Genomic DNA, 57,671 nt, shown 5'->3' on the forward strand with positions numbered 1-57,671 from the left:
AATACCTTCCCACTTTAGTGAGCTCGCCGTGGCAACAAAGGTAAAGGGGGTGGTTAAAGCGTTTGATGTCATATCATTACCGAGCCCTAAAGCCCTGTAAGCAATCTGTAAAGCGAGGGTGCCGTTACTCACGAGCAATAAATGCTCCACACCCAGGTAATCTTTTAGGCGGTCTGTTAATTGGTGATACAAAGGACCACTGTTGGTTAACCAGTTACGCTCATATATGCCGTCAATGTACTTATCTAACTTCGCTCTTTCAGGTAGGTAAGGCTTTGTTACCGGGATCATTTATTACTTGCCTTCTTTTGCCAGTTGCAATAGATATTGACCATACCCATTCTTCGACAACGCTGTTCCGGCTTTTTCCAAGTCTGCCGTTGAGAGCCAATCATTCCGCCATGCAATCTCTTCCAGGCAGGCAATCTTATACCCTTGTCTTTTTTCTATAGTTTCCACAAACTGAGCGGCTTCCAGCAAACTTTCATGGGTACCAGTATCAAGCCAAGCGAAGCCTCGACCAAGTCGCTCAACCTTTAGGTCACCTCGTTCGAGGTACGCCTGATTCACTGAAGTGATTTCCAGTTCGCCTCGATCTGAGGGTTCAACTTTTTTAGCAATTTCAACGACTGAATTGTCATAAAAATATAATCCAGTTACTGCGTAATGTGATTTCGGTTTTTCCGGTTTTTCTTCAAGTGAAATAGCGTTAAGGTCTTTATCGAATTCAACTACACCAAAGCGCTCGGGATCTTTAACCTGGTAACCAAAAACTGTGGCGCCTTCTGAGCGCTGAGTAGCCTGCTTCAACTTCGGAGAGAAAGCTTGTCCATAGAAAATATTATCACCCAGCACCAGACATACACTGTCGTCACCAATGAAGTCTTCTCCAATAATGAAAGCTTGCACCAAACCATCAGGACTTGGCTGTTCGGCGTAGCTAAGCTCAACGCCAAACTGCGAACCATCACCCAATAATTTTTCAAAATTAGGTAAGTCTTCAGGCGTCGAAATAATAAGGATGTCCCGGATACCGGCAAGCATAAGCACTGACAGCGGGTAGTAAATCATTGGCTTGTCGTAAATGGGTAATAATTGTTTAGACACACCTTTCGTAATCGGGTACAACCGTGTACCACTTCCACCTGCTAATACAATACCTTTCATACTTTCTGTCCTAGTCTTTCTCGTTGATAACTTCCGTCCTGAACGCGCGCGCACCAATCGTGATTATCTAAGTACCACTGAATAGTCTTGCGAATACCGGAATCAAATGTCTCTTCTGGCGTCCAATCTAGTTCACTTTGAATCTTGCCAGCATCGATAGCATAGCGCATATCGTGTCCGGGTCGGTCCTGAACGAAAGTGATTAGTTCTTTGTAACTGCTAACACCTTTTTCAGGTTGAGCAGGCTTTAGTTCGTCCAATATCTCGCAGATAGTGGTAATAACCTCAATGTTTTGCTTCTCGTTGTGGCCACCAATGTTGTAGGTCTCACCAACGCAGCCTTTTGTTGCGACTAAGACCAGTGCACGAGCGTGGTCTTCAACGTACAGCCAATCTCTTATCTGGTTACCTTTCCCGTAAACCGGCAACGGTTTGCCGTCTAATGCGTTCAATATTACCAGCGGGATCAATTTTTCAGGAAAATGGTAAGGCCCATAATTATTCGAACAATTAGTAATCACGGTGGGGAATCCATAAGTCCGCTGCCACGCTCTAACTAAATGATCGCTACTCGCTTTTGACGCACTATAAGGTGAGCTTGGTGCATAAGAAGTATCTTCGGTGAATAGTGGCAACTCGCCATCATGGTCATCCGGGTGCGGCAAATCACCGTAAACTTCGTCAGTCGAAATATGATGGAACCTGAAACGGGCCTTTCGTTCGCCGTTTAGGCTTTGCCAATACGCTCGTGACTGCTCCAAAAGCACGTAGGTGCCCACAATATTGGTCTGAATAAACTCACCTGGCCCATCAATGGAGCGGTCTACATGGGATTCTGCTGCCAGGTGCATCACTAAGTCTGGCTCATGCTGACTGAAAATACGTTTTACTTCAGCCTCGTCGCAAATATCAACTCGTTCAAAGCTATATCGAGGGTCCGAATCAACACTTCTTAAAGACTCTAAGTTGCCAGCGTAGGTCAGCTTGTCTACGTTCACCACCTGATGTTCAGTATCCTGAATCAGATGTCGAACAACAGCAGATCCAATGAAACCTGCACCTCCGGTGACTAATATTTTCATCTGTATAACTACCTTTTATTAATCACTATTGAACAAATCGCGGGTATAAATTTTATTTACTACGTCTTCCAGATCACTCGATAGACGGTTTGATACGATAACGCAGCTTTGAGATTTAAATTCATTGAGATCACGAATCACTTTGGAATTGTAGAAAAGCTCGTCTTTGAGTTCCGGTTCGTAGACTACAACTTCGATCCCCTTAGCTTTAATTCTCTTCATTACGCCTTGAATCGCCGATGCACGAAAGTTGTCAGATCCCGACTTCATTACCAGGCGATAAATTCCAACTACCTTGGGGTTCTTCGCAAGAATTGAATCAGCGATAAAGTCTTTCCGCGTTCGGTTAGCGTCTACAATGGCACGCATTATGTTTTGCGGTACTTCTTCATAATTAGCCAGCAGTTGCTTAGTGTCTTTCGGCAAACAGTAACCACCATAACCGAAGCTCGGGTTATTGTAATGGTTACCGATACGCGGGTCTAAGCCAACCCCTTCGATAATTTGCCGGGTATCTAAACCATGCACCTGGGCATAGGTATCCAATTCGTTAAAATACGCCACCCGCATTGCCAGATACGTATTCGCGAAAAGCTTTATCGCCTCGGCTTCAGTACTATCAGTAAACAGTACTGCGATATCTCTCTTAATCGCGCCCTGTTTAAGCAAATTCGCAAACTCTTCTGCTCGTTCACTTTGCTCACCGACGATAATCCTGGCGGGGTGTAGGTTGTCATACAGCGCCTTTCCTTCTCGCAGAAATTCTGGCGAAAAGATGATGTTGTCAGTCTTAAATTTTGCTTTCAGCTCGTTGGTATAACCAACTGGTATGGTGGACTTTATAACCATTACCGCATGACTATTTACTGCTAATACTTGCTGAATCACAGTCTCTACACTGCTGGTATTAAAATAATTCGTTTGCGGGTCGTAATCAGTTGGTGTCGCAATAATCACAAATTCCGCGTCTTTATATGCTTCACTGGCATTCGTTGTAGCATTGAGGTGAAGAGGCTTGCTGATAAAAAATTCTTCGATTTCTTTATCAGCAATGGGTGACCGCTTATGGTTTATTAACTTGACTCTTTCTTCAACGATATCGACCGCGGTCACATGATTGTGCTGTGCAAGTAATACCGCATTTGAGAGCCCGACATACCCTGTACCTGCCACTGCGATTTTTTTCATACGTTATCTACTTTGTTGATGTGAGCTTAAACTCGAGTAATCTGACTTAATCTACATGCCGAAACAAATAGGTTATCAGAACAAGGAGTAATGACAGGAAGCCCCCCAGAAGGGTACCAATAACAACAATTAAAGTACGTTTAGGGCTTTCTCGCTGCTCTGGCACAATAGCGGGGTCCACCACCGTATATATGTACTCCGGGCGAATATTTGCCAGCATTATCGTTTGAGTTTGCCGTTCCATCAGGTTTGAATATATCTGCTGTGTGCTTTGTAGCTGAACATTACTCATTTCTCGGCTTATGTATTCAAGGCTTCGTTTAGCTTCATCTATATCGCGCTGTCGCATTTTGTTATTAAGATCTTCCACCAACCAACCAACCCATTGTTTTGCTACGATAGGAGAGCGATGCTGGACTTTGAGTGTCACTAAACCAGTTTGATCGTCGGGTTGTACACTGAATACATCTCTAAACGCTCTCACCACTTCCCAGTCACTAGGCTCGGGTTGTCTTGGGTGTTCCACCCCTCGTACCCAAGTCTCAGTGGCTAAGTCAAAAACTGACTCGTTATAAGTGAGTTCACCTGTCAATTCATTCCAGTCACTGACCGCAAAAAGGTCAACTTTTATATCCCTGCGATTAACAAAATCAGCAATAAATGCACGCGACTTAAGAATTTCCAGCGCCAGTGCTGCCGGAGTTACACGCCCTTGGCCGACTCTTATTCCAGCCAAACTTGCTAACCCCCCTAGTTGCCCTCCCATATCACCAACACCACCTCCGCCTTGACTTTCTTCTGTAGGAGCAAGCGTTGCCTCGGCTGCATAGATATTAGGCAAACTTAGTGAATGGAAAATGGACCCCACAGCAAAGCAGAAGGTAACCACAAGGATTATCCATTTACCTCGCCAAATGAGTGCAAATAACTCTCTTAAAGTTATCTCATCTGCTGATGTTTGCTGCTTGCTTAAGTTTTCACTCATGATGATATTGTTCTCTTTTACGGAAATAGCCGAACCCTGACGAATTCAATATATACAAAGGTACCGGATGAGTTTCAGACACGCTACCGCCCCTGGGTTATGGCTCCCACAGTGCCTCGGTTCGACAACGAAAAAAGCCCCCACGCGAACCACGCAGAGGCTTTTGTCCATTTATCTGTCGAATTCTTCGCGCGCTGACATACTGCAATAACGTCCTTATCAGTGGTATAGGACACAATAAGAAGGCAAAGTTCACATACGTGAGGAAACAAGCCCTAAACCAGCTATCGAGTATAACTTAACAGCTGGTCAGCCTTCAATAGCGAATGCCGCGCGCCCCAACCTGTTTTCACTTAAATTAAAATACTGCCTCACACCAGGTTGTGGTGCCGTAATAAAATCAAATTTACCAGTAATGACTCGGACACTACGTACTTGTTATCGCCCAGGCTCAGCTGTATCGAGGTTTCCCTTGGTCGGCCTGCTGTTTTAGTGCTCAGAGACTCAAAAATACTATCTGCTGGTATCAACAGATAAGACTCATTTTCGTTCAGATCGATAGCCTGAATGTCTTGCGAGTCATGCGCTAGCTGAGCATCCGCACTTTGTTCAAAACCACGCTGTAAGGCTCTTACGTGGGTAGCATCCCAGGGCAATTGATAACTAAAAAACAGCTCGGGTTTGCCACAGCGACGTAGTTCTCTGGACATGCCCAGAAAACTTGCTGATGCCAGTTCTTCACGCAATGCCTGAGGTTCTTTTGGGAAGGCCGCCAGGTTAGTAACTGGTAACTGCAAAAATGGCAGTTCCTCGATAGTTTCCTGAGCAAGCCAGGCCAATGGCGAATATATATTCTTTGCATTATCAAAGCAGGTGGGGATATTCCCTGCCCCACTTACACTGGGAGAAAGCTGGCCTTTGAATACATTTGTCGTTTTCTTTCGTACCGGTATTAACAGGTAGTTGTCTGTGGTTAACATCAGGCAACTCAAACCGACATGGTTTTCTGCTACCGCCACATCAGGATTGTGCAACGCTGGGCCCGGCTCGAGCACGTCACGGTAGCTTAAACCTCCCGGCAACTTGGCTTCGGGCAACATATTGGTAGCCAGGTAACTGTAGTAGTTGGACTTTCTAAACCGGAGACTGAGCTGCTCATCCACAAGTTGAATAGCTTTGAGTGACAGGGTAAGTCCGTTGTAATCATATTTTTCAAGTGCATTAAACCGACGTAATGTCTGGTCGAGTGCGTGATCGGCAACAAACCAGGGCAATTCATACCATTCGTCATCAAGTTCAAATTTCACATCAGCGATGCTAAGCAGCTCCGATGGCAGGTACTGCAACACACTTTGCGATAATAATAAGTTGGAACCGGATACTCCTCTGCGCGCTTCGGCCATATCTTGCGCATTGAGCCCTACCTTGGCACTAACTCCGGTATTGTTGCCTGAACGTTTATCGAGCCAAAGCCATCGGTTTTGCTCTGCGGCATAAAACTGAAGATAAAAGCTGGTATCCAATGAATAACGGGTTCTCTCATTTTTTGAGGAATTCAAATACAAAAAAGTTATGGCAGCCTGAATTAACAAGAACTGCACAAAGTCCGCTACATAAGCAATAGTCACCCCACTAGTGAACTGGTCGAATGCCCCGTTCACAATTCCGGCGACACCCAGCAAAGCATGTACTATTACGACTATAAGCAGCACAACGCGCAGTTTTGGCCGCGCGAATACAATGCCTAAATGCTGAGTAACTGTCATTTTTTTATTCCCGTTTTTTTACTCTTGCGCGATACAGTAACCTGTTATGCAGGGAACAGATGTCGTGCGTACATCAAAAAGGCGGTCAATGAATGCTGGGTGAAATCAACCTGAATGTTCCAGTGCGCAGTTCGGCACTGAAAACCGCCCTGCGACCGACTGGGATTCTTCAGATACGTATTGTTAATAGCGTCGAAGCGGAACTGCAGCTGCAATTTCAATCCGGCTTCGATGGCGTTTTGCAGCTGGTTGAGTGCTTCCGCACTTTCACCTGTTTGCCGTAATAACCGGTAACCTGCCAGCATGCCTTCGCACATGCATGCGGTCCCAGTAATATTCAGTGGATCCTGAAAGCCCCCTATCCAGTCCGGCACATTGGCTTTTTTGTGCTGGCTGTGGGTTATTGCATCCAGTAAGCGCTTGCTATGGTCCACAAACTGGGTCCGGGGCAGTACCTGATAAAGCTCGTTCAACCCGTACAGCAACCAGTGGTCGCGATCCAGTTCGTCTTTAGACTTGCCACCGTCACGCACTTTTATCAACCAATCGGCAGCCCGATCGGCACTGTTTAACCATTTATGGTTGCGGTCAATTTTGTACAGTTCCATTAACCCGAGAATGGCTTCGCCCGGGTAATATGAAGACATGAACGGCCCTTTTCTGACTGGGTTCAGGTAGGCTTTATGGAGCGTAAATTCGCCATCCGACGCTTGCGTTGCCACTATCCAGTCCGCTAACTCGCGCATGACTGGTAAGACGTCACGCCGCCCGAGATGTTGGTAGGCTGCAGCCATAGCCACCAGCGCCAGCCCATTGCCACCGAGTTTGGCTTCGTTATCAAAAGCGATCACTTTCAATGTGGGATAGTCTGGCGAAAATTGTTCGACGGTGCTGAGCAGGTAATCCAGTGCGCGATTACAGGCGCCATGTAGTTTTACCGTAGGGGATTCTTTGTAGATTTGTAACATGGACCATAAACTGCCCGCGTGGCGCAGAATATTGTAGCCGGGCAATACCTGATCCTTGGCAGCGTCATACAGATAATTCATTTGGCCACTGTCAGTAGTGTGCCGCGCCAGGTAATCAGCGCCTTCTGTTGCTACTTCATGAGCAATTTCAGGGGTGAGCTGAGGGTTGACGACATGATTGCGAAGCAGCGGCAGGTTGCTTAACTGGCTTTGTCCGTTGTCTGTGGCAATTTTAAGTACCAGCCGACTAATAGTGCTGAAGATCCATACCTTGTTGCTGTCTGGTTTTTTGATTCGGGGACTAAGCTGAGCGCGTATTTTTGCCCGGTTAAGGTGGCCCTTTAGATCGACAAAACCTTCTCGCATGCTCTCTTCAGCAAGCCAGGCCTGGTCGTAATTTTCCAGAATCACACCAACGATTGAACGGTCATTAACAATAGGCAGGCCTTGTTTGACCCGTTCCTCGTCAATGGGTACTACGTTGGCCATAATATCGACTTTAACGCGTTCTATTGGCCGGGTTTTGGCTTGATTCGCCTGGTAAGCGGCGAGTGCTTTATCGAGTGCGCCCGCCCCTGCATCCGCCAGGTTCATTGCCATTGCCGATGCGGTTGCATAGTAACCTTTCTCATCCGCCAGCGTGACAAACACCACGCGCATGTTCATCGTTTTTTTATCGTCTGCCAACACCTGTGGCAGTGGATAATTGGCATCCGCCAATGCCTTGATAGCCAACCAGTTTGACAGGTTCACCACCAGCGCTTCGTTCAATCCCTCGTCTAGCTTCATCGTTCAGTCTCTTACTTTTATTATTAATGGTTTGTCAGCCAGCTTTATCAAAGCTACTTCTTGCTTATTTTTTACTTTCTTTAAAAACGTGACGTTGAACGTCGATATTACCTTCCAGCTTTGCTACCAATTCTGCTGCGCTGATCTCCAGTGCGTGGCATAACTGCATCACTAAGAACAAAGATGGTTTCCGTTCTGCAGCTTCAATTCGCATGATGGTGGTGGGCGATACACCGACAGCCGATGCGAGTTTTCGTAAACTCAGACCGCGAGCCTGCCTGGCCTCACATAGCAATTCGGCAAGCCGAATGTCGAATTCATTGTCTTTCGTTGTCATTATTTTTATTTTGCACCTTAGTTTTAAGATGGGTTGCTAGCTTACATAACCTACCTGTTTTGACAGCATTATAACATATTGTCTGACAACCTTTTTTCGCCTGAGTCGCGTGAATCCCAGCAAGCCCCTGCCAGTAACAGCATTCACACAATACTTATAACAAAAACGCTTGTAAATTAACCATGCATATACGCAAAAATACTTTTGGGTCAGCATTAATTACTGCTAATGTCCCTTATACGGGACGATTGCAGTATTGCTAGTCCCCGATCTTACATTGAAACAAGAAATTCTAACCGGCTTATAAGCAAGGACAAGCAAGTGAAAGTAGCTCAACAAGAACAGGCCGACATTTACGAGCTAGTGAGTGATAACAAGCTCTCTTTAAATTATCAGCCTGTCATAAACTTTCGTGAACACCAGGTATATTGCATTGAAGCACTGCTGAACTGGAAGATGCTTTGTTGCCAGGCCGGGGATACGGAAAAGTTTATCAGCGACATTGAACAAGACGCGGCGTTAAGCCTGCGCCTTGACACCTACGTTTTGAAAACTGCCATGCGTGATCTTGGTTTCCTAAGCTCAACCTATGGCTACCGGGGTTCAGTGTCGGTCAATATATCCCCTGCTTCATTAGAAAATAAAGAGTTTCTTACGTCTATACGGGAGCTTTTGCTGCCCTCTGCTAGCTGGGTGCCCCTGGATCCATCGCGCCTTGTACTGGAAATCACGGAGCGCGTGCCCTGGTCGCAACCTGAGCGTATTCTGGAGTCGATTGCTGAGCTTACAAGGCTTGGCGTGCGCATTGCGGTGGATGATTTTATTACCGGGTATGCGAATTTTGGCGTGTTGCTGAATGAGGATGTCACTATCGTTAAAATAGACAAAGGCATCACCGAACGTTTATTAACAGACAAAAGCGTACAAACTTTTGCAGCACAGTTTAAAGAACTGGCGAACCATCTCAATAAAACCGTTATCGTCGAAGGCATTGAAGAATGCGAACAGGCGATGTGGCTAAATGAGCATGGCTACCAGTTCTTTCAGGGGTATTTTTTCGCGGTACCCACGGATATTCAGGGCATTGCGCGGTACTTAAAAACACAAAGTGTGTACAGGTCAGGCTGTGCCTGACCTGCCTTAACCCTGCTGGTAGGTGTCGACGCCTTGCAAGTTAGCGCAAGTCCGCAGGGCGCATAAAAATACGGTCAACCAATTCAAACGATACGGGATCGTAATCCGCCAGTTCTTCGGCGCCATTCACACCTGTATGGTTGAAAAAGTCGACGGCAACGTTGGCATTAAAATAACTCTGCGCCAGCTCGGCAAACAACTCGTCCCCGTTTTGGAGTGCAAAGGAAGGTTCGCCGTTGTCACGCACCCACAATCGCCCTTCGGCTATGACGTCGTCGTAACGGCGGTAAATTTCCTGGTTCAGTTGAAACCCTACACCTACGTTCATGATGGTGTGTGCTAGCTCGTGTACGCAGGTGTTTTCGCCGTGACGTTGCCCGCGCTCAAAAGGGTCGTTCACGGCGCTTAAGGTTTTGGCGTTGCAAGCTGTGACAGGGTTGCCCGGCACGCCGCCCAAGCCGCCAACGGCTTCGGTGCATTGAGGTTGGCCTTCTAAGAAGGCAAAATAGGGCAAGTCACAGACGTTTTCGCCATCACCGAACAGCGCAGTTATCGCGCCGTTTTCCTGTAGCCTTTGAGTAACGTCACTGTTCTGCGACAACATTGTTTGCAGCGTTTCGGCCGCTTGGCACAGGTTGTGCCAGTTAACGTTGTCGCTGCCGGTTGCCACTAACCCGCCGCGCACGCAGTTTCGAGCCATCAGCTCCGCCGAAGGAGTGTAGTCTAGAATCACATCCTCTTTTGCATAGCAGCCGATGCAGTCGTCGAAGGTTACCTGCACCGTGCAATCGGCCTGAACGTCCGTCACCGTTACCACATCACCCACCACATCCAGCGTACATTGCTCGCTGCTGATGCTTTCGGTGACCATCCGCTCGCTCGGCGACACGACAAAGCGCGCCGTCTGGCCTGCCTGAGCATTAAGCGAGCTTTGCGACACACTGCCTTCACCGATGTGCTCGACGGTGACCCTATAGCTGGCGGTTTGCCCAGTGTCGTTGCTGGTGTTGTCGTTGCTACCTCCGCATGCGGACAAAATGGATGCTGCTGCGACACCTATCACAATTAGAGCCCCAAGAGCAGTTGCTTTACTATGCTTAGAGGCATTCGATGGGACTGCTGATTGGTTGCTATATTTTTCTTGCATGGGTTACCTATATATTTGTTTTTATTATAATTTACATGTTCTCATCTATGATTCTTACGCAATTGGAACATGCTTTTGGCTTATCCGCGCCATGCCTGGCACACTAAAAGGAAAGGGAGCAAAAGTGCCCCTTTTTTTATTTAATTCTGACCATCCCGGTTGTCATGATGTCGGCTTGGATAAGCACGAACATAATCCACCGTGAAAGGTTGCAGTCGCTCAGTAGCTGACTGACTTTGTGAACTAACACCACCGAAACCACTGCCATCTGAAGTGGCTGGCAAGTCTTCAATAGTCCAGACCATGAAACGCGGTTCGACTTGATAGAAGGGCCGACCATTTTCAAGTCCACCGGTATTCCCGTTTGCTGTCGAATTGGTGACGTTGTATTCCATGCCAAAAATAATGCCATTGTCAGACTGACGCAAAGGCTTTATTACTCGTTGAAAGCATGGCGTGCCCTGCGGATAGTTTTCACCCGTGCAATAGTAAGTAGGATCGTGCCACCACTCAAAACGGTCGATTCGGATGGCATCATCGTCAATCCGCCACTCAAGCGGCATTTGACCAAAGGGTTGCATGACAAATTCACCCTCACATACTGCGTAAGATTGAATATAAGCTCCATCACACTGAAACACTGGGCGGTCGCCGCTACCATTTTCACGCAATATCCAACCAAACCAGTCTGAAGCCTTAAGTGTCGCTCCTTCGTAGGCCATGGCAGGGCGATTAACGGCGGATGCCAGCATATTGTTCTCATTTAGCTGACTTAAAATGTCTTCTGGGGTAATCTCAGCAGTTGGCACCGGCCCACCTTGATCAACGGACGCATAGGTTTCACCATAATCGTTCGAATAGATGGTAACCAGCCCTTGTGCCGTTTCGTCACGACGCTGCCAGAAGAAATCGCTGTGGGTGATTAAGTTATCTTCATCGTCACGCAAGGTAATGCGCAGACGAGTGTCATCGTCATGCAATGCCCAATTTGCCTGCCAATCTTCGTTTTGCAGGTAATAGAATGACGCCCAGTGGTAAACATGATCGTCTATAGCCAATTCTACGCGGCCATTTTCAAGCAGGTTAAACATGTTTTTATGCGCGGTATAGCCGTAAAAGTCGGTCAGAATCCAGGGCTGCGCACTGACATTTTCAAACTTCAGGTCGTCGCGAATCAGGTGCTCTGTTTTTACCAAACGCGAGTTTGAGATTCTTGTCTCTGTGCGTTCCGGAATATAGATATGATGGTCTACTCCAGTCTCATTATCCCAACGACGTTGATCATATTCCGGTATAACGAGTTCATACTCCTGGCGGATGATGATGTCCCGTGAAGTCACTGACACCATATGAAAAGCTTTCAGGTGCTGGGAAGCAGTCACTTGATGCTCATGGTCTTTGTCGTAAAAATGGGTCAAGTAAAGTTCGCGGGTTTCTTCGTCTTCCAGGTAGTCGTATGGACGATAATATACACTGGTTTCAAACTCTGTATCACCTTGCCCACTTTCGAATTCAATGCGGCTGCCCTCAACATTCCAGGTGTATTCACGGCTCGCGAAACGACCAGGAGCATTAGCGCCATCTAAAGCGCCGTGTGAGCGTACTGCGGTACCATCTTCGTTAAATGCAAAGTGAACACCACTGCGATTCACTATAAATGGCGCGGTATCAAACATAACCAGGTAGTCGCCGCTGATTTCCTGCTCTGAACTGCGCGGCATGATTTCCGGATCGTTTAAAGTTTCGTCCATAGCGCGACGTAGTGGGCTGTCATCGCCACCTTCTGAAGCCTTAACCACTACTTCGTTATAACTTTCAGCGTCGTTCAGGAAGTCGTCAATAGTGTCCTTGCCTTCAGGTAAGCTGAAGTCCGGGTTATCGACCATCAATTTTATGACCGCGGCCATTTCCAGCATTAAGTCCGGGTCTAGCACGTTCTCGAGGTCACCGATGTTGTCGCTGGTAACCTTACCCTCTTCAGACGCCCGGTTAATCAAGAAGTCGCGTGCTGTCGACATTTGAGTCACTTGTACTGAGTCCAGGTGGTCGCGGGTAACGCTGTTGCCGCTACCCACCATGCTCAGGAGTTCTGCGGCGGTCATTAAGCGTGAACTCAGGGTGACATATTCCTGGCCATGTTCGGCGCTGCCGCGTGCACTCAAGCGCACCAGTTCATTGTCATCAAGGCTGTTCACCACCATGGGTAAATGATAACGCCCCTGAGCGTCAGCCTGAGCGGTGAAGGTCTGGCCGTTAAATTCAAGGGTGACGGTTGCGTCCGCAATAGGTGCGTCAATGACTCGCCCTTGCAGGGCGATTTCCTGACCTACTTCTACCGTTACCGTGGCGCTGTCTTCGCCAGCTTCATTGCTGATGCTGTAGGTAAAAGTGTCAACGCCGGCGAAATCAGTTTGCGGTGTGTAACTGAGCGTACCTTCAGTGAATTCAACCGTACCAAACTCAGCACTACCGGTTCCGATAATAACCAGGCCGTTACCTTCGTCATTACCCAGTACATCAAGTTCATGAGTGTCGTTACCGATCACATTAAAGTTATCAGCTACCGCATTAATGGAGGGATCTTCATTATTACTTGAGCTGTCAAAACAGCCCGCCAAACCCAGAGATACCGCTAGCAGCGTCCCTGCACGAAGTTTGAAATTTTTCATGTCGGATATACCTACTGTTTTCGCTGCTCTGGCCTGCTTCTGCCCTGTCACCAACTCTCCGAGGTGGTGTGCGATATTTTTAGAAAGGTCTGACTTGCTTGGCATTGTGTTTCTCCTTAACAACAGAATTTTTTGGATCTGTAATAAAGAGAACTGGGCACGCACGAGGAATGACATCCATTTCGCCTTTACGAATCCTTTACAAGACTAAGTTACCAAAGTACTCCGGCTTTCAACAGCACTTTGTTGTATATATCGTCATAGTTCTTGAGTCGTATGCTTGGCAGCTCAACGATTCTCCTGAGGTTATTCGCAATAAATGAAAGCATATACATTTACCGCGTCAGGTTAGGTCGCGGACAATCAACCAGCCTTGTGATTTATGACTGTTTAACTGCTATAATTATATCAATTAAATGCTTTTAGTTGCCATAAATAACACCATGATATCACTAACCACCTCATCAAAAGCCCAAAAGAAGCTTGCTGCCAATGCGCGGGCCCGGCGTTTGCAGCTGGAGCTTACCCAGGAAGGTCTTGCCCGGCGCTCCGGTGTGCCTGTGGCAACCTTGCGTAAGTTTGAACAGCAGGGGGCGATATCGCTGGAGTCTTTTCTGAAACTTTATATGGTACTGGGCGGGTTAGAGGATATCGTTAAGGCGAGCGAACCTAAGGCAACGGCTTTTACATCGATTGATGACGTATTGGATGCTGACAACACAGCCAAGCGCCAGCGAGGCAAGCTTAAATGAGTGTTATAAAAACGGTTAAAGAAATCAAAGTAGGCCTTAACTTCGGCGCGGGCGCTGCCCCTGTGGGTCGCCTTGCTGTGCGAGGGCGTGATATCTACTTTGAGTATGATCGTGACTTTATTAACCAGGGCCTTGAAATATCTCCTTTGCACCTCCCTCTCGCCCCGGGTTTACAGACCTTTGAGCCAGGCTTGTTTGACGGCCTGCCCGGTGTGTTTAACGACAGCCTTCCTGACGGCTGGGGCAGGTTGCTGTTTGACCGTTTTGCACGCAATCAGCAGCTGTTGCCTGCGGATATTACACCACTGGACAGGCTGGCCTACGTCGGATTGAACGGCTTAGGTGCTTTAGTTTATGAACCTGACTTCAGCTTCGATGAAACCAGTCAGGCGATCAGCCTGGATAGATTGGCAGAACAGGCACAGCAGGTTCTGCAGGGCGAAGCGAACGACGTGTTAGCTGAGCTGATGGCGCTGAATGGTTCGTCGGCGGGAGCACGGCCTAAGGCCCTTATTGGGCTGAATACGGCAAGTCACCACATTATCCACGGACTTGATGATCTGCCTCAGGGCTACACGCCCTGGATGGTTAAGTTTGCCAATACCCAGGATGGTGCGGATGCGGGTGCCATAGAGTATATCTACGCGATGATGGCGAAAGACGCGGGCATTGATATACCGGCTGTGCGGTTATTTCCGGCGCGGCATGGGGCGGGTTATTTTGCCATTCAACGCTTTGACCGTGATGGCTTAACCCGTTACCACATGCATACGGCCTGTGGTCTGCTGCATTCGGATTTCAGAACCCCAGCTCTGGATTACGAGGATCTTATCGCCTTAACGAGTGCTCTCACCCGGGATGTGCGCGAGGTGGAGAAGATGTTCCGGTTGGCGGTTTTTAATGTGCTGGCACACAATCGCGATGACCACTCAAAGAACTTTACCTTTTTAATGGACAAAAGCGGCCAGTGGCGGCTGTCCCCTGCTTATGATCTGACCTTTTCTTCCGGCCCGGGTAGTGAACAAAGCACAACGGTAATGGGCGAAGGCCGCAACCCGGGTATACCGCACCTACTCGAACTGGCCAACGAGGCCACTATCAAAAAAGAGCGTGCGCAGGAAATTATTCAACGCACTCAGGCCAGCCTCGCACGCTGGCCCGAGCTGGCAAAAACCTACGGCGTGAGTCACGCGAATATAAAGCTGATAGAGTCCAGGCTGGGTTAAGCTTGCTTAACTTCGGCCGGAGGAGCCTCAGTCTCCTGTTGATCATCTCGACGACCAGAAATAGACATAGCCCGGTTTCGTTCTTCAATCACCCGGCCGGCAACCTGTGTTTAAACTGCGCCAGTTGCCGGTTAAATGCCGGTACGCCCTGGTCGGGCTGTTTATGGGCTTGATGCGCTTCAAGTGTGGCTCTTGCCTCGGCATAATCATGCCATGGGATCGCTGCTGTATAGGCTTGCAAATCAGCAAATACCTTGGCCATGGTCCTGAACTTTCCACTTCGGGTGGCCTGGCGTAAGCCATTCAGATAGCTTTCCCGATGCACCGTAGGGACTATCAACTTATGCTGCTCAACCGCGACCAGTTCAGCGTTCATCATTATCCGCGCCAGACGACCATTACCGTCGTCAAAAGGATGACACTCAGTGACCAGAAACTGCATAAAGATAGCCCGGGGCAAACCTTCTGGAATGGCCTGATATAAATGAAAGCCCTGACTTAGGGTGCCTTCAAGCAGCGCTGGTTGCACAAAAGTGGTATCGCCCGCCTTGTTGGTTTGTGCTTTTAGCACCCCCGGCCGTTTGTCTTTGCGCTGATGCATAATCAGCTGATGGCGGTTTATTAACAAGTCCATCAATTCATCAGCGGAACCTGGGATCACGCTCATCTCGCTATAATCATGAACTACATCATACACCGCTAATACGTCGTGGCTGTCTTCATGACGGCTACCGATAATCGCTTTTTCAAATACAATATGCTCAGCTTCATCAATTTCGAACTCAGTACCTTCGATGTAATTTGAAAAGTAACTTTCGTAAAAGGCAAGATGACGCCAGCTGGACGTCATGAACTCATAAGAGGAAGGCGAAAACTGGCAGGTTAGCAAGTAGTCTTTGAGTGCGATAAAGCGCTCTAGTCGGTGTTTGTCATAGGGTTCTTTTCTGGCGCTCGCCAATGCTTTAGCGGTGGCCAGGTTAGCCGTCGGCTGCGTTGTCAAAATAGCGCCGATAAGTTTATTCAGAATATTAAACTCACGCTGCATGGAAAGTGCCTCTGCGGCAGTTCTTGCCTGATCGCGAATGACATTAAGCTCACCCTCGCCGTACCTTTCCTGAATACGACACAGCTCCTCTTCCACCCAGCTTTTACCGAGTGCTTTAGGCAAAGCCGCTTTTTGCTGGGCAATGCTCAGGTTTTCCATCAAATAACGGGCGGGTGCGCTGCGTTTCAGGTGCGGTACAAACTGTTCGGTCAGTAGCTCTACGTTGCCCGGTATAATTTCGATGCTCAGTGCATCTGCAATGCGTATTTTCTTACGAACTTTGACCTTTGCAGTAATGTAAACAACCTGATTAACCGGTCTGAGCTCAACTGCGGTAACGTGCGAAGCTATGCCATTGGGTTGCAGGTACTGCGCAATTGCATGCCATTGCTGCTGCACAACCTGCGGCACCTGCTCCCAACTGGCATCTGTGTATATACCGCGGCGCAGCCTTTTTAGCTTACCGTCCGCTACCGCTTTCGAATAAACCTTAGCTTGATTGCTGTCTTTAGGGAAAAATAAGCTCGCCATGGTATTGCCTGCTATTGCAATGAATTACTGGATATAGAAAACATTAACACACGAACTTCTAGATACAAATAGATTAGATACGAACTATTAGATATAGAAAAAAGGATTTATATGAACTATCGGATATAAATTCAGCTTTCTGTATTTCTCGCTTGCGCGGGTACCTGTATTAACGTCGCTAGCTGGCTTTGCCAGCTGGGCAGGCAGACACAAAAACTATCTTCTAGCTTGCTGACTTGCAAACGATTGTTGACGGGGTGGCTGACGGGGCTTTTGCGCTCGCCACTGGGTATGACTTTGACGCTTTGATGAGCTTTGCGCAAACGAAATATTTCGCGGGCAAAATCACATTGGCTGGCTTCGCCCTGAGTGGATATATGGTAAATACCCGGTTTCACTTTAAGCACACGCCGGTGCATGCGGCTTAACCCGGTGCTAATGATGTCGGCGACTAATCGTGCGGGTGTGGGTGCGCCCACTTGAGTTGAGCATACTCGCACTGACTTGTGATCTTTGGCTGACTTTAACAGGTCGGTTAAAATATTACGGCCTTCGTGACTATATACCCAACCGGTTCTGAAAATGAAGAAGTCATTGCAGTAGCTTTGAATTGCCAGGTCGCCGGCCAATTTTGTATTGCCATAAAAAGTGGTTGGCCCGGGTTCGCTGTCTTCAGAGAAAGGTTTATCGCCCTGCCCGGAATACACATAGTTGCTGGAAAAATGGACCAGCCGGCTTTCCATTTCGTGACAAAGCTGGGCCAGGCGTTCGGGTAAGCGGGCATTGAGTTGTTCGGCGAGTTCCTTTTCGGTTTCGGCTTTTTCGACGTTGGTATAACCGGCAGCGTTGACGATAAGATTGGGTTTTTCTTCGCGTACTCGTGCGCTCAGCTTGTCCAGCTGAGTAAAGTCACAGTCACTGCGTGTCATGCTGACCACGTCCCCCAGCGGCTGTAGGCTGCGTTGCAGCTCACTGCCTATTTGGCCATTTGCACCTAACAGTAATATTTTCATGTTGCGTGCGATTCCATCCGTTATGTTGCTGATCGTGTTTCGTGCGTTTTGTGTTTGCGTTTTACGGCAGGCCGAGCCTGCCCTACCATGGATTTTTCCGTTCTTTCGTAGGGCAGGCTGTGCCTGCCGTGGAAACTATCCGTTATCCCCCAACCTGGCTACGGCAGGCCGAGCCTGCCCTACCGGTGTTTTTCCGTTCTTTCGTAGGGCAGGCTGTGCCTGCCGTGGAAACTATCCGCTATTCCCTGACCTGGCTACGGCAGGCCGAGCCTGCCCTACCGAGGTTTTTTCGGAGTTTCGTAGGGCAGGCTGTGCCTGCCGTGGAAATTATCCGCTATTCCCTAACCCGGCTACGGCAGGCCGAGCCTGCCCTACCATGGCTGTGCCTGCCGTGGAAACTATCCGCTATCCCCCAACCTGGCTACGGCAGGCCGAGCCTGCCCTACCGGGGTTTTTCCGTTCTTTCGTAGGGCAGGCTGTGCCTGCCGTGGAAATTATCCGTTATTCCCTAACCTTGCTACGGCAGGCCGAGCCTGCCCTACCATGGCTGTGCCTGCCGTGGAAATTATCCGTTATTCCCTAACCTGGCTACGGCAGGCCGAGCCTGCCCTACCGGGATCTTTCCGCCGCTGGGAAAATGCCCTACGGTTTTAGCTGGCTTTCGTTGATTTCCAGCTGTTGTTGTTTGCCCATCATTTCGAGCAGAATAAGACACCGATCTTCGCTTTTGCGTAACTGGTAAACGGCTGGCAAACCAGCGAAGGGACCTTCTGTAATTTCGACAGGTTTGCCGGGCTTAAACATGCTTTCAACAACTTGCTCCTGCCCGGTATCTTCCAGGCTTTGCAAATGTTGAATGACCTTATCAGGTACTTTAGTCGGCTTACCGCCAAAACGCACGAAACCATTTACACCGCGGGTGCTGCGCAAAGCATTAAAGTTAGCCTGTTCAGGGTCTAGCTGTATAAAAAGATAATTCGGAAACAGCGGTTCGGCAACTATTTTACGTTTACCGGCAACACGTTTTTCAACGTTCAAGGTGGGATAACAGGTGAGATAACCCTGGTTTTCGATATTGAGTTTCGCCCGGGCTTCCTGCCGCGGTTTGCAATGTAATAAATACCAGGCTGACATACGGGACAAATCCTTATCTCGAACAGGTACCTATTCTAGCGCGTTCACGGTCGCCACTTCAATTGGTGGTTTGCGGTTTAACACTCAGGCATAAAGTTCAGTTTAAGAATTCACGCATAAAAAAGGCCAGGTTATAGGAACCTGGCCTGGCATGCTCATCGGTTATTTAAAACTCGATAATAATATTCAAATCACCGGCTTTGCTGGCGTCTGAGATGTAACCTATGGTGCCCGGGTTACTGCGTACAAATTCCAGTACGGCTTCGTCAGACTCTACTTCGCGTAATGCTGAAGCACGACCAGTAAAAATCAAACGCGACCAGTGCGCACGTAACTGCTCAGCAGAACGGCCCAGTACTTCGCTTTCAAAGTTCTGGCGCACAGCAGAGTCTTCCATCTGGTTGACGGCGATTAAATCACGCGACTGACCCAGGTAGATACGGTTAACTACAGCTTCGTCGATCTGTGTCTGGCTGACTACAACACCACCCGTTGCTGAAGCAGCGCCAGCAGCGAATAATAAAGTCAGGCTAGCCGCAACCACGGCAATTGAAGATAAAATCTTTTTCATAACTATTCCTTAAAATACCGTTTGCAGAGCAAAAGAAATCAGGTTTGATGTCTGGTCGGTGTTTTTGTCGTCAGCATGAGTAAAATCAGCTTTCAACGAGATACCACGAGCAAAGTCATAACGCAGGCCTACTGAGGTGTAGTCAATACGGCTTGCCTGGCTTTGAGCGAGCCCTTCTACCCCGGCGACGAAAGGTGCAAAAGCAGCGTCATCTGGAATGGTAGAAGCAGCATTTGATGCTTTGTCGTCTGTTTGCGCGAAAGTTGCATGCAGGGTATAAGCACCAAAACGCTTACCGGCTGTGAAATAGCTTGAACGGTCGGTACCGAAGATGCTGTTTTTGTTTTCCAACTCAGTGTATTCGAAACCAGCAAACCAGTTCATGTTGTCATAGATAGCGCCGACGCTGGCAAAAGTACCAGTGTCACCCAGGAAGTTCATAGCTTCGGCAGTGTCGTTTAAACCGGCTTCGTTCAGGCTGTTAATAAGGCCCAGGTAAGCTGGATCTGTCATAAACACATTGGCGTCGTTAGTGTGAAAATAACCCGCGCGTAAGGTCCAGGAGTTAAGCATTGCTGTGACACTGGCACCGATTAGGTTATTCACTTCGCCTTGAATTTCGCGGTCAGTGGTAGGTGCATAAACCGTATCGTCTACGTTACCCGCCATGAACTGAGTGGTAATTACAGCGTTGCCAACAAAAGCATTGTGCTGCAGGCTAGCGCCTGTGTAGTTGTCAAAAGGTGCACGGTACACGCTTTCTGGCGTGCGCAGCCAGTGATAGCTATAGGCTACGTCCAGTGAGTCTGAATACAGGTAAAATGGCAGGCGTAATTTACCGGCGTTCAGTGTCAGACTGTCAGTCAGGCGGAAGTTGATGTACGCCCACTCAACGGCCAGGTTAAAGTCATCATCGCCACGCGCCATAAGCTGCGTAGTTACGCTGATGCGATCAGAAAGGGTTGCGGTGCCCTGTAAAGCGAAAAGTGTGTCTGGCTGAAAAGAGACATTGTTGTCATAGCCGAACAATTGTTCGTCACTTCCTGTGGTCACACCGCCGCCGACGCTGGCAAAGCCACTCCAGTCGATGTTTGCAGATGCTGGCATGCTCAGTGCGGCCAGTACCGCTGCGGCTGTGATTGTCTTGATTGTTTTCATAATGGTCCTTCTTTCCATCGTGTTGCTAACTAAAAAGGCGTTATGCGCCTTGAGATTAAAGTTACGTTTAAAGATTAAATTTATCGGTTGCCTGACTTAAGCTTTTAGCAAAGTCGGTCAGCTGAACACTGTCCCCTTCCAGCTGACGTATGGTGTCTTTCATGTCATTTAACGAGTCGTGCATAGTGGACGCCTGTTCAGCTGAGCGTGCGGCCACCTGTGTTTGTTCTTCAGTGGCGGTGGCGATTTGGCCTGCCCGCGCGTTGATATCGGCAATCATTTCGCTGATAGCGGAGAGCACGCCGCCGGCGGCTTCTGCCTGTTGTACGTTTTGCTCAGAACGCTGGGCCGCTGCCTGCATAGAACCGACGGATTCACCGGCACCGTTGGTTAAACGGTCCAGTACTTCGCGAATTTCGGCGGTGGCTTTAGCGGTACGCGAAGCTAAAGAGCGCACTTCGTCAGCAACGACCGCAAAACCACGCCCCTGCTCACCGGCGCGGGCAGCTTCAATTGCCGCGTTCAGGGCTAACAGGTTGGTTTGCTCAGCAATACCGGTGATTACGTTCAATACGCCGGAAACATTGGTGGCATCTTCAGCTAATCGCTCAACCACGGCAGAGGCTTTCTGGATATCTTGTTGCAATTCGTTGGAGGTGTTCAACGAGTTTTGAATTGCCTGGTTACCCTGCTCCAGCTCACTTTCTGCTGAACGGGTGGCATCGGCAGTGGCTGAGGCGCTTTCGGAGATTTCGCGCACACTGTCCTGGAGCTCATCCATGGAGTTTTTCAGTTCATAGGCCTGGGCGGCTTCGCTGTCGCTGCGGCTCATGACATGGGCGCTGCGCTGATTAATAAGTAACGCGGACTCGCTCAACGGGGTGGCTACATTGACCACGTCCTGTAGGGAGCTACGTAGCAACACCATGAAACGGTTAAAATTGCCGGCAACCTCGCCTAACACGTCATTGCTGGAGATCTCGATTTGATGATTCAAATCACCACGGCCGTCTGCCAGTTCTTTTAATGAACGCGCGACTGAGTTGGCTGATTTGACGATATAGCTGATGACAATGACGGCTACTGTGATGAGCGCGGCTAATGCCAGCAGACCAACCACCATCATCATGACGATAGTTTGCTGCGAGCGGTCGACTGATTCAGAAGTAAGACTACGGAACTGGTCATCAACCTGCTGGCTCATTTGCCGCAGGGATGCGGTCAGTTGCTCATACAGCTGCGTTTTCTCCTGCGCCTGAGCGCCGATGCGGCTGAAGTCTGCATTCGCTGACATGATTTCGGTAACTATGGTTTGGTTCAGGCGCTGATAACGCTCCAGGTTACGGGTGATATCCTGCACTTCACGCTGATACTGGGAGTCGGTTTGCGCGACCTGACGCAGGTTCTGGCGCAGGTGATCGTAAGCCTGAGTGGCCTGCTCGGTTAAGCTTTCATCACCGGTTGACACGGCCTGGGTGTAGAGCTCTTCAATGCGCTGAATTTGAACGACATTTTCACCGGACAAATTGGCTAAGGGGAAAACCTGCTGCTGCAAGCGCTCCAGGCTCTGGTTATTCTGATTTAACATCACAGCGGTGATAGCTATCATCAGCACGTAAGCCAAAGCGGCAATAACCACTATAAAATAAATTTTCGCGCCTAAACTTAATCGATTCAACATGCCATAACCCGCTGTGTAAAAAAGAAGCAAATACTTCAGTTACGCGGAGTCTACAGGCAATAGGTCAAGCAATTATATAGCACATATAGCGAGGCTTTTATGTTGATAAAACGTACGTTTTGGCGGGTAAATAACAATTCAGACACTCTTAACTGGGGCTGCATGACAGCCCCTTATTTTGTCTCATAACAAAAGTGTAATGAACCTGTAGTAATTATTGGTTAAGTGCGAATAATACGCGTTATTTTTTACCGACCAACCAGCGTATAAACTTCGGTGTTTTTTGCCATTCACCTTGATTATGATCATATTTTTGTAAGGCTTCGCGGCGGCTTTCCGGTAATAGCTGCAGGATGTCCTCTACTTCACAGCGCTCTTCTGTCTCCGGGTGTACATAACGTGAATAAGTTACCAGCTTGGCATAAACCAGCTGCTCCAGGCTTACCGGCTGACGCCGCGAGGGCGCGGGTATGAAATCCTGGGTCAAACCCCAGCCTGCGTAAAATGGCATACCAGTGGCATAAACCGGAACACCCCATAACAGGGCTTCAAACCCCAGGTAGGAGGTTGCGGTGAAAAGTGCCCGGGCGTTCTCCAGTAAAGCCACCGGATGATGCTGATCGGTGATGGTTACAACCTCGCAGTCTGGATATTCGCGCTCGGCGAGCTTTTGCAGGTGCTGCAATTCATGGCTCTCGGCCAGGCCTTCCGCCAGAGTTGGATCGTCCGGCGCCTGTTCAACAATAAGCACGTAACGGCCGCTCGGCATTTTTTCCGGTTCTGGCCGCTGATTGTACTTAGACGCCCGCGCCTTTCGCCATTGCTCGATAATGCCCTGTGCGCGCTGCTGCTGGTCTTCGTCCAGTTCTTTTGCGATTAGGTTTTCGAGATGGGTTTGCCGTTTGGCGCTGTAGTGGAAATCGCGATCGTCCAGTACTAAGGACAAAGGTTTGTGCTTTTTGTGGGTATGGGTGTACAGCGGCCCCTGCTCCAGATAAAGCTTAGGTAATTCTAATGCGGTACTGGCTGACATGGCTTTACGTGCTTTACGCCCGTGACCATTAATAATGACCGCGCAGGCGTTGTTCAGCATTAATGGGCTGTGCGTTACTTTACAACCCAGGAAAGTATCCAGGGTTTTGATTTCGGAAATGTCCGTTGCCACGCACAGCACGCAATGTTGCTTGCTGGTGTTGCCATTAACAATGTCACTGATATGCCCAACGGGCTCTGGCTTTCTCAACATAAAAATATACCTGTAAAAGTTACTGTCCATAGTTTAGCAGCAATTTAGCAGTTTGAACCCGGTTAAGGATGCTTTTTTAAATGCAACCATAAAAGGTTGCTTTAAATTCATCCTCTGCTACATTGTTTATATGCATGAATATAGATTAACCGTAAAAACACCCCGATATCCCGTACATTCAACGGTAGGGCAGGCCGTGCCTGCCGTGGAAGCATTGAGGTTTCCCACACACCCAACGGCAGGCCGAGCCTGCCCTACCGGGGCAATACCCATACACCCCACCGTAGGGCAGGCCATGCCTGCCGTGGAAACACCCAGGCTACCCACACAACCAACGGCAGGCCAAGCCTGCCCTACCGGGGCAATACCCATACACCCCACCGTAGGGCAGGCCGTGCCTGCCGTGGAAGCATCCAGGCTACCCACACACCCAACGGCAGGCCAAGCCTGCCCTACCGGGGCAATACCCATACACCACACCGTAGGGCAGGCCGTGCCTGCCGTGGAAGCATCCCGATTTCCCATACACCCCACCGTAGGGCAGGCCGTGCCTGCCGTGGAAGCATCCAGGTTTCCCGCAAACCCGACGGCAGGCCAAGCCTGCCCTACCGGGGCAATACCCATACACCCCACCGTAGGGCAGGCCGTGCCTGCCGTGGAAGCATCCAGATTTCCCATACACCACACCGTAGGGCAGGCCGTGCCTGCCGTGGAAGCATCCAGATTTCCCGCAAACCCAGCGGCAGGCCGAGCCTGCCCTACCGGGGCAATACCCATACACCACACCGTAGGGCAGGCCGTGCCTGCCGTGGAAGCATCCAGGTTTCCCACACACCCAACGGCAGGCCAAGCCTGCCCTACCGGGGCCGTGGAAACACGCCGATTGCCCGCAAACCCAACGGCAGGCCGAGCCTGCCCTACCGGGCCCGTGGAAGCATCCCGATTACCCGTGCATCCCACCGTAGGGCAGGCCGTGCCTGCCGTGGAAGCATTGAGGTTTCCCACACACCCGACGGCAGGCCAAGCCTGCCCTACCGGGGCGACGGAAATAAAAACAACACAACAAGGAGATTGTCCATGATCGCAGTCCTAACCGGTGACCTGGTTCATTCCAGCAAAATGAGCAGGCATACCTTGACCAGCAGTCAGCACGAACTGAACCGGATGATCGAATTTTTATCCGAACGCTACCAGGCTCAGGGCGAGCTTTACCGCGGTGACTCCTTCCAGATCATATTACCGCAGCCGGCCCACGCCGCACGCAGCGCCATCTTACTGATCTGCGCTTTGAAAACCAACGCCAGACTCGACCACCCTGTCGACACCACCTTGTCTATTGGAATCGGCGGTTATAAGTTTCTTGATGACCAGCTAAGCCTCTCGCAAGGCCAGGCCTTCGAGCTTTCAGGGCGTGGGCTGGACAATTCTGAACGGGGCGCTTTGTCTCTGCACTGTGCTGATGATACCCAGCAGAAATATCTGCAACTGTTAACCCAGTTTGTCAGCTTCCAGCTCAGTGGCATTACCCGTAAACAGGCCGAAGTGCTTTATCTATATGTCACCATGGAATTTCCGGAACATCAACTTATCGCCGATGAATTGAAAGTTTCGCGTCAAAACGTCACCAAACACCTGAAACGTTGTGGCGCTGAACTGATCCGCGACTATATTCTGTTATTTGAACAACACCTTGAGGAGCTGCCCTGATATGGAGCTGTTACTTTTACTGATACTCGCGCATATATTGGGTGATTTCTATTTTCAGAAAAATAGCTGGGTAGCCTGCCGTCAGGAAAACCACCTGAAATCACCGGCGCTGTATAAGCATCTGTTGGTTCATTTGGTGTTCACCAGTCTGGCGCTGTTGTTCGCTCCTATTGCAATAAGCTGGCAGTTACCCGCAGCTGTGGCTTTGGTGGTGATATCCCACTTTATTATTGACCTGATCAAGTCTTACCTGCGCCCTAACCTGCTTAACCTGGTGTTGGACCAGCTCGTACATTTTTTAGTGCTGCTGTTTATCTGGGCCTGGCTCGATAACCTGGGATGGGAACTGGTCTATGAACTGGGTTATATATTGCTGAGTCCGGAAACCTTATTGCTGATAGCGATTTACCTGATAGCGGCCACACCGACTTCGATTCTGATTAGCACCGCGCTTAAGTCTTACACGCGTCAGTTGGAAAATGCGGAAGATCCACAGGGGCTTGAAAAAGCTGGACGTTTAATTGGTTATACCGAACGCTGGCTGATTATTAGCTTTGTGTTGGTGGGCCAGTATACCGGCATTGGTTTCCTTCTGGCTGCCAAAAGCATATTCCGGTTCGGCGATCTCACCAGTAATCACGAGCGCCGCCTCACCGAATACATGCTGCTAGGCACCCTGTTCAGCTTCGCCGTCGCCCTCGCCTTAGGCGGTATAGCCCGGTATTGGTTACCGTAATCCCTTACACCTGATCGGACGGCAGGCGGAGCCTGCCCTACCAGGCATCCCAATATTCCCATACATCGCACCGTAGGGCAGGCCGTGCCTGCCGTCCAGACCATCCGATGAAGACAATACCCGCCAATGAACAGGCGCCATGAACGGGTTTTTACGCTTTCAAACATTGTGTACGTGGATAGCTACCACGGCAGGCGGAGCCTGCCCTACCAGGCATCCCAATATTCCCATACATCGCACCGTAGGGCAGGCCGTGCCTGCCGTGGAAACACCCAGATTACCCATACACCGCACGGCAGGCGGAGCCTGCCCTACCAGCGCCGTGGAAGCATTGGTTGCCCCTACATCGCACCGTAGGGCAGGCTTGGCCTGCCGTGGAAACACCCAGATTACCCATACACCCAACGGCAGGCGGAGCCTGCCCTACCAGGCATCCCAATATTCCCGTACATCGCACCGTAGGGCAGGCTTGGCCTGCCGTCCAGACCATCCGATGAAGACAATACCCGCCAATGAATAGGCGCCGTGAACGGGTTTTTTACGCTTTCAAACATTGTGTACGTGGATAGCTACCACGGCAGGCGGAGCCTGCCCTACCAGCGCCGTGGAAGCATTGCGGTTGCCCGTACGTCACACCGTAGGGCAGGCTGGGCCTGCCGTCCAGACCATCCGATGAAGACAATACCCGCCAATGAACAGGCGCCGTGAACGGGTTTTTTACGCTTTCAAACATTGTGTACGTGGATAGCTACCACGGCAGGCGGAGCCTGCCCTACCAGCGCCGTGGAAGCATATCGGACGGCAGGCGGAGCCTGCCCTACCGGACATGTCGTTGGCGTTATTGTGTGGGGGGAAGCGGGTACAAAAAAACCCGCGGCTTGGCGGGTTTTTGTATATATCTAGAATTCTGTGGGAATTAGAAGCTGTAAGTCAGACCTACACGTACTTCGTTATCCATGCCACTGGTGTTTACGCGATAGCCTATGTCACCTGAAAAACGGTCAACGAACTCATAACGGAAGCGTGCGCCGACTGAGAAGAAACCGTCTAATACTGTGTCATAACGAGCATCAACGATCAGACGCGAGTAAGCGTCAAACTTAGTAGTAAAACCAGCACCACCGTAGAAACCAGTGTCGTCTGACACGTCAAAATCATAATGGCTTACACCAGCCTGGATAAAGGTTTCAACATCCTGTTGCTGACCGAAATCAACGAAATATTTACCGCCCGCGTAGAGTGAAAAATCGCCTACATCAACAAACTGAGCACTTAATACCAAGTTTGGATTTACGCGAACTGAACCTTCAACGTATATATCGCTGTCACCTACATCATAAATACCACCACTGATATAACTAAAGTCGTCAGCTGAGGCAGCGCCTGCGCCTAACAAACCAGCGGCTGCTAATGCGATAATTGACTTTTTCATTATTACTTCCTTTTATCGGGTTCAAAGTTAAAACCGGCGTTCGGTTTGCAATACTATAAGTATAGCCGCTCAGGCCTTAATTCAAGTAAAAGCCAATTCTTTTAGGCATTATTTACATAAAGGAGGGAACTTTTAACACCGCGTTAACTTAAAAGTACATTTTGCAATCTGGATAGTATATAAAATATGACTATTATTTAATCATAATACTTTAGCAAGGAAGCCAGTTATGCAGATAATACATCACGGGGCCCGCGAGGGCGTAACAGGTTCATGTCATGAATTGCAGTTACCTGAAGGCCGGTCTTTATTGATCGATTGCGGTTTATTTCAAGGGGCTGAGACTTCGGGCCAGGGGGCCGATGCCGAACATCAGGACATTGAATTCGATATTCAGCACATTCATGGACTTATTATTACCCACTGCCATATTGATCATGTGGGTCGTTTACCCTGGTTATTAATGGCCGGCTTTCGTGGCCCTATTTATTGTACTCAAGCGACCGCTTTATTATTACCTCTGGTTATTGAAGACGCATTAAAGGTCGGTATTACTCGCAATTCAAGTTTAATTAATGCGGTAAATAACTTAATTGCCAGTCAATTACGCCCGGTCAATTACGATTATTGGGAAGACTTCGAGTCTCTGCCGGTTAAGATTCGCTTTCGTCAGGCTGGCCATATTCTGGGCTCAGCCTATGTCGAGATAGAAGATGAAAACGCTTACCGGGTGGTTTTCTCCGGTGACCTGGGGTGTAAAAATACACCCTTGCTGCCCGACCCCACCCCGTTAGAGCGGGCTGACATTCTGGTACTGGAAAGCACTTACGGTAACCGTAACCACGAGAACCGGCAAACCCGTCAGCAACGTTTGCAAGCCGTGATTGAACATGCGGTGCAGGACGGTGGCGCAGTGTTAATTCCCGCTTTTAGTATTGGTCGTACCCAGGAGTTATTGTACGAACTGGAAGATATTATGCATCAGGTCCGTGAGCGTTCCGAAGGTGTATGGCGTGACATCCAGGTTATTCTGGATTCGCCCATGGCGGCGCAATTTACCACCCAGTACCGTGCGATGAAGGCCTTATGGGACGACGAGGCCCATGCGCGACTGGCGGAAAACCGCCACCCGCTGAATTTTTCGCGGTTGCATACGATTGATAGCCATCAGGATCATGAAGCATTGGTCGAATTTTTGCGCGAAAGTGGGTCACCCTGCATTGTGATAGCCGCCAGCGGTATGTGTACCGGCGGCCGTATGGCCAATTATCTGAAAGCGCTGTTGCCCGATGCACGGACTGATGTGCTTTTTGTGGGGTATCAGGCAGAGAGGACCCCGGGGCGTGATATTCAGCGTTATGGCCCACGGGGCGGTTATGTGGACATGGATGGCCAGCGGATTTGGATTAAAGCGCAGGTGTATACGCTGGGTGGTTATTCCGCCCATGCTGATCAAACTGAGTTGCTTGATTTTATAGACGCAGACGAACCCGTAAAACGGGTTCGTCTGGTACATGGTGACATGCCTGCCAAACAAGCGCTGGCTGAAGCCATTCAACAGCGCTTTGCAATAGAGGCCGAAATTGCCAGCTAAAGGTCGAGAATATTCTCGACCTCAGCCTGGGTAAGCTGATGATAGGTTGGTTTAGCCGCAGCGTAGAGGTCTTGTGCCCGCTCGCTGTCGACTTCATTCAGTGCCGCATAGACAGGTAAAATGTAAGCTAGGCGGCCCATAGTCAGTAGCATCTCGTCCACTTTGTGCTGGGCTGGCTCGTAATCATGCCGGATAGCAATGGTCAGCCATACCGAAAGCACTGAGTTGTTCAGCGTGTCTGTCAGCTCAAACTCTTCGTCCATGCGCGCCAGCTGAGCCTGAGTAATGTCGTCTGGCAGGTTGCGCAGGAAATACAAACGCTCGTGAATGCTCCAGGCACTGATATCAATTTGCTCGCCTTCAAACCAGCGTTCCTGTGCTTCGGCGACCCGTTGCAATGCTTCTACCTCAGGGTCCGGTGCGCTTTCCGGTAGGCCAGGTTGATATAACCATTCCTCAACCTCGTGCCGCGCGACCTTACCCAGATGCTTGTTGATCAGGTTAGCGTACAGGTAGCTTTCGAAAGCTTTGGTATCCAGACTTTTAAAAGCAAAGTCTTCGAAGTACTGGCGTACAAAGGCGTCAAAAGTCTCGCGACCAAATTGTTCTTCCAGGAAAAACAAAAATGACGCTGCTTTTATATAAGGAATACGGGTGAAAATAGTTTCCGGGTCCCGCTGCTGCAGTTCCAGGTGTAATACCTGCTGACGCTCGTCCAGCGAGGCCACCGCTGCATCCAGTGACTGGCGTGACAACATACGTTCCATCAGCGCTCTTTCTTCACCGTAGACCGCTTCCATAATGCGGTTTTCAACGTAAGAGGTAAAACCTTCGTTCAGCCACAGATCGCGCCAGCTGGCATTGGTTACCAGGTTACCTGACCAGGAGTGCGCCAGTTCGTGAGCAATTAAGCTAACCAGACTTTGGTCGCCGGCAATCACCGTAGGCGTAATAAAGGCCAGTTGCGGGTTTTCCATACCACCGAAGGGGAAGCTCGGTGGCAGTACCAGCTGGTCATAACGATCCCAGGCGTAAGGGCCGAACATCTCTTCGGTCACCCGCATCATGTCAGTGGTGTAAGAAAACTCAGCCACCGCTGATTCCAGGATGGAAGGCTCGGCATAAATTGCCATGCGTTCGTTCAGTGCATAAAAATCCAGGTCGCCCACTGCAATTGCCATCAAATAAGAAGGAATCGGCTGGCGTGCTGTGAATTCATAATAACCGGTACGTTCCGGATTGGGAGGGTTCTTAGCCCCCATCAGCCCAACCAGCTCAGCAGGGGTACGCAGTTCAGCGGTGAAGGTTAAGCGCTCTGCAGGCGTGTCCTGAATCGGGATCCAGGTGCGTGCATAATGAGGCTGTGACTGACTGTATAAAAACGGATGTTCACCACCCGCCGTACCTTCCGCGCTAACCCAGTCCAGGCCCGTAGCTTCAGGGGATGAGGCGTAGTGAATACGTACTTTGCCGGTATTTTGCGGTAGCTGGATGCGTAATGCCTGGCCTAAGATAGGGTCGTGAGAGCCCAGATTGAAGTCGGTAGACTGCCAGTCATCGCCCTGCTTCGCTTCTACGCGATCAATACTCAGCTGGTAAGTATCGACCACAAAGGTATCCGCTTCCTCGTTGAGATACTCGAGAGTATATTCCGCGTAACCCCTTAGCTGCTGCGCCTCGAAGTCTGCTTCAAGGTTCAGGTGCAAATGCGGAGCCCGCACCTCGTTGCTGTTCGCAAAGCTATGTTGGTCTGCAGTAGGCGTTGCGACTCTGAGATGCTCATTCTCATCAGCCACCGCCAGCGGCACCCAGACTAAAGCCGTAAGTAATACTAAAACTGAAATTCGCACCTATTCTCTCCATCCTGAAAAAATAATGAGGTCAAAAAATAATGGGGTCAAAGCTAAAATTCACCATTTTTAAAAGAACTTAACCCATTGAAAATAAATATTTAGTTCCCCAAATCGCCACTTAAAAGTGGTTAGTTTTAGCTCTGACCCCACTTTATTGGACCTAGATTATACGGCGGCCGCGGTTTAAACAACACTCATGTGAAGACCTGCTCCCTTTCCAACATAAACAAACGGGGTCTGACCCCCTCTTTGTCTTAGGTGTCGCAGTAGCCGGCGTGGAAGAGGACCAGGTGGTCGAGGTTGAGGCGGAGGTGGACGGTGGAGCCTACGTCGTACTGGTAGTGGGACGGGGCCATGCAGAGGATGTTGGAGCCGTCGGCGAGCATGACGGTGTAAATAAAATGCGCGCCGCGAAAGCCGCGGGCGGCTATTGTGGCTTTCAATGCACCTTCATCGTCAATAATAATATCGTCCGGGCGTACGAGAACGTCGACGGCTTCACCTGCTTTCAAACCATTCAAAGGGGCGCCGTTCAACATGCCTAGCGCGGTATCTACCTTTGCGTCTTCGGTAATAGCGCCGCGCAGTAATACGCCATGGCCGATAAAGTCGGCCACTAAATGGTGTGCGGGGCGGTGATACAAGCCATAAGGGGTGTCCCACTGCAGCAGACGACCGCGGTACATCATGCCGGCTTTGTCGGCCATGGCAAAGGCTTCCTGCTGATCATGGGTGACCAGCAAGGCGGTGATATTTTCTTTTTTCAATAAGGCACGGACTTCGGTGGCCAAAGATTCACGCAGCTCGGCATCCAGGCTGGAAAAAGGTTCATCCAGCAATAACAAACGCGGTCGTGGTGCGAGGGCCCGAGCCAACGCGATACGCTGTTGCTGGCCGCCGGATAACTGATGCGGGTAACGTGGCCCATACCCTTCCAGGCCAATGTGTTTCAGCAACTCACCTACACGTTTACGCTTTTCCTGCTTCGACGCATTGCGCAAACCAAAACTGATATTGTCTTCCACGCTCAGATGGGGAAACAGCGCAAAATCCTGAAACACCATGCCGACTCCCCGGTGTTCAGGGTCTACATGAGCCTTACCGTTACTGACCACTTTGTCGCCCAGCTCAATAGCACCGCCGGTTAACTGTTCAAACCCGGCAACGGCGCGCAGTAAGGTGGTTTTACCGCACCCACTGGGCCCCAGCAGACAGCCAATTTCACCCTCTTCCAAAGTGAAGCTGACGTCGTCAACTATGGTGCTGCCTCCCAGTTCAACCTGGATATGTTCAAGCTTTAACAGGTTCATAGATTTCCTCAGGTTTGAGTTCAGCGCCCGCGGCCGGCTCTGATTCGTTACGTTGCCCCATCGCCCGGCTAAGTAAAATCACCGGGATCAGCCCGGCCAATACGATCATCAACGCGGGTGGCCCGGCGTCAGCAAGGCGTTCATCGCCTGCCATTTCATAGGCACGGACCGCGAGGGTATTGAAATTAAAAGGCCGTAATACCAAAGTCGCTGGCAATTCTTTTAGGACATCAACAAAAACTAAAATACTGGCGGTCAGAATGCTGGTTCGCAACAGCGGAAAATGAATGCGTTTCAAAACTTCACGAGGCGACAAACCTAACACCCGCGCGGATTCGTCCATGCTGTGCCGTATTTGACTTAAACCACTGTCCACAGTCTGAATCGAGACCGACAAAAAACGCACGGTATAGGCAAACAACAGCGCCACCACGGTACCGGAAAATATCAGCCCTGGGTTCCAGCCAAATAAGGCTTCACCTACATCGTTAATGCGGTTATCCAGCCAGGCCAGCGGCAACATTACACCCACGGCTATCACGACACCGGGAATGGCATAACCTAAAGTGGCCAGACCTACACTGCTGCGAATCATAGGCGTAGGTCGCCGACGTTTGCCGTAGCACAGCCAGAGCGCCAGCAATACGGTAATAAAGGCGGCGACGGCGGCTAATAATACGGTGTTTTGTACCAGGGTCCAGAAACCTGGCTGTAACCAGATTTCGGCCCGGTCAACAGACCACCAGGCCAGTTGCGCGGCGGGTAACAGGAAGCCGAGCAAAACCGGCACAAAACAAACTACAAAAGCGAGAAAAGCCTTAAGCCCTTTCAGTTGGTGCGGTTTGGCCCGGGAAGAACTGCGCCCTGCCCCGTGATAGCGTGACCGTGCCCGCGACACCCTTTCGATAACCATCAATACAACTACGGCGGTTAATAATAAAGAAGCCAGCTGCAAAGCGCCCACCTGGTCGCCCATACCGTACCAGGTACGAAAGATGCCGGTAGTAAAGGTAGTAACACCAAAATAATGCACGGTGCCGTAGTCCGCCAGGGTTTCCATCAACGCCAGGGTGACCCCGGTGGCGATGGCAGGCCGTGCCATGGGCAAGGCGATACGCCAGAAACTGGCCCACGGCCCCAAGCCTAAGGTGCGCCCGGCTTCTATCGCGGCGCTGGATTGCTCGATAAAAGCAGCCCGGGTTAATAAATAAACATACGGAAAAAAGACCAGTGCGAGCATTAACACGGCACCCGGTAAGGATCGAATTTCAGGGAAAAAGTATTCGCCGTAACCCAGGCCGGTCAGGTTACGAATAAAGCTCTGCACCGGGCCCTCATAACTGAGCATGCCGCTGTAGGTATAAGCGGTAATATAAGCAGGCATGGCGAGGGGCAATAATAAGGCCCAGCGTAGCCATTTAACACCTGGGAAGCGGCACGCTGTGGTTAACCAGGCACTACTAACGCCAATCAGCAATACCAGTACGCCCACCCCAACCAGCAAAATAGCTGAGTGGCGCACATACTCGCCGATTACATATTGCCATAGGTGGGCCAGGTTCTCGCGCTGCTCAGCAGAGAAGATGCCAACAAAAAAAGCCGCAATCACCACCAGTAAAGGCAGGCAAATAATGGCGGCGACAAGCGGGAGACTTAAACCAGAGAACCGCGAACCCGACTGAGCCGGATTCGCGGTTTTTTGTTGAGCGTTATCTACTACATCACTCTGCACTAGGATTGCATACCTTAACGCCAGCCCGCCCGGTTCATTAACTGCACCGCAGCAGCATTGTTGTCACCTAATACGCTGACCGGTAAATCATCAGCGCGGAAGTCGCCCCAGCTTTGCAGAATTTCACTCTGCTCGGCATCGATGCGCACCGGATATTCCTGGTTCGCTTGCGCATACCAGGCCTGTGAAGATTCGTTGGTCAGGAATTCAATCAGCTTGATCGCGTTCTCTTCGTTCTGCGCATGTTGCAACAGACCAATGCCACTCACGTTCACGTGAACGCCTTGCTCGCCCTCGCCCTGCGCAGGCCAGTGAATGCTTAGCTGTTCAACGGTTTGCTGATTAGTGCTGTCGTCACTGGCGATCATGCCACCAAAATAGTAAGTGTTTGCTATCGCGACATCACACTGCCCGTTAGCCACAGCGTGCAACTGGTCACGGTCACCGCCAACCGGCGAACGAGCAAAGTTAGCCACCAGGCCACGCGCCCATTCTTCTGTGGTTTCGACACCATGATGCTCGATCATGCCAGCCACCAGCGATTGGTTATACACATTATCTGAAGAACGTACGCAAATACGACCGCGCCATTTTTCATCGGCCAGACTCAGGTAGTCGCTCAGTTCGCTGGAATCAACCCGGTCATGAGCATAAAACACAGGCCGCGCACGCATGCTCAGGCCATGCCACAGATAGTCTTCATCACGCAAATGCGCAGGAATGCTGTCCGCCAGCAATTCTGAACGTACCGGCTGAAACAAGTCAGCTTCTTTGGCCCGATGCAGACGGCCCGCGTCTACGGTCAGGAACAAGTCTGCCGGGCTGTTGCGCCCTTCAGACTGCAAACGTGAAAGCAAACCGTCGCCAGATCCTGTCAATAAATTGACTTGAATGCCGGTCTCGGCAGTAAACTCATCCAGTAAGGGTTTTACCAGACCTTCAATACGAGCTGAATACAGGTTTACTTCGCCTTCATTTTCAGCCCGATCTGAGCAGGCTGCCATGATCACGGCAGCTACAACACCGGCCACAATCACTGCTTTAAAACCGTATTTCATAATCTGTATCCTTCATAATATGGTAATAATGTTAAAACATGTAACTGCTAATAACAATGATTATCAGAAGCGATAACGATAGCCCACATGTGCTGTAAGCGGTTTACCGACCATGATGCCACCATGCATACGTGTCGTTATATAAGTGCGGTCCAGCAAGTTATCGATGCTGACATACAGCTGCTGCCGATCATCAATGTGATAACGGGCACTGGCGTCCAGCACTACCCGTGATGCAATGCGGTCTTCCTGAGCGATATCGCCAGTACCTGCTACCGTGCGCATTTCACTCATATAACGCGCGTTCAGACCTGCTTGCCAGGCGTTTCCGGCCAGGCTCGCGCCCAGACGTAACTGATGATCTGGCTGGTAAGGCACGCTGTCGCCCGCGGTGACATTGCCCCAGATACCAATGTTGGAATTAAAACTGTTCTGGAACTCAGCCTGAGTGTAGGTGTAGGCGCCATCTATCATTAAACGTAGCGATGGGCTTAGCTCAAAGCCATACTGACCAAGTAACTCAGCGCCGTAAACTTCTACTTCACCAGCGTTTACCTGGGCACCAATGTTATCCAGGTCACAACCCTGGGCTGCGGTGCAGTTACCGTGCATGTTGTCGTAATCACTATAAAAAGCGATCGCGTCCAGCATCAGGTTGCCTGCCAGGTAACGCAGACCCGCTTCATAGTTCCAGCTTTCTTCGTTGTCCTGACCTTCATTGCCTGCCGATGCCGGGGCAAAGCCCTGTTGCACGCCAGCTAATAAGATCAGGCTGTCGCTCAGGCTATAAGTAGCGCCCAGTGAGGGGAGAACCGCACTAGTTGAGTTAACACGCTGGGCTGGAGAGCCGACACGGGCTAAATCAGTGCCCCAGTCACGACGGTAGGTATCGATGTCTTCCACCCGGAAACCGGCGTCAATGGTCCAGCCACCCAGATAAAAGCGACCTTTGGCAAAACCAGCCAGGGCTTCTGCAGATCCTTTACGGTTTGCATCTGTACCCGGTACACCCGCTTCCGCCAGGCTCATGTTCTGGTTAGCGTTCAGTTCAAACATATCGGTCCACTGGAAGCGGTCTTCACTGTCTTCGTGGTAACGCAGACCAAAACTTAAGTCATGTTGATGCCACGGCATATCAAACTGAGTCTGGATACCCTGACTGATATAATTGCGGTTATTATTCTTCAAACGAACATTAATGCTTTCACCCGGCTGCGCTTCATTGTCAAACACCGAGGCGCGTTCGATACCGCCGCCGCTCAATCCCAGGCCATCGACCTGGTCCGCTTTATACCAGTTACGCGCAAACTCATTACGGTATGCGACTGTGGTCAGGCGTGCACCATTACCAATATTCCACTGGTAGGTTGCCTGTAACTGCTTATGTTCGGTATCCATGACGTCCAGCTGAGAAGCGCCGTAACGAGCATAAGGACGTTGAGCGTAGTCGCCTTGCGTCAAACCCATATAGGTGTCGTCAGAGGTTTCGTCGGAATATTTAAGTTTCATTTCAAACTGGTGATTGCCAGCTTCATCCAGGGCAATGCCGACTTTGGTCATTAAATCATGGCGCACGAAACCGCTGTCGCCGTTTGGCACGTCTTTAAAGCCGTCGGCTTCATAACGTAACGCTTCAACCACAGCACCAACCCGGTCACCCTGGCCACCGGCCCATACGTGACCTTTGCCGTAGCCGTCCTGGCCAGCGCTGAGATCAAACATGCCCGCAAAAGGCTGATTAGGAATTTGCCGGGAAACCATGTTCAGGACGCCACCGGTGGTGCGTGGTCCGTACTGAATTGAAGAGCTGCCTTTCAGTACTTCAAGCGCCTGAATACGGGCAAAGGTAGGAAAATAATAAGCAGCGGGGGCTGAGTATGGGGCTGGGGCGGAAAGCACACCGTCTTCCATTTGGGTGATCTTGTCAGAACGATTGACGCCGGTACCACGCATGCCGATATTCGGACGCAGGCCATAACCGTCTTCTTCCAGCACGTAAACACCCGGAACATTGCCCAGAGCACGCATAACGTCCGTGTATTCAAATTCAGAGAGCTCTTCTTCGCTCATGTAATAAGCAGAGCCCGGCGTTTCGGTGACTGCCTGCTTGGAACCTATGACCTGAAGTCTTTCTACTGTCTGACTGTCAGCCTGCGCTGAGGTGGCTACAACTGCCGCAACGGCAAGGCTAAGTGCGCTTAATTTCATGCTACTAACACCCTTCATTGGAAACTATGATGGGCGCTAGTATACTTAAGGATAAATGAGAATCAATATCAATCGCATTGAAACTTTCAAATTTTTCAGGTGACGTGCACTAATACCCGCTCTGACGCGACGGTGATAATCCATAAGAAATGGCAGCCGGTGACCACAAAGGTTACCGGTTTACGCATTTTCTGATACCAGTCTTCGCTCACTGCGGTCAGGTCGTACTTCAGCCACAGCAGGTAAAACAATGCCAGCACGACCAGTGCCGGAAGCGCTGGTAAAAAAGCGACACTAAGCCAGCCAACAATAGCTGGCAGCATGCACAGCAGCAGCCGACCACTGGGGCGTTCCAGCCGATCGCCCATAACCAGACCAAAATGAATGCCGCCTAAAAAAGAAAGAATGGTCGCGCTGTATACCAAAAAGGCCTGCAAGGCGGTAATCTGCCACAGGTTCACTGCGCCCAGTACCGTGGTCACGATAAAAGGAATAAGACCTAACCAGGTCAGCCGAACCGCACTTTGAATGCTTGTTTGTTGCATGAAAAAACTCCTACCTTGTGTATACCAGCCAAACTAAGTAACCGACATACAAACATAATAACAGGGCGCCTTCGAGGCGATTAATACGCCCCTTGCCGCCTCGCCCTAAACCAAATAGCAGCAACAATGCCGTAAGCACCATCATGGTGCTCCAGTCACGACTGAATACCATGGGGTCAAATTGAATAGGTTTAATAGCCCCGGCGATGCCCACCACCGCTAATGTATTAAAGATATTGGAACCCAGAATGTTACCAATGGCCAGGTCATGTTCTTTCTTACGCACAGCACTTATCGCGGAGGCCAGTTCAGGCAGCGAAGTGCCTATCGCCACTATAGTGAGGCCGATAATCAGTTCACTGACCCCCAGCGTTATAGCAATATCGACTGCTGCCCAGACCAGAATACGTGAGCTCACTACCAAAAGGATCAGGCCCACAACCAGCCACATGATAGAGCGACCTAACGGCATCGGGCGGCTTTCCAGCTCTTGCTCGGTACTGACGCCAATGACGTCGTCGCCTTTCATTCCCAGGCGGATCGACCAAATCAGAAAAGCAAAGAAAGCGGCTAATAATACCCAGGCGTCCAGCGTTGAAATAATACCATTCTGCAGTTGCCAGCCTGCCAGTAACATCACGCCTATTAATAACGGCATTTCCCGGCGCAGAATTTTTGAAGTGACCGTAATAGGAATAAATACGGCGGTTACCCCGAGCACCAAAGCTATGTTTGCGATATTCGAACCATAGGCATTGCCCAGTGCCAGGTTGGGTCGGCCGTCAATGGCTGCCATCGCGGATACCACCATTTCCGGTGCCGAGGTACCAAAACCTATGATAAGCATGCCAATTAACAATGGCGACATGCCCAGGTGACGGGCCGTGGCGGAAGCGCCGTCGACAAAGCGATCTGCACTCCAGGCCAGAAGTATAAGGCCGACTATTATCGCAATTATCGAAAGTAGCATTCTGTTATACCGGTTTACTTATAAAGTCATGAAACTATACTGCTTAGGGTAAGCTTAAAGTACCTAAAAATAAAAATTTTCTGCAACATTACCAATAGGAAACAAGTTCATGAGCAGTCCTTCTGATAAAGAAGATAATAAAGACCAGCATGGCGTGATCCGTAAACCAAACCTGGTAATCAACCCACCAGTGTTTTTTGGTGCCGGTATTATTGCCCTGGTTTTTGTTGTCTTTGCAGTATTCTGGTCCGGCACCGCCGAGACTGTATTTGCAGATGCGCAAGCTTGGGTAGTCGACACCGCAGGCTGGTTTTATATTCTGGTTGTCGCGTTCTTCTTGATCTTCACTATTGGTCTGGCCGTGTCCGCATATGGCCGTATTAAACTTGGACCAGACCATTCCGAACCTGACTACAGTTACGCGTCCTGGTTTGCCATGCTGTTCTCAGCAGGCATGGGCATAGGCTTAATGTTCTTTGGCGTCGCCGAACCTGTGATGCATTACATGACGCCGCCAGAGGGTTCTTCCGAGACCGTTAATGCAGCCCGCGAAGCAATGAAGATTACCTTCTTCCACTGGGGCCTGCATGCCTGGGCAATTTATGCCGTGGTGGCATTGTCGCTGGCTTATTTTGCCTTCCGTCACGGCTTGCCGTTGACCATTCGCTCTTCGTTATATCCTTTAATTGGTGAGCGCATTTATGGCCCTATCGGGCATGCTGTAGATATTTTTGCGGTGGTAGGTACGCTCTTTGGTGTGGCAACCTCCCTTGGTTTAGGGGTTATGCAGGTTAACGCCGGGCTTAATTATTTATTCGATGTGCCCGTTGGCCTGACTACGCAGATACTATTGATTATTGGCATTACCATTATTGCCACTGGTTCTGTAGTGATGGGGCTGGATGGCGGTATACGCCGTATTTCCGAGCTCAATCTGATTCTGGCTGTTGCCCTACTGGCGTTTGTGCTGATTGCCGGGCCTACCGTGTATCTGCTGCAGACTCTGGTACAGAATATTGGTTCCTACGCCTCGGATATCGTCAATATAACCTTCAATCTGTATGCCTATGAGCCCACTGACTGGCTCGGCGGCTGGACCCTGTTTTACTGGGGCTGGTGGATAGCCTGGTCACCTTTTGTGGGCATGTTTATCGCCCGGGTTTCCCGCGGCCGTACCATTCGCGAGTTTGTTTCCGGCGTACTGCTGGTACCTATGGGTTTCACTTTCATGTGGATGACCTTCTTCGGGAACACCGCCATTAACATGTTAATGAATGAGGGGATTTCTGAACTCAGTGACGCCGTAGGCATTGATGAGTCGGTGGCGTTGTTTGAGTTCTTCAGCCACATGCCGTTCTCTACTATTGCTTCTTTAGTAGCAACATTGCTGGTAATCACCTTCTTTGTGACTTCATCAGATTCCGGTTCACTGGTTGTGGATATGCTGACATCAGGTGGTGTGGAAGATGAATCACCGGTATGGCAGCGTATTTTCTGGGCTTCTGTTGAAGGTTTGATCGCCATAGCCCTGTTAACCGCGGGAGGATTGCAGGCACTGCAAACCGCAACCATAGCATCGGCTCTGCCCTTCTCCATCGTAATGCTACTCATGTGTTGGGGCTTGATACGGGCGTTAAGGCTGGAAGTGGTTAAACGCACCAGTTTACGCGCAGCAACGCTGGCACCGATGAAGAGTCACGACACTGGAAACTGGAAAAAACGCCTGCAGGCGATTACCAGCCACCCTCGTAAAGATAAAGTGGAAGGCTTTATTAACGATACTGTGCGTGAAGCCATGCAAGCGGTAGCCGGTGAGTTCGAGTCTCAGGACATCAAAGTCGAGCTCGGCGATAGTGACGAAGACGGTCGCTACTGGATTCAGATAGAGCATGGTGATGAAATGGACTTTTTCTATTCCGTTCGCCCGCATGCCTATCGCGCGCCAAGCTTCGCGATGCGTGACATTAGTAAGAAACGGGATGGCGAACTTAAGTACTATCGTGCTGAAGTGCACTTACGTGAAGGTGGTCAGGACTACGATATTTTCGGCTGGACCAAAGAACAGGTGATTGCCGATATCATTGACCAGTATGAGAAACACATGCACTTTCTGCATGTTGTGCGGTAACCCTATGGAGCGCGCTTACTCATAGCGCTGCTACAAATACCCTCAGGACCTTTTGGTTATGAGGGTATTTTTTTGCTTGTGTCAGGCGGTTGCCTGCACTTCTACCTCAGGTGGGTACAGTACGCCAGCGATACGGATAATACGGCGGGCGCTTTCTTCCCACATCGCGACAATGTTTAACAGGCGGGTTACCTCGGCGGGTTCCAGTAGCCCGCTTTCCAGTCCCTGTAACAGTTCACGGCGCCGACTTTTGCGGCAATCCTTAATTCTGTAGAGAATACTGCTTCGTGTTTCTTCACTTAACGCCTTTAACTGACCACTGCCCATAATGGCCGCCAGTAGTTTTCGCAGATCATCGTCTAGCGCCTTTTCAATAAGGCCTACATCTTTTGACCTAAGGTCATTTATGTTCTGACGAAGTTCACGACACTCCTGCAAAGCCCAATTGAGGTTGAGGAAAAGCTCGGAGGCGCCCTGTAATTGCGAACGACCTAATTTCTGGGCGAAATCTTCTATTTTGCCCATGAGCACACTGGTATTCACATCGTCCTGTGGTGCGCTGGCTTCTTCCTCAAGCTGCAAAACCCCACGCCCCCGGCGTAATAACTGTTTATACACCCGCTTTAGCTCTGAGTGCAGTGCCGCAACACCCATGACGGGGACTTGCAGCACAGTATCATCCAGGTAGCGTGGTTTTTCCGAGCTTAGCTCTGGCTGTTTGACCCAGTGCTCAACCTGACGTAACAGACGGTCCGCAAAGACCCACATCAGCGCTACACCAAGCACGTTAAACAGAGTGTGATACATAGCTAACGCGGTACTGATGTTGCCGCCAGTCTGGGCTGCAATAAAATCGGCCAGCCACCACATAGGGAGTAGCAGAATGAGGGCTATCGCACCGGTAAAGAGCTTTTCGCCGACGTGCACCAGCGCCAGGCGCTTCGCGTTAGGCGTTGCTCCTACGGTGGCGAGTAAAGAAGTCGACGTGGTGCCCAGGTTAGCGCCGATAACCAGTGAAGCGCCAAGCAATGGGCTGAATACGCCAGTCACCGAAGCGGTCAGAATGATAGCCAGTGCGGCGGAAGAGGACTGAATAATAGCGGTCAATAATGCCCCCGCTACTACCCCAAGCAGAATGCCCCAGCCGCCAAAGGCCGCCAGTTGTTCCACCGGAATGATCTGGGCAATATTTTCAAAGGCATCGCGCAGCATGCCCAGACCGAAAAAGAGAATGCCGAATCCCGCTAATGCGACACCTATGTGGGGAGCGCGCTCGCTGCGCAAAAATAATTTCATCAACATACCGATTCCAATTAATGGCAAGGCTACAATATCAACACGGATTTTAAGACCCACTAAAGCCACTATCCAGGCGGTCATAGTGGTACCGACATTGCTACCGAAAACTACCCAGGCCGCCTGTTTCAGACGCAGAATGCCAGCGTTGGTAAAACCTAGCGTAGCCACGATCACTGCGCTGGACGATTGCACTATCGCGGTAATGGAAAAGCCAGTAAACAAGGCGCGCATGCGGGTTTGCGTGGAGCGCTCCAGAATACGGTGCAGCGAGTCGCCTGCCGCAGCCTTTAAGCCATCGGTCATCATGGCCATGCCCAGCAGCAGAAAACCTAAGCCGCCAAGACTCATGCCCCACTCAGTAAATCCCATTACGCCTCACTTTCCTTAGGCAGCCAGTGTGTTAATACAAAAGTGATTAACAAAAAGCCCGCGGAGAACCATAAACAAGCAACCAGACCTGCGTATTGATACACCAGGCCGGAGAGCACCGTGCCTATCAAGCGGCCCATAGCGTTCGCCATGTAGTAGAAGCCAACATCCAGAGACACTCCGTCAGCACTGGCGTAGCGAATAATCAGATAACTGTGCAACGACGAATTCACCGCAAAGACCACGGCGAAAAGCAGTAGGCCAATAACAATGACGTATTCTGCCGCCATATTGAGCATTAAGCCAAAAGCTATGGCTACGGGCAATAGCGTCAGTAAAGCTGACCATAATAACGCCGCTTGCCGTCCCGGCCCGTCATTCAAAGTGGCTGCGTCTTTACGGCCGCCGGTAATTTTAGGTGCCAGCGCCTGCACTACACCATAAAATATAACCCAACTGGCCAGAAAGCCACCCACCTGCCAGTGATCCCAGTTAAATTGCTGACTTAAAAATACCGGCAAGGCCACGACAAACCAGACATCGCGGGCGCCGAATAAAAACATACGGGCAGCGGAAAGTACGTTGATAGGGCCGCTTTTAGAAAGGATTTCCTTGAATTTGGGCTTAACTTTAGCCACCCCTAGCTCGGACTGGAGCAAAAAGTAGCTGGTCAGGTTGATAAGCACTAAACCGACAATCATAATCCACAGCGCGCCCTGGAAACCGACCAGCGTTAACAGCAAACCGCCGAGGAAGAAACCCACGCCTTTAAGTGCATTTTTAGACCCTGTTAGCGCCGCCACCCATTTATAGAGCGTGTTCTGCGCGTTATCGGGAACCAATAGTTTGATCGCGCTTTTGGCGCTCATTTTATTGAGATCTTTGGCAATACCGGACAGCGCCTGCGCGATCATCACCCAGGCTACAGTGAGCATGTGCTCGGGAACTGTCAGCGCCGCCAGAGCCACTATTTGAAGGCCTAAACCTATGTGCATGGTCCTGTTAAGACCAATGCGCGCCCCCAGATAACCGCCCACCAGGTTAGTCACTACGCCAAAGAACTCGTAAAACAGGAACAGCATGGCAATAGCTAACGGCGAATAGCCCAGCTGATGGAAGTACAACACCACCAGCATACGCAACGCCCCATCCGTCAGCGTAAATCCCCAGTAGTTACCCGTAATAACAAGGTACTGCTTTATATTCATCCCACCCCCTGAATGTGGTGAAAAAACACGGGGTCAGAGCTAAAATTCACCACCCACGACGCTAGTCAAACCATGGGGTCAGAGCTAAAAATAACCACATTACAGGGACATGATTCAGCTCTGACGGCCACGTATTTATTAGTCTTAGACGTTTTTAATAATGGTGAACTTTAGCTCTGACCCCATCACTTTCGCCATTTTTAAAGTGGTGAATTTTAGCTCTGACCCCATTTCTTTTTTACATAGTGGCGATACGTTGTACCAGGTCCATGGTGCGGTTGGCGTAGCCCCATTCATTGTCGTACCAGGCATACACTTTTAGTTGAGTGCCGTTAACGACCATGGTTGATAACGCGTCGACTATGGACGAGCGCGGGTCTGTCTTATAGTCAATAGATACCAGAGGCCGTTCTTCATAACCCAGAATACCTTTTAATTCGCCTTTCGCGGCTTTTTTAAAGGCTTCGTTGACCTGATCTACCGTGGCTTCTTTTTCCAGTTCAAAAACCATATCGGTCAACGACGGGCACTCCAGCGGAACACGCACGGCATGACCGTTAATTTTACCGGTCAAACTTGGAAAAATAGAGGTAATGGCCTTGGCTGAACCTGTCGTTGTCGGGATTAGCGACATATTACAGGCGCGGGCACGGCGTAAGTCTTTATGCGGCGCATCCAGAATGGTTTGAGTATTGGTTAATGCATGAATGGTGGTCATGCTTGCATGCTTAATGCCCCAGTTATCTTTGACTACCTTGACCACGGGCGCCAGGCAGTTGGTGGTGCAGGATGCGGCTGTCACTATTGAGTGCTCGCGCGGGTCAAAGTCATCGTCATTCACACCCACCACAATGTTAGGCACGCCTGCTGATTTCACAGGAGCAGTCACTACGACATGGTTCACGCCTTGATCCAGATAGGCCTGCAGTACATCGGCAGTTTTATTGGCGCCCGAGGCCTCTATTACCAGGTCACAACCGGACCAGTCAGTTTTACTGATTTCGCGCTGCGCAGTGCAACTGATTCGTTTGCCGTCAATGGTGATGGTTTTAGGATCCGCGGTAATGCGACGCGCCCAGCGACCATGCACTGAGTCGAACTCCAGCAGATGCGCCATGGTATTGCCATCGGCGCCGGGATCATTAATTTGCACAAATTCAAGTTCTGGCCAGTCAAATGCCGCGCGTAACGCCAGTCGACCGATACGCCCAAAGCCATTAATACCTACTTTTATTGGTTTCTTGCTCATAATTTTTTCCTTTTATCGAGCGCGACGGTCAAACACCGGCGCCATTTTATTTGCCATATAAACCAGAGATAACATGATCGGAACTTCTACCAGCACTCCTACCACTGTCGCCAGCGCAGCGCCAGAGGTCAAGCCAAACACCGAAATTGCCACTGCGACTGCCAACTCGAAAAAGTTAGAAGTACCTATTAAACAGGCCGGAGCCGAAATACGATGCGGGAGGCGCAGAAAATAAGCCCCTGCATATCCAATTCCGAAAATCAGGTAGGTCTGAATAGTTAATGGGATAGCAATCAATAAAATCACCAAAGGATTGCTGATAATCGCCTCGGCCTGGAATCCGAACAGCAATATAACGGTCAGACACAGACCTATAGTTGCCACCGGTTTGACCGCTGTCTGAAAGCTTAACAGCCGCTGCTCGCCCTCTTTTTTTCTAAGCAGGTGCCGGCGCACCAGAACACCAGCGATTAAAGGAATCACAACATAAAGTAGTACTGACAATAGCAGAGTATTCCAGGGCACGCTTAAATCAGTGATGCCCAGCAGGAAACCTGCAATAGGTGCAAACGCGAAAACCAGAATGATGTCGTTAACAGAGACCTGCAGCAAGGTGTAGGCTGGATCCCCTTTTGTCAGTTGGCTCCAGACAAAAACCATAGCGGTGCAAGGCGCCACGCCCAGGAGAATCATGCCGGCAATATATTGATTGGCATCCGCGGTATCGACCCAGCCCGCGAAGAACCCGTGAAAGAACAGATAACCAAGACCGAACATGGTAAACGGCTTTATCAGCCAGTTGACGACCAGGGTTAAAATTAGTCCTTTGGGTTGTCGTCCGGCGGCTTTTAAAGATGTCACGTCGATAGCCGTCATCATGGGGAAGATCATCGCCCAGATCAGCACCGCTACCACGAGGTTTACATTGGCGAACTCGAATGCTGCCATGCTTTCGAATAGCCCGGGCACGCTTATGCCCGCAACTATTCCGAACAGGATACATAAAGCGACCCAAAGTGATAAATAACGTTCGAAAATTCCCATTTCTTATCCTTATTAACAACACCGTTCCGGGCGAGAGTTCATAGCCGCCAGATTTGCGCGACCTTGTTGCAATAATTGCAAATCATGCTGGCGTAAGTTGTGTAGCAGTTCGCTAACCCAGACGGGCAGATCTGACGACCAACGATAAAACATCCACTGGCCCTGCCGCCTGTCGCAGATCAAGCCAGCATCTTTTAACAAGCGGATATGTCGTGAAATTTTAGGCTGCAGTTGATCCAGTGCCGCCACCAGTTCACAAACACAGAGTTCTTCTTCAGCTGCCAGTAGCAGCATGATTTGTAACCGGGTTTCATCACCCAGGATTTTCAAAGTGTGTGCAGTTTGCATAATCTACCTCGCTTCAGGTTTGCCATTATAAGCAATACATTCGATTATGCAAATATACGAATGTACAAACCTATTGTACAAATCTATAACGACGCTTGGGTTGTGTCATACTAGTGATTAACGGGAGGTTATATGCGTTTGATTCTTTGCATTTTATTAATAGCTTTAAGCGTAGCTTGCAGTGGCAGCGACAATAACACACAGCCACCAGGCCCCGAGCGCCCGGATCATCACACCGATGACGGGTTTATCAACCCTCATTCAGGCCCTTATGAAGGTGATATTTTTGCCTTCATCAGAATGCGTCTGTTTGGTGGTCATGAATGGGCCGATCAGGCCGCACAGCTAGAGGCGCTGACCGAAGACGAACTTCCGATCACTACGCTGAACCCGGAAACACTCTTTACCCCCGGCGAAAGGCCGCGAGTAACCTGGATAGGCCATGCCACCATGCTGGTTCAGTATCAGGGCAAAAACGTGTTAACCGACCCTATGTTCAGTACCCGCGCTTCGCCGGTTCCTCTTTTAGGCCCCCGCCGCCACTTTCCGCCAGCTATCGAAATTGAGCAATTGCCCCCTATTGATGCGGTGGTCATATCGCATAATCACTACGAGCATTTAGATCTGGCTTCGATTGAAAAACTCGGTAATGAGCCGCGGTATTATGTGCCTTTGGGATTGAAGTCCTGGTTTATCGATAAGGGTATTGATGCTGCCCAGGTGACCGAGATGGACTGGTGGGACGAACATAATGAAGAGGATATGCAAATAACGGCGACGCCAAACCAGCACTGGTCCGCGCGTACCTTCTTTGACCGTAACCAAAGCTTATGGGCTGCCTGGCACATACGTATTGATGATTTCACCTTCTGGTTTGCTGGCGATACCGGCTACAACGATTATCAGTTTCGCCAGATTGGCGAGCGCCTGGGTCCTGTTAATGTTGCTTTGATCCCTATTGGCGCTTATGAACCCCGCGATTTTATGGAAGTGTCCCACGCCAACCCTGAAGAAGCAGTAAAGATGCACCTTGATGTGCAGGCCCAGCAAAGTTTTGCCATACACTGGGCGACTTTCCAGCTGTCCGCCGAAGGTTTATTGCAACCCAAAGAAGACCTTGGCAAAGCCCGCGTTAAACATGACGTCCCCGAAAACGAATTCCGCGCCCTGAAAATAGGCCAGTCCGTAATCATCGACTAATACGATTAATACGGGGTCAGAGCTAAAACTCACCACTCAAGGATGACGTCAATTAGCCATTAAACCATTGTTTTAATTGAGTTTAAATAATTATTAAAATGGTTAACTTTAGCTCTGACCCCATCTTTTTCACCACTTTTTTTAGGGTTCGACGTCGCGGGAGATGGGGTTTTGCAGTGAGATTAAGGTGTCGGTTGACTGGATTTCATCGATGACCTGAATGCGCTCTATCAGTAGTCGCTGCAAATCATCAATTGAGCGCACCATCACCTTGATGAAAATACTGTACTGACCGGTGGTATAAAAAGCTTCTGTGACTTCGGGTAAAGCCTCTAGTTTCGCCAGTGCTTTTGGGTAATCGCCAGCTTGCTGCAATATAATGCCAATAAAACAAGTCACATCATAACCCAGTCGCTTTGCATCTACCTGCAGTTGCGCGCCTGTGATCACGCCTGATTGCTTCATTTTCTCGACACGGACATGGACCGTCGCGGGACTAACGCCGTTCTCTTTAGCTATTTCTGCGTAAGAACGCCTGGCATTTGTCATCAATGCTCGCAGAATCATTTTATCCAGATTATCGATCATTTAATTTCACACCTTAAAACCCGACATGAATTATTCATTCATTAATAAAAACGGAAATTATGCGTTAAATAAAACCATAAAAGCAATATTAAATAAAGGACATTGATTTATTTAACCATTCAGCCAATGATTGAACTATCCGATATTGAATAAACAGGTGATAACAATGAAAGCAGATTATTTGCAACGCCAACACAAAATTCGCTTTATCAAACAGGCTTTTACTGACGCCCTTTGTGCTGAACTTAGTCTGACCGAAGTGCAGGCCCCTTTGTTAACCGACCCCAGCGAGGGGGTGCAGGACAGCCTTTCCGGGCATGAAAAAGCGGTCAAGGTAAGCGTCAGTTCGCTACAGACTGAGTATGAAATAGTGCATTCACTGGCAAAGTGGAAACGCCAGTTACTGGGTCGTTATGGGTTTCAGCCTGGCGAAGGCATTGTCACTCAGATGAAGGCCTTACGCCCTGATGAAGAACGGCTCTCGGCAGTCCATTCGGTGTTTGTTGACCAGTGGGACTGGGAGCAGGCTGTAGCCCCTGAGCGTCGCACTTCGGCGCAGCTTAAAGAAGCAGCTTCCGCGGTATACAAAGCACTGCGAACTACCCTTTCGCAAATACAAATGGAATACAGCAGCCGCCTTGAACTGCCCCGTGAACTCACCTTTATTAGCACCGAACAACTCCTGCAACGCTACCCGGATAAAAGCCCTAAAGAACGGGAGCGGGAAGTTACCAAAATACATAAAGCGGTTTTCATTACCGGTATTGGTGCAGCGTTAAGCGATGGTATCCGCCACGATGTGCGTGCACCGGACTATGATGACTGGACCACTATGGATGAACATGGAGAACAAGGCCTGAACGGCGATTTGCTGGTCTGGAGCGACGTGTTAGATGATGCTATTGAGCTTTCATCTATGGGCATTCGGGTCGATAAAACGGCTTTGCTGCATCAGCTCGAGCTTTCCGGTCGCCAGGAGTCAGCTAAGTTACCCTGGCATCAGGCGTTGTTAAGTGGCGAGTTGCCCGCCAGTGTAGGTGGAGGCATTGGTCAGTCACGGGTTTGTATGTTCCTGATGCAGCAGCCACATATTGGCTATGTGCAACCAGGCGTCTGGTGCGCTGATACGCATAGGGAACATGCTGAATTGTTGTAGCCGGAGGTGGTGAAAAAGACGGGGTCAGAGCTGAAATTCACCACTTTTAAAGACACCGGATACTAGTATAGACTTGGCTTACAGAGCTAAAACCCGCCACTATTAGATGGTGAATTTTAGCTCTGACCCCGATTTTATCCTAGCTCTGACCCCGATTTTATCCGGTGGTTAATTTTAGCCCTGACCCCGATTTTATCCGCACGTTTAGAGTTGGGCCTGGAGGTAGATTTGTTCGCCGAGGGTTTCCATCAGGCCGAGTTGCTGGCGTAGCCAGTAGGCGTGATCTTCTTCGGTGTCCTGGAGGATTTTAACCAGCATGTCGCGGGTTACATAGTCCTGCTGCTCTTCACAATAGGCAATGGCTTTTTTCAGGGTTTTGGCGTTATCGCGTTCCAGTTGCAGACCGGTTTCGAGCATTTCTTTAACGCTTTTACCTAGCGGATATTCAACCCGCGTGCGCATATCCGGCTTACCGCCTAAAAATAAAATCCGCTCAATAAGCAGGTTGGCGTGCAAACGTTCGTCATCTGCCTCGTGGGCAATGCGTTCATGCAGTTTGCTAAAACCCCAGTCGTCAAAGAACTGCGCATGCGCTGTATACTCATCAATTGAGGTTAACTCATAGGACAGCAGCCCGTTTAAATGTTTAATAACGTCTGACATGTCGTCTCCTTACAGCTTACTTTGCAGGTATTGTTCAACGCCCAGGCTAACAATAAGATCCAGCTGAGTTTCCAGCCAGTCCTGATGTTCTTCCTGTTGCACTAAAATTTTATTGAGCTGGTCACGGGTCACGTAGTCCTGCTTTTGTTCACACAGGGTCATGGCTTCACGAAGGGCTTTGACATCCTCGCTTTGCATTTTCAAATCCAGTTTCAGCATTTCCGCTGGATCTTCACCAATATACAGCTTACCCAGTTCTTGCAGGTTAGGCAGTCCTTGCAGAAACAAAATACGCTCGATAACTACATCGGCATGCTTCATTTCTTCAATAGAGGCTTTATAAATAACAGAATTAAGCTCGCTAAAGCCCCAGTTTTTATACATGCGGGCATGCAAAAAATACTGGTTGATGGCGGTAAGTTTGCGGGTAAGCACCAGGTTTAAGGTGCTGATAACTTGCGGATCGCTCTGCATAGAACGTGCACTCCTTTTTCCAAAAAACGAGTTGGACTCATTTTTTAAGGATAGCACATTCCTAATCCCGGTGCGGTATCAACCGTAACCGGGGTGGATTGGTTCTGCAGTGCTTCGTCTAAGACTTCTTTCGCATGGCAGGTGCAGCGGCCACATTGTGAACCCACTCCATTTTCCTGACGCAGGCAACGCATGGAGACTGCGCCCTGCGCTACCGCACGATGAATGTCTTTATCGGTAACTGCTTTACATAAACATACATACATGAACTTATTAAAGCAGAGATGATAACGATTATCAACAGTATTCGTATTAATTACTGGTTATTTTCGCCCTTGAATAATGAAAGCCCAACTACAATGCTTTATATTGGTTCGCAACTGGTTGAAATAAAACAAACAAGGACTTTCATGCGCCGACCAAGTAAAGGCTCACGATTATTGACCCTGTTATTGCTCAGTAGCGCTGGATGGTGGTTGCTGACCGAGGGCGCGAGCCACGGCTGGATGGTCGGTGTTCCTGCGGTGTTAGCGACCACGGCATTGGCTTTCCGACTGCAAAATAATCAGGCGCCTGCGCTGCGCTGGCATTACCTGCCTGTATTTGTCTGGTTTTTTATCAGCCGCTCGGTGATAGCTGGCCTGGATGTCGCACGGCGCACCTTAAAACCGCAAATGGACCTCAACCCCGGCATAATAAGTTACCCCTCACAATTGCCCGACGGCACGCCCCGGCTCTTATTTGCCGGAGTTATCAGTCTGCTTCCCGGAACTCTTTGCGCCGAATTTGATGGCGACTGGGTGGTTCTGCATGTACTTGACCTCAACGATAATATCAGTGAGGACAGTCTGCAGGTAGAACGCCATATTGCGCGCTTATTTGATGCACCGGTGCCAAGCGCCAGCAAGGAGATGAAGTTTGAATAACATGTGGTGGATAGCTGCACTGATATTGCTACTAACCCTGCTGGTCGGCCTGATCAGAGTCTGGCATGGGCCCGACAGAGCCGATCGTATGCTAGCTGCACAGTTATTCGGTAGCACTGGCGTCGCTTTACTGCTGGTTCTGGCCCAGGCCATGCAACAACCAGCATTGCGCGACGTAGCGCTGGTACTGGCTTTACTGGCCGTGCTGGCGATGGTTGCTTTTGTACATAAGGTCAAACAACCTAAACCTGGAGGCGACTCATGACTGGGCTTGCCTTAATACAGGGGCTGTTGCTGGCGGCTGGTTGTTTATTTTTTATTGTGGGGACGGTTGGCCTGTTGCGCTTCCCCGACGTATACACCCGCATTCACGCACTTACCAAAGCCGATAACCTGGGATTAGGCCTTATTGTCCTGGCCTTGTTACCTAGTGTGCAGCACCTGAGCCAGGCCGCGAAATTGATTCTGATCTGGATTCTGGTGCTTGCGGCCAGTTCCACTGCGGGTTACCTGATTGCCCGTTACAGCAGACGTCATGAGGACACTAAATGATGCTCTGGGCTTTTGATATTATTCTCGGCCTGGGTCTGCTGGCCACTGCTGGCGGCGTTTTTCTGTCCCGTGATTTATTTCGCGCGGTGATTATGTTTATCGCGTTTGGCCTGTTACTGGCATTAACCTGGGTACGCCTGGATGCGCCGGATCTTGCTCTGGCTGAAGCGGCTATTGGTGCCGGGCTCACCGGTGTATTACTGCTGGACACTATGGGCCACCTGAGAGACAAAGAAGATAACAGCCCACGCCATGCTATCTGGTGGCCCTTAATTGCCAGTGGCGGCCTGTGCGTTCTTATCGTAAGTGCCTTGCTATTCAGCCCGGAACCGATGATTTCGCTGGCCGATGAAGTAGCTCAGGCACTGCCTGACAGCGGTGTCGATCACGCCATTACCGCAGTTTTACTGAACTTTCGCAGTTATGACACCTTGCTTGAAATTGCCGTGCTGCTGGTAGCCGTAGTTGTTGCCATGGCGTTACGTACCGAACAAATTGATCCTGAAGCCCTGCAGGAAAGCCTGAAGAAACAGCGTGACCCGCTGTTACGAGGCTTGATCAATCGGTTACTGCCACTGATGTTACTGGTCGCTATTTATGTGCTCTGGGCCGGTTCTTATCAGCCCGGTGGCGCTTTCCAGGCGGGCGCTATTCTGGCCGCTGCCGGAGTGTTTATGCGTCTTTCTGGTTACGACGTTATTTCCTCGTCCACTCGCTTATTGCGAGTCGGACTGGCGCTCGGTTTCCTCATCTTCCTGCTGGTCGCCAGCAGCGTGATGATTGGCGGCCGCCCTTTCCTGACTTACCCCGAGGGCCTGGCAGGAAACCTTATTTTCTTTATTGAAGCCATGCTAACCCTGTCTATTGGCCTCATTCTGTTCAGTCTTTTTGTGCAGGCACCGGAGGCTGATGATGAGCACTGATTTGTGGTTTGCTGTAGTCGGCGCTCTGATAATTGCCATGGCGCTGTTCACTTTTATTCGCCATACCCACTTACTGCGCCGTATTCTGGCCTTTAACATCATGGGCTCTGGCGTTTTCCTGATTATGGTTGGCCTGGCCCAGCACGATCAACAAACCGACCCCGTGCCTCAGGCACTGGTGCTGACCGGTATTGTAGTGGCAGTGTCAGCGACCGCTTTGGCGCTGATTATTTTCCGCCGGTTTTATAAAGCCAGCGGCCAGACCCAGCTGGATGAGGACACCGAGCAATGAATCTGATGCCGCTGTTGCTTATTATCCCGTTGGCCTGGGCACTGATTAGTCTGCTTGCTCCACGTCTGCCTATTGGTTTGCTGGCTATTGTCGGCATGCTGATCCAGCTATTCGCGTCTGCAATGCTTTGGTTCAGCGTGCATGTAAATGGCCCGGAAAGTTATGCCATTGGCGACTGGATGGCGCCGCTTGGCATTACCCTGATCGCCGATGGGCTGACCGCCACTTTGCTCGCTATGACCGCGCTGATAGCTATTATCTGTGCTTTTTATGCGCTTTTTTATTTACGCCAGTACCCACGCGAACAGCGCTTTTTCTGGCCTCTGTTCTGGTTCCTTCTGGCCGCGCTTAATGGCATCTGGCTGGCCGCTGACTTATTTAATCTCTACGTTGGTTTAGAACTATTAACCCTGGCCGCCGTTGGCATGGTCGCATTGACTGCCGACAAACAGGCTCTGGCCGCTGGTCTGCGTTATCTGTACGCGGCTCTGCTCGGCTCGCTGGCTTATTTGCTTGGCGTTGCTTTGTTGTACGGCGCTTATGGCACTTTATCGCTGGGCCAGCTCAGCAATATGCTCGAGCCCAATATCACCACTCAGGTCGCTTTGGGGTTAATGACCCTGGGTCTGTTAATGAAAAGCGCGGTATTTCCATTGCATACCTGGCTGCCCCCAGCCCACGGCGGCGCTCTGGCCCCAGTCAGTGCATTGCTTTCTGCGCTGGTGGTAAAAGCCTCTTTTTATATTCTGGCGCGGCTCTGGTTGCAGGCAGGTTTTGACATTATGCCAGTCAGTGCGGCGCAACTGCTTGGGCTCATGGGCGCAGGGGCTATTGTCTGGGGAGGCTGGCAAGCCATGCGCCAGAGCGATATCAAAATGCTGGTGGCCTATTCAACGGTGGCTCAGCTGGGCTACCTGATGTTGCTGTTCCCGCTCGCTATTGGTGTATCCGCGATCTCTGCCACCCTGGCCTGGCAGGGAACCATGTTTCATTTACTGTCTCACGGTTTTGCTAAAGCCGCTATGTTCCTCTCGGTCGGTACCCTGGTACTGGCAGTGGGTAAAAAAGGACTGGATGATATGGCGGGCATCAGTCGCCAGTTACCGCTGTCGTTATTTGCCTTCGGTTTGTCGGCTATCAGCATTATGGGCCTGCCGCCTAGTGGCGGTTTTAATGCCAAGTGGTTATTACTGCAAAGTGCCATTAGCAGTGGCCAATGGCACTGGATGATCGTTCTCGTGCTCGGTGGGTTGCTGACCGCCGGGTATGTATTTCGGGTGTTTCGTATATCTTTTGTCGATGGCCCGCCAACGGACATTAAACCCACACCCCTGCCCCTTGAGCTGAGCGCGTTATTGCTCGCCGTCATTGCTATTGGACTGGGTTTTGTGTCCTCATGGCCGCTCGCCAGTATGAGCGTCACCGAGCTGTTACCCGGAGGGTCGTTATGAGTTTCTGGTTACCTCTACTGGTACTGGCCACCTCGCTGGTAGCGGCTATTGGCATTTTCATGATCCCGGAAAATCGTCACGCGGTGCGGGGCACTTTTAACCTGACCGCGGCTTTAATTAAAATAGCCCTGATCATCTGGATCCTGATCGGGGTGATACAACAACAAACCTTTGAGACCCGCTTTACCCTGATTGGCGATATCGACTTCATTCTGCGTGCCGATGCCCTCTCGCTGCTCTTTGCTGGCCTGTCGTCGATACTCTGGTTGTGCACCACTGTCTACGCCATGGGTTACTTAAATAAAGCGCCCCATCGCAGTCGCTTTTTTGGTTTCTTCAGCCTGTGTGTCGCCAGTACCATGGGCATTGCCATGGCCGGTAACCTCTTTACCTTTTTGATTTTCTTCGAAATGCTGACCTTGTCCACCTACCCGCTGGTGGTGCACAAAGGCACGCCGGAAGCACTACGTGCGGGTCGTAAATATCTGATTTACACCCTCAGTGGCGGCGCCGTGTTACTCATTGGCATCGCTATGCTGCACGGCCTTATCGGCAGTTTTGAGTTCGCCGAAACGGGTGTGCTCAGCGATGTCGCCATAGAGCAGCATCCCTTGCTGGTGTTCATTTTTGCCGTGCTCATTTTAGGGGTTGCCGTCAAAGCAGCCATAGTGCCGCTGCATGGCTGGCTGCCCAGTGCTATGGTGGCGCCCGCCCCGGTTAGCGCGCTACTACATGCGGTTGCCGTGGTTAAGGCAGGTGCCTTTGGTGTGGTACGCATTGTTCACAACGTCTACGGCATTGAGTTCGCCCAGGCGCTGGGAGTCTTGCTGCCACTGGCGATCATAGCTTCGGTGACTATTATCTGGGGCTCAATACAGGCCCTGCGACAAAGTGAAATAAAAAAACGACTGGCGTTTTCGACAGTATCTCAGGTTTCTTACATTATATTGGGGATCACCCTCTTTGGCCCTATTGGCACTATAGGTGGGCTGGTGCACCTGTTGCATCAGGGCATTACCAAAGTAACCTTGTTTTTCTGTGCCGGGATTTTCGCTGAAACATTAGGCGCCCATAAAATCAAAGAGCTTAATGGTGTCGGCCGACGCATGCCACTGACGTCAGTGTGTTTCACTCTGGGAGCGTTGAGTATGATTGGCATACCTCCGCTAGCTGGTTTTATCAGTAAATGGTACCTGGGTTGGGGCGCCATGGAAGCAGGCATGAGCTGGGTTATACTGGTATTGCTGGCCAGCAGTGCCTTGAATTCGGCATACTTTCTGCCGGTCATTTACCGGCTCTGGTTTTTACCCGCGCCTGCCACCTGGCCGGATGAGAAAATCCCCTTCCGGCGCATGGAAACCAACCCCTGGTTATTGTGGCCAACGATCGTCACCGCCACCTTTACCGTAGGTGCCGGCGTACTGGCCGCCAGCCCGCTGAGCCCCTTAAGCTGGTCCGCACTTATCGCAGTTCGGGAGTACCTGCCATGAGTTGGTTATTGTTTTTAATTCCTCTGGTTTCTCTGAGCCTGCTGATTATGTTCAGCTGGCGACGCTGGCCACAACCTTATTTCGCTTTAGTAGTGCTGGCGCCGTTGCCAGCTCTGCTACTCGCGCTGTTTGCCCCGGACCTTAGCCTGGAAATCCCCTGGCTGTTATTTGGCGTCGAATGGCAACTCAACGATATCAGTCGTGCACTGCTGGCTATGACTGCCGGTCTTTGGTTTGTGGCTGGCCTCTTTGCTTATCATTATCTGGCCAGCGATAAAGCACAACAAAGCTTTACCCTCTTCTGGCTGATTACCATGCTCGGCAACCTGGTGCTTATTGTTGCTCAGGATATTGGCAGTTTTTACACCGGTTTTGCGATCATGACTTTTGCCGGGTATGGCCTGGTGGTACATAGCGCCAGCGTGGAAGCGAAACATGCCGGGCGAGTGTATCTGGTGATGGCAGTTATCGGTGAAATCCTGATTCTGGCCGGTCTGTTAATGGCCATGCCTTTAGTCGATCAGCTCTTATTACGAGAGCTGCCAGTGGCCATTGCTGAAAGCGATCACTCCTTGCTGATCAGTAGCCTGCTGCTGGCTGGATTTGGCGTTAAAGCAGGTTTGCTGGGCATGCATTTGTGGCTGCCACTGGCTCATCCGGTCGCCCCGACACCCGCCAGCGCGGTGTTAAGTGGTGCCATGATAAAAGCGGGTCTGCTGGCCTGGTTGCAGGTATTACCCGCTGGGGAAGACGCCGCCATCGCCTTTTATTCTGCCGGTTTTGCCTGGGTAGTGATCAGCTTAGGGTTTGGCGCCGCCTTCGGTGCCGCTGTGGTGGGCGTATTACAGACCCAGTCTAAAGCAGTGCTGGCTTACTCCAGTATCAGCCAAATGGGACTGATGACCATTCTTTTAGGCGTGGCTCTGCTGGAGCCTTCCAGCTGGCCGTTATTATTAACCGCGATAGTTGTCTACATGGTTCATCATGGGCTGGCGAAAGGTACTTTATTTCTGACCGTTGGCCTGGCTCAGTATCCGGGGCGCTGGCCTCGTTGGCTGGTGATGCTCATTGCTTTGTTACCGGCTTTAGCATTAATGGGTGCGCCGTTGAGCAGTGGTGCCGGCGCCAAATTGCTGATGAAAGAACAGCTTTATGACATTCCTTCAGTCGCCTTTTTAATACCTTTTATTACTCTGGCCGCCGTCGCCACGGGTGTGCTGATGGCCCGCTTCTTATGGTTGTTATGGCATACCCAGGGCAAAACTAAAGACCTGCCTTCGATACGCTGGGCCTGTTTGCTGAGCCTGCTTAGCATTTTATTGGCCTTCTGGTGGCTGCCATTGCCCGCCACACCTCAGTTTTTAGCTGCGCTTGAAACCAGCGCACTCATTGATGCACTCTGGCCCATGCTGCTGACCGCGATGCTTAGCCTGTTCGCATTCTGGGCCAGCACGCGTATGGCGTTTCAGCCGAAATTACCCGCCGGTGACCTGATATGGCCGATAACCGCTTTATTGCAGCGACTGGCGCGCCTTTACCCCACCTTTGAGCAGCGCATTATAGCCACTCATGGAAAA

Annotated in this window: 51 protein-coding genes (2 of these 51 only partly in view); 17 read left to right on the forward strand and 34 right to left on the reverse strand. The window is 50.3% G+C overall.

What is annotated here, in order from left to right:
- The 8 genes from CWE09_RS06050 to CWE09_RS06085 form a co-directional block, all read right to left on the reverse strand.
- Positions 1–291 carry the 5' end (the start) of a DegT/DnrJ/EryC1/StrS family aminotransferase gene (locus CWE09_RS06050; protein WP_126803089.1) on the reverse strand. It extends 816 nt beyond the left edge of the window, so only the first 291 of its 1,107 coding nucleotides appear in the window; the start codon lies at positions 289–291; its stop codon lies beyond the left edge, outside the window.
- A 3-nt stretch (positions 292–294) separates the two neighbouring features.
- Complete coding sequence (rfbA, locus tag CWE09_RS06055) at positions 295–1,167, reverse strand: glucose-1-phosphate thymidylyltransferase RfbA (RefSeq protein WP_126803090.1); 873 nt, start codon at positions 1,165–1,167, stop codon at positions 295–297.
- Positions 1,164–2,249 (reverse strand): dTDP-glucose 4,6-dehydratase, encoded by a 1,086-nt coding sequence (rfbB, locus tag CWE09_RS06060; RefSeq protein WP_126803091.1) that lies wholly within the window; start codon positions 2,247–2,249, stop codon positions 1,164–1,166. The genes rfbA and rfbB overlap by 4 nt, the downstream gene beginning before the upstream one ends.
- Positions 2,250–2,267: 18 nt before the next feature.
- Positions 2,268–3,437, reverse strand: coding sequence for a nucleotide sugar dehydrogenase (locus CWE09_RS06065; protein WP_126803092.1), 1,170 nt, complete (start codon positions 3,435–3,437; stop codon positions 2,268–2,270).
- Between the two features lie 46 nt (positions 3,438–3,483).
- Complete coding sequence (locus CWE09_RS06070; protein WP_126803093.1) at positions 3,484–4,422, reverse strand: Wzz/FepE/Etk N-terminal domain-containing protein; 939 nt, start codon at positions 4,420–4,422, stop codon at positions 3,484–3,486.
- A 371-nt stretch (positions 4,423–4,793) separates the two neighbouring features.
- Positions 4,794–6,188 carry a hypothetical protein gene (locus tag CWE09_RS06075; RefSeq protein ID WP_126803094.1) on the reverse strand — a complete coding sequence of 465 codons (1,395 nt, stop codon included), beginning with the start codon at positions 6,186–6,188 and terminating at the stop codon, positions 4,794–4,796.
- Between the two features lie 44 nt (positions 6,189–6,232).
- Entirely contained in the window at positions 6,233–7,945 is a 1,713-nt protein-coding gene (locus CWE09_RS06080) for a glycoside hydrolase family protein (RefSeq protein WP_126803095.1), read from the reverse strand.
- Between the two features lie 64 nt (positions 7,946–8,009).
- Complete coding sequence (locus tag CWE09_RS06085; protein WP_126803096.1) at positions 8,010–8,282, reverse strand: helix-turn-helix domain-containing protein; 273 nt, start codon at positions 8,280–8,282, stop codon at positions 8,010–8,012.
- Positions 8,283–8,603: 321 nt separating this feature from the next.
- On the opposite strand from CWE09_RS06085, the gene CWE09_RS06090 reads away from it, so the two are divergent.
- The gene (locus CWE09_RS06090) at positions 8,604–9,416 is read left to right on the forward strand and encodes an EAL domain-containing protein (protein WP_157982821.1); all 813 of its coding nucleotides are present in this window, start codon (positions 8,604–8,606) and stop codon (positions 9,414–9,416) included.
- Positions 9,417–9,456: 40 nt separating this feature from the next.
- Here the strand turns inward: CWE09_RS06090 and CWE09_RS06095 are convergent, their stop codons facing one another.
- Together CWE09_RS06095 and CWE09_RS06100 are read right to left on the reverse strand one after the other, a co-directional pair.
- The gene (locus CWE09_RS06095) at positions 9,457–10,563 is read right to left on the reverse strand and encodes a hypothetical protein (protein WP_126803098.1); all 1,107 of its coding nucleotides are present in this window, start codon (positions 10,561–10,563) and stop codon (positions 9,457–9,459) included.
- A gap of 140 nt (positions 10,564–10,703) precedes the next feature.
- Positions 10,704–13,232, reverse strand: a complete 2,529-nt coding sequence (locus CWE09_RS06100; RefSeq protein ID WP_198679647.1) for an Ig-like domain-containing protein — start codon at positions 13,230–13,232, stop codon at positions 10,704–10,706.
- 443 nt (positions 13,233–13,675) lie between these two features.
- Between CWE09_RS06100 and CWE09_RS06105 the strand changes: the two genes are divergently transcribed.
- Together CWE09_RS06105 and CWE09_RS06110 are read left to right on the forward strand one after the other, a co-directional pair.
- Entirely contained in the window at positions 13,676–13,984 is a 309-nt protein-coding gene (locus CWE09_RS06105; RefSeq protein ID WP_126803100.1) for a helix-turn-helix domain-containing protein, read from the forward strand.
- Positions 13,981–15,210: a type II toxin-antitoxin system HipA family toxin gene (locus CWE09_RS06110; RefSeq protein WP_126803101.1), complete on the forward strand. Its 1,230-nt coding sequence runs from the start codon at positions 13,981–13,983 to the stop codon at positions 15,208–15,210. Before CWE09_RS06105 ends, CWE09_RS06110 begins: the two co-directional genes overlap by 4 nt.
- Positions 15,211–15,298: 88 nt before the next feature.
- Here CWE09_RS06110 and CWE09_RS06115 read toward each other — a convergent pair whose 3' ends face one another.
- The 7 genes from CWE09_RS06115 to CWE09_RS06145 all read right to left on the reverse strand — a co-directional run bounded on the left by CWE09_RS06115 (position 15,299) and on the right by CWE09_RS06145 (position 23,589).
- Positions 15,299–16,786, reverse strand: a complete 1,488-nt coding sequence (locus CWE09_RS06115; RefSeq protein WP_126803102.1) for a Fic family protein — start codon at positions 16,784–16,786, stop codon at positions 15,299–15,301.
- Between the two features lie 131 nt (positions 16,787–16,917).
- Positions 16,918–17,799, reverse strand: coding sequence for a dTDP-4-dehydrorhamnose reductase (rfbD, locus tag CWE09_RS06120; RefSeq protein ID WP_126803103.1), 882 nt, complete (start codon positions 17,797–17,799; stop codon positions 16,918–16,920).
- Positions 17,800–18,441: 642 nt separating this feature from the next.
- Positions 18,442–18,933 (reverse strand): transcription/translation regulatory transformer protein RfaH, encoded by a 492-nt coding sequence (gene rfaH / locus CWE09_RS06125; RefSeq protein WP_126803104.1) that lies wholly within the window; start codon positions 18,931–18,933, stop codon positions 18,442–18,444.
- A 166-nt stretch (positions 18,934–19,099) separates the two neighbouring features.
- Positions 19,100–19,504: a phosphate ABC transporter substrate-binding protein gene (locus CWE09_RS06130; protein WP_126803105.1), complete on the reverse strand. Its 405-nt coding sequence runs from the start codon at positions 19,502–19,504 to the stop codon at positions 19,100–19,102.
- Positions 19,505–19,513: 9 nt separating this feature from the next.
- The gene (locus tag CWE09_RS06135; protein WP_126803106.1) at positions 19,514–20,662 is read right to left on the reverse strand and encodes a hypothetical protein; all 1,149 of its coding nucleotides are present in this window, start codon (positions 20,660–20,662) and stop codon (positions 19,514–19,516) included.
- 67 nt (positions 20,663–20,729) lie between these two features.
- Positions 20,730–22,343, reverse strand: coding sequence for a methyl-accepting chemotaxis protein (locus tag CWE09_RS06140; RefSeq protein WP_126803107.1), 1,614 nt, complete (start codon positions 22,341–22,343; stop codon positions 20,730–20,732).
- 241 nt (positions 22,344–22,584) lie between these two features.
- Positions 22,585–23,589, reverse strand: coding sequence for a capsular polysaccharide export protein, LipB/KpsS family (locus CWE09_RS06145; protein WP_157982822.1), 1,005 nt, complete (start codon positions 23,587–23,589; stop codon positions 22,585–22,587).
- Between the two features lie 1,077 nt (positions 23,590–24,666).
- Between CWE09_RS06145 and CWE09_RS06150 the strand changes: the two genes are divergently transcribed.
- The gene (locus CWE09_RS06150; RefSeq protein ID WP_126803109.1) at positions 24,667–25,296 is read left to right on the forward strand and encodes a MarR family transcriptional regulator; all 630 of its coding nucleotides are present in this window, start codon (positions 24,667–24,669) and stop codon (positions 25,294–25,296) included.
- A 1-nt stretch (position 25,297) separates the two neighbouring features.
- Complete coding sequence (locus CWE09_RS06155) at positions 25,298–26,032, forward strand: DUF3307 domain-containing protein (protein WP_126803110.1); 735 nt, start codon at positions 25,298–25,300, stop codon at positions 26,030–26,032.
- A gap of 916 nt (positions 26,033–26,948) precedes the next feature.
- Here the strand turns inward: CWE09_RS06155 and CWE09_RS06160 are convergent.
- Entirely contained in the window at positions 26,949–27,464 is a 516-nt protein-coding gene (locus tag CWE09_RS06160; protein ID WP_126803111.1) for a hypothetical protein, read from the reverse strand.
- A gap of 229 nt (positions 27,465–27,693) precedes the next feature.
- Here CWE09_RS06160 and CWE09_RS06165 point away from each other — a divergent pair, with 229 nt between their 5' ends.
- A complete protein-coding gene (locus CWE09_RS06165; protein ID WP_126803112.1) occupies positions 27,694–29,058 on the forward strand; it encodes an MBL fold metallo-hydrolase RNA specificity domain-containing protein in 1,365 nt (454 codons plus the stop codon).
- Here CWE09_RS06165 and CWE09_RS06170 read toward each other — a convergent pair.
- From CWE09_RS06170 to CWE09_RS06200, 7 genes are all read right to left on the reverse strand, one after another.
- Positions 29,055–30,908, reverse strand: a complete 1,854-nt coding sequence (locus CWE09_RS06170; protein WP_126803113.1) for a M1 family metallopeptidase — start codon at positions 30,906–30,908, stop codon at positions 29,055–29,057. The two genes, CWE09_RS06165 and CWE09_RS06170, sit on opposite strands and share 4 nt — an antisense overlap.
- Positions 30,909–31,165: 257 nt before the next feature.
- Positions 31,166–32,215 (reverse strand): ABC transporter ATP-binding protein, encoded by a 1,050-nt coding sequence (locus tag CWE09_RS06175; RefSeq protein WP_420807993.1) that lies wholly within the window; start codon positions 32,213–32,215, stop codon positions 31,166–31,168.
- The gene (locus tag CWE09_RS06180) at positions 32,202–33,833 is read right to left on the reverse strand and encodes an ABC transporter permease (protein WP_420807994.1); all 1,632 of its coding nucleotides are present in this window, start codon (positions 33,831–33,833) and stop codon (positions 32,202–32,204) included. Before CWE09_RS06180 ends, CWE09_RS06175 begins: the two co-directional genes overlap by 14 nt.
- Positions 33,834–33,967: 134 nt before the next feature.
- Positions 33,968–35,011, reverse strand: coding sequence for a Fe(3+) ABC transporter substrate-binding protein (locus CWE09_RS06185; RefSeq protein WP_198679649.1), 1,044 nt, complete (start codon positions 35,009–35,011; stop codon positions 33,968–33,970).
- Between the two features lie 63 nt (positions 35,012–35,074).
- Positions 35,075–37,237 carry a TonB-dependent receptor family protein gene (locus CWE09_RS06190; RefSeq protein ID WP_126803116.1) on the reverse strand — a complete coding sequence of 721 codons (2,163 nt, stop codon included), beginning with the start codon at positions 37,235–37,237 and terminating at the stop codon, positions 35,075–35,077.
- Positions 37,238–37,314: 77 nt separating this feature from the next.
- Complete coding sequence (locus tag CWE09_RS06195; protein ID WP_126803117.1) at positions 37,315–37,764, reverse strand: DUF3429 domain-containing protein; 450 nt, start codon at positions 37,762–37,764, stop codon at positions 37,315–37,317.
- Between the two features lie 10 nt (positions 37,765–37,774).
- Entirely contained in the window at positions 37,775–38,734 is a 960-nt protein-coding gene (locus CWE09_RS06200) for a calcium/sodium antiporter (RefSeq protein ID WP_126803118.1), read from the reverse strand.
- 109 nt (positions 38,735–38,843) lie between these two features.
- On the opposite strand from CWE09_RS06200, the gene betT reads away from it, so the two are divergent.
- A complete protein-coding gene (gene betT / locus CWE09_RS06205; protein WP_126803119.1) occupies positions 38,844–40,862 on the forward strand; it encodes a choline BCCT transporter BetT in 2,019 nt (672 codons plus the stop codon).
- A gap of 81 nt (positions 40,863–40,943) precedes the next feature.
- On the opposite strand, the gene CWE09_RS06210 is transcribed toward betT, so the two are convergent.
- The 5 genes from CWE09_RS06210 to CWE09_RS06230 form a co-directional block, all read right to left on the reverse strand.
- Positions 40,944–42,530 carry a Na/Pi cotransporter family protein gene (locus CWE09_RS06210; protein WP_126803120.1) on the reverse strand — a complete coding sequence of 529 codons (1,587 nt, stop codon included), beginning with the start codon at positions 42,528–42,530 and terminating at the stop codon, positions 40,944–40,946.
- A complete protein-coding gene (gene arsJ, locus CWE09_RS06215) occupies positions 42,530–43,738 on the reverse strand; it encodes an organoarsenical effux MFS transporter ArsJ (RefSeq protein WP_126803121.1) in 1,209 nt (402 codons plus the stop codon). Before arsJ ends, CWE09_RS06210 begins: the two co-directional genes overlap by 1 nt.
- Before the next feature lie 238 nt (positions 43,739–43,976).
- Positions 43,977–44,987, reverse strand: a complete 1,011-nt coding sequence (locus CWE09_RS06220) for an ArsJ-associated glyceraldehyde-3-phosphate dehydrogenase (RefSeq protein WP_126803122.1) — start codon at positions 44,985–44,987, stop codon at positions 43,977–43,979.
- 12 nt (positions 44,988–44,999) lie between these two features.
- Positions 45,000–46,031 carry an ACR3 family arsenite efflux transporter gene (arsB, locus tag CWE09_RS06225; protein WP_126803123.1) on the reverse strand — a complete coding sequence of 344 codons (1,032 nt, stop codon included), beginning with the start codon at positions 46,029–46,031 and terminating at the stop codon, positions 45,000–45,002.
- 12 nt (positions 46,032–46,043) lie between these two features.
- The gene (locus tag CWE09_RS06230) at positions 46,044–46,379 is read right to left on the reverse strand and encodes a metalloregulator ArsR/SmtB family transcription factor (RefSeq protein WP_126803124.1); all 336 of its coding nucleotides are present in this window, start codon (positions 46,377–46,379) and stop codon (positions 46,044–46,046) included.
- 132 nt (positions 46,380–46,511) lie between these two features.
- On the opposite strand from CWE09_RS06230, the gene CWE09_RS06235 reads away from it, so the two are divergent.
- Positions 46,512–47,579, forward strand: a complete 1,068-nt coding sequence (locus CWE09_RS06235; protein ID WP_126803125.1) for an MBL fold metallo-hydrolase — start codon at positions 46,512–46,514, stop codon at positions 47,577–47,579.
- A gap of 141 nt (positions 47,580–47,720) precedes the next feature.
- On the opposite strand, the gene asnC is transcribed toward CWE09_RS06235, so the two are convergent.
- Positions 47,721–48,167: a transcriptional regulator AsnC gene (gene asnC / locus CWE09_RS06240; RefSeq protein ID WP_126803126.1), complete on the reverse strand. Its 447-nt coding sequence runs from the start codon at positions 48,165–48,167 to the stop codon at positions 47,721–47,723.
- A 166-nt stretch (positions 48,168–48,333) separates the two neighbouring features.
- On the opposite strand from asnC, the gene asnA reads away from it, so the two are divergent.
- On the forward strand, positions 48,334–49,323 hold the full coding sequence (gene asnA, locus CWE09_RS06245) for an aspartate--ammonia ligase (RefSeq protein WP_126803127.1): 990 nt from the start codon (positions 48,334–48,336) through the stop codon (positions 49,321–49,323).
- 204 nt (positions 49,324–49,527) lie between these two features.
- On the opposite strand, the gene bfr (CWE09_RS06250) is transcribed toward asnA, so the two are convergent.
- Genes bfr (CWE09_RS06250) through CWE09_RS06260 form a run of 3 tightly spaced genes read right to left on the reverse strand, consistent with a single transcriptional unit; the run spans position 49,528 to position 50,726 of the window.
- Positions 49,528–49,986 carry a bacterioferritin gene (gene bfr / locus CWE09_RS06250; RefSeq protein ID WP_126803128.1) on the reverse strand — a complete coding sequence of 153 codons (459 nt, stop codon included), beginning with the start codon at positions 49,984–49,986 and terminating at the stop codon, positions 49,528–49,530.
- 9 nt (positions 49,987–49,995) lie between these two features.
- Complete coding sequence (gene bfr, locus CWE09_RS06255) at positions 49,996–50,460, reverse strand: bacterioferritin (protein ID WP_126803129.1); 465 nt, start codon at positions 50,458–50,460, stop codon at positions 49,996–49,998.
- Between the two features lie 44 nt (positions 50,461–50,504).
- A complete protein-coding gene (locus CWE09_RS06260) occupies positions 50,505–50,726 on the reverse strand; it encodes a bacterioferritin-associated ferredoxin (protein ID WP_126803130.1) in 222 nt (73 codons plus the stop codon).
- Between the two features lie 144 nt (positions 50,727–50,870).
- Here CWE09_RS06260 and CWE09_RS06265 point away from each other — a divergent pair, with 144 nt between their 5' ends.
- The 8 genes in view from CWE09_RS06265 to CWE09_RS06300 are tightly spaced (at most 1 nt apart) and all read left to right on the forward strand, a layout consistent with a single transcriptional unit that may run on beyond the window.
- Positions 50,871–51,386, forward strand: a complete 516-nt coding sequence (locus CWE09_RS06265) for a Na+/H+ antiporter subunit E (RefSeq protein WP_157982823.1) — start codon at positions 50,871–50,873, stop codon at positions 51,384–51,386.
- A 1-nt stretch (position 51,387) separates the two neighbouring features.
- Complete coding sequence (locus tag CWE09_RS06270; RefSeq protein WP_126803922.1) at positions 51,388–51,651, forward strand: MrpF/PhaF family protein; 264 nt, start codon at positions 51,388–51,390, stop codon at positions 51,649–51,651.
- The gene (gene mnhG, locus CWE09_RS06275; RefSeq protein ID WP_126803132.1) at positions 51,648–51,938 is read left to right on the forward strand and encodes a monovalent cation/H(+) antiporter subunit G; all 291 of its coding nucleotides are present in this window, start codon (positions 51,648–51,650) and stop codon (positions 51,936–51,938) included. The genes CWE09_RS06270 and mnhG overlap by 4 nt, the downstream gene beginning before the upstream one ends.
- The gene (locus tag CWE09_RS06280; RefSeq protein WP_126803133.1) at positions 51,935–52,861 is read left to right on the forward strand and encodes a hydrogenase subunit MbhD domain-containing protein; all 927 of its coding nucleotides are present in this window, start codon (positions 51,935–51,937) and stop codon (positions 52,859–52,861) included. The genes mnhG and CWE09_RS06280 overlap by 4 nt, the downstream gene beginning before the upstream one ends.
- The gene (locus CWE09_RS06285; protein ID WP_241974308.1) at positions 52,848–53,153 is read left to right on the forward strand and encodes an NADH-quinone oxidoreductase subunit K; all 306 of its coding nucleotides are present in this window, start codon (positions 52,848–52,850) and stop codon (positions 53,151–53,153) included. The genes CWE09_RS06280 and CWE09_RS06285 overlap by 14 nt, the downstream gene beginning before the upstream one ends.
- Positions 53,150–54,604: a complex I subunit 5 family protein gene (locus CWE09_RS06290; protein ID WP_126803134.1), complete on the forward strand. Its 1,455-nt coding sequence runs from the start codon at positions 53,150–53,152 to the stop codon at positions 54,602–54,604. The genes CWE09_RS06285 and CWE09_RS06290 overlap by 4 nt, the downstream gene beginning before the upstream one ends.
- On the forward strand, positions 54,601–56,094 hold the full coding sequence (locus CWE09_RS06295; protein WP_126803135.1) for a monovalent cation/H+ antiporter subunit D family protein: 1,494 nt from the start codon (positions 54,601–54,603) through the stop codon (positions 56,092–56,094). The genes CWE09_RS06290 and CWE09_RS06295 overlap by 4 nt, the downstream gene beginning before the upstream one ends.
- On the forward strand, positions 56,091–57,671 hold the 5' portion of the coding sequence (locus CWE09_RS06300; RefSeq protein WP_126803136.1) for a complex I subunit 5 family protein. 153 nt of this gene lie beyond the right edge of the window; only the first 1,581 of its 1,734 coding nucleotides appear in the window; its start codon is at positions 56,091–56,093; the stop codon falls past the right edge of the window. The genes CWE09_RS06295 and CWE09_RS06300 overlap by 4 nt, the downstream gene beginning before the upstream one ends.

Source organism: Aliidiomarina minuta, assembly GCF_003987145.1.
Taxonomy (GTDB): domain Bacteria; phylum Pseudomonadota; class Gammaproteobacteria; order Enterobacterales; family Alteromonadaceae; genus Aliidiomarina; species Aliidiomarina minuta.

Bases quoted from the DNA above. Each gene is read 5' to 3' on its own strand.
- rfbA (WP_126803090.1), bottom strand. From the start codon at position 1,167: ATGAAAGGTATTGTATTAGCAGGTGGAAGTGGTACACGGTTGTACCCG.
- rfbB (WP_126803091.1), bottom strand. From the start codon at position 2,249: ATGAAAATATTAGTCACCGGAGGTGCAGGTTTCATTGGATCTGCTGTT.
- CWE09_RS06065 (WP_126803092.1), bottom strand. From the start codon at position 3,437: ATGAAAAAAATCGCAGTGGCAGGTACAGGGTATGTCGGGCTCTCAAAT.
- CWE09_RS06070 (WP_126803093.1), bottom strand. From the start codon at position 4,422: ATGAGTGAAAACTTAAGCAAGCAGCAAACATCAGCAGATGAGATAACT.
- CWE09_RS06075 (WP_126803094.1), bottom strand. From the start codon at position 6,188: ATGACAGTTACTCAGCATTTAGGCATTGTATTCGCGCGGCCAAAACTG.
- CWE09_RS06080 (WP_126803095.1), bottom strand. From the start codon at position 7,945: ATGAAGCTAGACGAGGGATTGAACGAAGCGCTGGTGGTGAACCTGTCA.
- CWE09_RS06085 (WP_126803096.1), bottom strand. From the start codon at position 8,282: ATGACAACGAAAGACAATGAATTCGACATTCGGCTTGCCGAATTGCTA.
- CWE09_RS06095 (WP_126803098.1), bottom strand. From the start codon at position 10,563: ATGCAAGAAAAATATAGCAACCAATCAGCAGTCCCATCGAATGCCTCT.
- CWE09_RS06100 (WP_198679647.1), bottom strand. From the start codon at position 13,232: ATGAAAAATTTCAAACTTCGTGCAGGGACGCTGCTAGCGGTATCTCTG.
- CWE09_RS06105 (WP_126803100.1), top strand. From the start codon at position 13,676: ATGATATCACTAACCACCTCATCAAAAGCCCAAAAGAAGCTTGCTGCC.
- CWE09_RS06110 (WP_126803101.1), top strand. From the start codon at position 13,981: ATGAGTGTTATAAAAACGGTTAAAGAAATCAAAGTAGGCCTTAACTTC.
- CWE09_RS06115 (WP_126803102.1), bottom strand. From the start codon at position 16,786: ATGGCGAGCTTATTTTTCCCTAAAGACAGCAATCAAGCTAAGGTTTAT.
- rfbD (WP_126803103.1), bottom strand. From the start codon at position 17,799: ATGAAAATATTACTGTTAGGTGCAAATGGCCAAATAGGCAGTGAGCTG.
- rfaH (WP_126803104.1), bottom strand. From the start codon at position 18,933: ATGTCAGCCTGGTATTTATTACATTGCAAACCGCGGCAGGAAGCCCGG.
- CWE09_RS06130 (WP_126803105.1), bottom strand. From the start codon at position 19,504: ATGAAAAAGATTTTATCTTCAATTGCCGTGGTTGCGGCTAGCCTGACT.
- CWE09_RS06135 (WP_126803106.1), bottom strand. From the start codon at position 20,662: ATGAAAACAATCAAGACAATCACAGCCGCAGCGGTACTGGCCGCACTG.
- CWE09_RS06140 (WP_126803107.1), bottom strand. From the start codon at position 22,343: ATGTTGAATCGATTAAGTTTAGGCGCGAAAATTTATTTTATAGTGGTT.
- CWE09_RS06145 (WP_157982822.1), bottom strand. From the start codon at position 23,589: ATGTTGAGAAAGCCAGAGCCCGTTGGGCATATCAGTGACATTGTTAAT.
- CWE09_RS06150 (WP_126803109.1), top strand. From the start codon at position 24,667: ATGATCGCAGTCCTAACCGGTGACCTGGTTCATTCCAGCAAAATGAGC.
- CWE09_RS06155 (WP_126803110.1), top strand. From the start codon at position 25,298: ATGGAGCTGTTACTTTTACTGATACTCGCGCATATATTGGGTGATTTC.
- CWE09_RS06160 (WP_126803111.1), bottom strand. From the start codon at position 27,464: ATGAAAAAGTCAATTATCGCATTAGCAGCCGCTGGTTTGTTAGGCGCA.
- CWE09_RS06165 (WP_126803112.1), top strand. From the start codon at position 27,694: ATGCAGATAATACATCACGGGGCCCGCGAGGGCGTAACAGGTTCATGT.
- CWE09_RS06185 (WP_198679649.1), bottom strand. From the start codon at position 35,011: ATGAAATACGGTTTTAAAGCAGTGATTGTGGCCGGTGTTGTAGCTGCC.
- CWE09_RS06190 (WP_126803116.1), bottom strand. From the start codon at position 37,237: ATGAAGGGTGTTAGTAGCATGAAATTAAGCGCACTTAGCCTTGCCGTT.
- CWE09_RS06195 (WP_126803117.1), bottom strand. From the start codon at position 37,764: ATGCAACAAACAAGCATTCAAAGTGCGGTTCGGCTGACCTGGTTAGGT.
- CWE09_RS06200 (WP_126803118.1), bottom strand. From the start codon at position 38,734: ATGCTACTTTCGATAATTGCGATAATAGTCGGCCTTATACTTCTGGCC.
- betT (WP_126803119.1), top strand. From the start codon at position 38,844: ATGAGCAGTCCTTCTGATAAAGAAGATAATAAAGACCAGCATGGCGTG.
- CWE09_RS06210 (WP_126803120.1), bottom strand. From the start codon at position 42,530: ATGGGATTTACTGAGTGGGGCATGAGTCTTGGCGGCTTAGGTTTTCTG.
- arsJ (WP_126803121.1), bottom strand. From the start codon at position 43,738: ATGAATATAAAGCAGTACCTTGTTATTACGGGTAACTACTGGGGATTT.
- CWE09_RS06220 (WP_126803122.1), bottom strand. From the start codon at position 44,987: ATGAGCAAGAAACCAATAAAAGTAGGTATTAATGGCTTTGGGCGTATC.
- arsB (WP_126803123.1), bottom strand. From the start codon at position 46,031: ATGGGAATTTTCGAACGTTATTTATCACTTTGGGTCGCTTTATGTATC.
- CWE09_RS06230 (WP_126803124.1), bottom strand. From the start codon at position 46,379: ATGCAAACTGCACACACTTTGAAAATCCTGGGTGATGAAACCCGGTTA.
- CWE09_RS06235 (WP_126803125.1), top strand. From the start codon at position 46,512: ATGCGTTTGATTCTTTGCATTTTATTAATAGCTTTAAGCGTAGCTTGC.
- asnC (WP_126803126.1), bottom strand. From the start codon at position 48,167: ATGATCGATAATCTGGATAAAATGATTCTGCGAGCATTGATGACAAAT.
- asnA (WP_126803127.1), top strand. From the start codon at position 48,334: ATGAAAGCAGATTATTTGCAACGCCAACACAAAATTCGCTTTATCAAA.
- bfr (WP_126803128.1), bottom strand. From the start codon at position 49,986: ATGTCAGACGTTATTAAACATTTAAACGGGCTGCTGTCCTATGAGTTA.
- bfr (WP_126803129.1), bottom strand. From the start codon at position 50,460: ATGCAGAGCGATCCGCAAGTTATCAGCACCTTAAACCTGGTGCTTACC.
- CWE09_RS06260 (WP_126803130.1), bottom strand. From the start codon at position 50,726: ATGTATGTATGTTTATGTAAAGCAGTTACCGATAAAGACATTCATCGT.
- CWE09_RS06265 (WP_157982823.1), top strand. From the start codon at position 50,871: ATGCGCCGACCAAGTAAAGGCTCACGATTATTGACCCTGTTATTGCTC.
- CWE09_RS06270 (WP_126803922.1), top strand. From the start codon at position 51,388: ATGTGGTGGATAGCTGCACTGATATTGCTACTAACCCTGCTGGTCGGC.
- mnhG (WP_126803132.1), top strand. From the start codon at position 51,648: ATGACTGGGCTTGCCTTAATACAGGGGCTGTTGCTGGCGGCTGGTTGT.
- CWE09_RS06280 (WP_126803133.1), top strand. From the start codon at position 51,935: ATGATGCTCTGGGCTTTTGATATTATTCTCGGCCTGGGTCTGCTGGCC.
- CWE09_RS06285 (WP_241974308.1), top strand. From the start codon at position 52,848: ATGATGAGCACTGATTTGTGGTTTGCTGTAGTCGGCGCTCTGATAATT.
- CWE09_RS06290 (WP_126803134.1), top strand. From the start codon at position 53,150: ATGAATCTGATGCCGCTGTTGCTTATTATCCCGTTGGCCTGGGCACTG.
- CWE09_RS06295 (WP_126803135.1), top strand. From the start codon at position 54,601: ATGAGTTTCTGGTTACCTCTACTGGTACTGGCCACCTCGCTGGTAGCG.